This is a genomic window from Methylobacterium sp. E-046, assembly GCF_022829625.1.
GTDB classification, from domain to species: Bacteria; Pseudomonadota; Alphaproteobacteria; order Rhizobiales; family Beijerinckiaceae; genus Methylobacterium; species Methylobacterium longum.
In genome coordinates this window covers 1-56574 of record NZ_JAKSYP010000270.1, presented here as the reverse complement: position 1 = coordinate 56574, position 56574 = coordinate 1, and the positions used below count along the sequence as shown (strand labels likewise).

The 56574-nt window shown below is 74.0% G+C and carries 49 protein-coding genes, 1 tRNA gene and 2 riboswitches (1 of these 52 only partly in view); of the genes, 24 read left to right on the top strand and 26 right to left on the bottom strand.

The features are described 5' to 3' along the window. Positions 1-126, bottom strand: the start of a protein-coding gene (uvrA, locus tag MKK82_RS29490; RefSeq protein WP_238290539.1) for an excinuclease ABC subunit UvrA. The gene continues 3027 nt to the left of window position 1, outside the view; 126 of the gene's 3153 nt are visible here — the first part of the coding sequence; its start codon is at positions 124-126; the stop codon falls past the left edge of the window. A 495-nt stretch (positions 127-621) separates the two neighbouring features. Here uvrA and MKK82_RS29485 point away from each other — a divergent pair, with 495 nt between their 5' ends. Then, positions 622-1797 carry an MFS transporter gene (locus MKK82_RS29485; RefSeq protein ID WP_238290537.1) on the top strand — a complete coding sequence of 392 codons (1176 nt, stop codon included), beginning with the start codon at positions 622-624 and terminating at the stop codon, positions 1795-1797. Between the two features lie 69 nt (positions 1798-1866). Here MKK82_RS29485 and MKK82_RS29480 read toward each other — a convergent pair whose 3' ends face one another. Next, positions 1867-2283, bottom strand: coding sequence for a cupin domain-containing protein (locus tag MKK82_RS29480; protein ID WP_238290535.1), 417 nt, complete (start codon positions 2281-2283; stop codon positions 1867-1869). Positions 2284-2293: 10 nt separating this feature from the next. Then, positions 2294-3313 carry a zinc-binding alcohol dehydrogenase family protein gene (locus MKK82_RS29475; protein WP_238290533.1) on the bottom strand — a complete coding sequence of 340 codons (1020 nt, stop codon included), beginning with the start codon at positions 3311-3313 and terminating at the stop codon, positions 2294-2296. Positions 3314-3421: 108 nt separating this feature from the next. Here MKK82_RS29475 and MKK82_RS29470 point away from each other — a divergent pair, with 108 nt between their 5' ends. Further along, complete coding sequence (locus tag MKK82_RS29470; RefSeq protein ID WP_238290531.1) at positions 3422-3781, top strand: winged helix-turn-helix transcriptional regulator; 360 nt, start codon at positions 3422-3424, stop codon at positions 3779-3781. A gap of 101 nt (positions 3782-3882) precedes the next feature. Then, positions 3883-5961 (top strand): methyl-accepting chemotaxis protein, encoded by a 2079-nt coding sequence (locus MKK82_RS29465; protein ID WP_243987668.1) that lies wholly within the window; start codon positions 3883-3885, stop codon positions 5959-5961. Between the two features lie 84 nt (positions 5962-6045). Here the strand turns inward: MKK82_RS29465 and MKK82_RS29460 are convergent, their stop codons facing one another. The 4 genes from MKK82_RS29460 to MKK82_RS29445 form a co-directional block, all read right to left on the bottom strand. Next, positions 6046-6903, bottom strand: a complete 858-nt coding sequence (locus tag MKK82_RS29460; RefSeq protein ID WP_238290528.1) for an amidohydrolase family protein — start codon at positions 6901-6903, stop codon at positions 6046-6048. 108 nt (positions 6904-7011) lie between these two features. Further along, the gene (locus tag MKK82_RS29455) at positions 7012-8442 is read right to left on the bottom strand and encodes an MFS transporter (RefSeq protein ID WP_238290527.1); all 1431 of its coding nucleotides are present in this window, start codon (positions 8440-8442) and stop codon (positions 7012-7014) included. A gap of 766 nt (positions 8443-9208) precedes the next feature. Then, positions 9209-9463, bottom strand: a complete 255-nt coding sequence (locus MKK82_RS29450; protein WP_243987667.1) for a hypothetical protein — start codon at positions 9461-9463, stop codon at positions 9209-9211. Positions 9464-9805: 342 nt separating this feature from the next. Continuing rightward, positions 9806-10651: a TrmH family RNA methyltransferase gene (locus tag MKK82_RS29445; protein ID WP_238290525.1), complete on the bottom strand. Its 846-nt coding sequence runs from the start codon at positions 10649-10651 to the stop codon at positions 9806-9808. A gap of 796 nt (positions 10652-11447) precedes the next feature. On the opposite strand from MKK82_RS29445, the gene MKK82_RS29440 reads away from it, so the two are divergent. From MKK82_RS29440 to MKK82_RS29430, 3 genes are all read left to right on the top strand, one after another. Beyond that, positions 11448-12536 carry a replication protein RepA gene (locus tag MKK82_RS29440; RefSeq protein WP_238290524.1) on the top strand — a complete coding sequence of 363 codons (1089 nt, stop codon included), beginning with the start codon at positions 11448-11450 and terminating at the stop codon, positions 12534-12536. A 114-nt stretch (positions 12537-12650) separates the two neighbouring features. Next, a complete protein-coding gene (locus MKK82_RS29435) occupies positions 12651-13262 on the top strand; it encodes a winged helix-turn-helix domain-containing protein (protein ID WP_238290523.1) in 612 nt (203 codons plus the stop codon). Positions 13263-13479: 217 nt separating this feature from the next. Further along, positions 13480-13680: a hypothetical protein gene (locus MKK82_RS29430; RefSeq protein WP_238290522.1), complete on the top strand. Its 201-nt coding sequence runs from the start codon at positions 13480-13482 to the stop codon at positions 13678-13680. A 22-nt stretch (positions 13681-13702) separates the two neighbouring features. Here the strand turns inward: MKK82_RS29430 and MKK82_RS29425 are convergent, their stop codons facing one another. The 6 genes from MKK82_RS29425 to MKK82_RS29400 all read right to left on the bottom strand — a co-directional run bounded on the left by MKK82_RS29425 (position 13703) and on the right by MKK82_RS29400 (position 19901). Beyond that, the gene (locus MKK82_RS29425; protein ID WP_238290521.1) at positions 13703-14056 is read right to left on the bottom strand and encodes a hypothetical protein; all 354 of its coding nucleotides are present in this window, start codon (positions 14054-14056) and stop codon (positions 13703-13705) included. Positions 14057-14323: 267 nt separating this feature from the next. After that, entirely contained in the window at positions 14324-15904 is a 1581-nt protein-coding gene (locus MKK82_RS29420) for a SulP family inorganic anion transporter (RefSeq protein ID WP_243987666.1), read from the bottom strand. Positions 15905-15906: 2 nt separating this feature from the next. Further along, a complete protein-coding gene (locus MKK82_RS29415) occupies positions 15907-16584 on the bottom strand; it encodes a carbonic anhydrase (protein ID WP_238290517.1) in 678 nt (225 codons plus the stop codon). A 197-nt stretch (positions 16585-16781) separates the two neighbouring features. Continuing rightward, positions 16782-17132: a hypothetical protein gene (locus MKK82_RS29410; RefSeq protein WP_238290516.1), complete on the bottom strand. Its 351-nt coding sequence runs from the start codon at positions 17130-17132 to the stop codon at positions 16782-16784. Between the two features lie 315 nt (positions 17133-17447). Then, positions 17448-19346: a sensor histidine kinase gene (locus MKK82_RS29405; RefSeq protein WP_243987665.1), complete on the bottom strand. Its 1899-nt coding sequence runs from the start codon at positions 19344-19346 to the stop codon at positions 17448-17450. Positions 19347-19508: 162 nt separating this feature from the next. Further along, positions 19509-19901, bottom strand: coding sequence for a hypothetical protein (locus MKK82_RS29400; RefSeq protein ID WP_238290514.1), 393 nt, complete (start codon positions 19899-19901; stop codon positions 19509-19511). Between the two features lie 180 nt (positions 19902-20081). On the opposite strand from MKK82_RS29400, the gene argE reads away from it, so the two are divergent. Then, a complete protein-coding gene (argE, locus tag MKK82_RS29395; protein ID WP_238290513.1) occupies positions 20082-21281 on the top strand; it encodes an acetylornithine deacetylase in 1200 nt (399 codons plus the stop codon). A gap of 155 nt (positions 21282-21436) precedes the next feature. After that, on the top strand, positions 21437-21910 hold the full coding sequence (locus MKK82_RS29390) for a DoxX family membrane protein (RefSeq protein ID WP_238290512.1): 474 nt from the start codon (positions 21437-21439) through the stop codon (positions 21908-21910). Positions 21911-21974: 64 nt separating this feature from the next. Here MKK82_RS29390 and MKK82_RS29385 read toward each other — a convergent pair whose 3' ends face one another. Both MKK82_RS29385 and MKK82_RS29380 read right to left on the bottom strand, forming a co-directional pair. Next, positions 21975-22592 carry a glutathione S-transferase gene (locus tag MKK82_RS29385; RefSeq protein WP_238290511.1) on the bottom strand — a complete coding sequence of 206 codons (618 nt, stop codon included), beginning with the start codon at positions 22590-22592 and terminating at the stop codon, positions 21975-21977. A 98-nt stretch (positions 22593-22690) separates the two neighbouring features. After that, positions 22691-22930, bottom strand: coding sequence for a hypothetical protein (locus MKK82_RS29380; protein ID WP_238290510.1), 240 nt, complete (start codon positions 22928-22930; stop codon positions 22691-22693). Positions 22931-23304: 374 nt separating this feature from the next. Further along, a riboswitch (glycine riboswitch) is annotated at positions 23305-23409 on the top strand. Positions 23410-23412: 3 nt separating this feature from the next. Then, positions 23413-23524, top strand: a riboswitch (glycine riboswitch). 64 nt (positions 23525-23588) lie between these two features. Between MKK82_RS29380 and MKK82_RS29375 the strand changes: the two genes are divergently transcribed. The 6 genes from MKK82_RS29375 to MKK82_RS29350 all read left to right on the top strand — a co-directional run bounded on the left by MKK82_RS29375 (position 23589) and on the right by MKK82_RS29350 (position 30955). Continuing rightward, the gene (locus tag MKK82_RS29375) at positions 23589-24863 is read left to right on the top strand and encodes a D-amino acid dehydrogenase (RefSeq protein WP_238290509.1); all 1275 of its coding nucleotides are present in this window, start codon (positions 23589-23591) and stop codon (positions 24861-24863) included. A gap of 156 nt (positions 24864-25019) precedes the next feature. Then, positions 25020-26159 (top strand): pyridoxal-phosphate dependent enzyme, encoded by a 1140-nt coding sequence (locus MKK82_RS29370; protein WP_238290508.1) that lies wholly within the window; start codon positions 25020-25022, stop codon positions 26157-26159. 36 nt (positions 26160-26195) lie between these two features. Then, positions 26196-27317: a DSD1 family PLP-dependent enzyme gene (locus MKK82_RS29365; RefSeq protein ID WP_238290506.1), complete on the top strand. Its 1122-nt coding sequence runs from the start codon at positions 26196-26198 to the stop codon at positions 27315-27317. 143 nt (positions 27318-27460) lie between these two features. Beyond that, entirely contained in the window at positions 27461-28399 is a 939-nt protein-coding gene (locus MKK82_RS29360) for an ornithine cyclodeaminase family protein (protein WP_238290505.1), read from the top strand. Between the two features lie 48 nt (positions 28400-28447). Beyond that, positions 28448-29236, top strand: a complete 789-nt coding sequence (gene cobF, locus MKK82_RS29355) for a precorrin-6A synthase (deacetylating) (protein ID WP_238290504.1) — start codon at positions 28448-28450, stop codon at positions 29234-29236. 9 nt (positions 29237-29245) lie between these two features. Continuing rightward, positions 29246-30955, top strand: coding sequence for a DEAD/DEAH box helicase (locus tag MKK82_RS29350; RefSeq protein WP_238290503.1), 1710 nt, complete (start codon positions 29246-29248; stop codon positions 30953-30955). 1603 nt (positions 30956-32558) lie between these two features. On the opposite strand, the gene MKK82_RS29345 is transcribed toward MKK82_RS29350, so the two are convergent. Beyond that, positions 32559-33539, bottom strand: coding sequence for an alpha/beta hydrolase (locus MKK82_RS29345; protein WP_238290502.1), 981 nt, complete (start codon positions 33537-33539; stop codon positions 32559-32561). Positions 33540-33613: 74 nt separating this feature from the next. Continuing rightward, a complete protein-coding gene (locus MKK82_RS29340; protein ID WP_243987663.1) occupies positions 33614-34426 on the bottom strand; it encodes a MetQ/NlpA family ABC transporter substrate-binding protein in 813 nt (270 codons plus the stop codon). A gap of 251 nt (positions 34427-34677) precedes the next feature. Here MKK82_RS29340 and MKK82_RS29335 point away from each other — a divergent pair, with 251 nt between their 5' ends. Next, the gene (locus MKK82_RS29335; protein ID WP_238290500.1) at positions 34678-35223 is read left to right on the top strand and encodes a cupin domain-containing protein; all 546 of its coding nucleotides are present in this window, start codon (positions 34678-34680) and stop codon (positions 35221-35223) included. 13 nt (positions 35224-35236) lie between these two features. Here the strand turns inward: MKK82_RS29335 and MKK82_RS29330 are convergent, their stop codons facing one another. After that, positions 35237-36370, bottom strand: a complete 1134-nt coding sequence (locus MKK82_RS29330) for a hypothetical protein (RefSeq protein ID WP_238290499.1) — start codon at positions 36368-36370, stop codon at positions 35237-35239. 231 nt (positions 36371-36601) lie between these two features. Continuing rightward, complete coding sequence (locus MKK82_RS29325; protein ID WP_238290497.1) at positions 36602-37852, bottom strand: sensor histidine kinase; 1251 nt, start codon at positions 37850-37852, stop codon at positions 36602-36604. 231 nt (positions 37853-38083) lie between these two features. Between MKK82_RS29325 and MKK82_RS29320 the strand changes: the two genes are divergently transcribed. The 5 genes from MKK82_RS29320 to MKK82_RS29300 all read left to right on the top strand — a co-directional run bounded on the left by MKK82_RS29320 (position 38084) and on the right by MKK82_RS29300 (position 43312). Further along, positions 38084-38314 (top strand): DUF2945 domain-containing protein, encoded by a 231-nt coding sequence (locus MKK82_RS29320; RefSeq protein WP_238290496.1) that lies wholly within the window; start codon positions 38084-38086, stop codon positions 38312-38314. 115 nt (positions 38315-38429) lie between these two features. Further along, positions 38430-38924: a (2Fe-2S)-binding protein gene (locus MKK82_RS29315; RefSeq protein WP_238290495.1), complete on the top strand. Its 495-nt coding sequence runs from the start codon at positions 38430-38432 to the stop codon at positions 38922-38924. Then, positions 38921-39961: an FAD binding domain-containing protein gene (locus MKK82_RS29310; protein WP_238290494.1), complete on the top strand. Its 1041-nt coding sequence runs from the start codon at positions 38921-38923 to the stop codon at positions 39959-39961. The genes MKK82_RS29315 and MKK82_RS29310 overlap by 4 nt, the downstream gene beginning before the upstream one ends. Positions 39962-39971: 10 nt before the next feature. Next, entirely contained in the window at positions 39972-42233 is a 2262-nt protein-coding gene (locus tag MKK82_RS29305) for a xanthine dehydrogenase family protein molybdopterin-binding subunit (RefSeq protein ID WP_238290493.1), read from the top strand. Between the two features lie 143 nt (positions 42234-42376). Beyond that, positions 42377-43312 carry a dihydrodipicolinate synthase family protein gene (locus MKK82_RS29300; protein ID WP_238290492.1) on the top strand — a complete coding sequence of 312 codons (936 nt, stop codon included), beginning with the start codon at positions 42377-42379 and terminating at the stop codon, positions 43310-43312. Positions 43313-43669: 357 nt separating this feature from the next. On the opposite strand, the gene MKK82_RS29295 is transcribed toward MKK82_RS29300, so the two are convergent. Continuing rightward, the gene (locus MKK82_RS29295) at positions 43670-44941 is read right to left on the bottom strand and encodes an efflux RND transporter periplasmic adaptor subunit (protein ID WP_238290491.1); all 1272 of its coding nucleotides are present in this window, start codon (positions 44939-44941) and stop codon (positions 43670-43672) included. A 267-nt stretch (positions 44942-45208) separates the two neighbouring features. On the opposite strand from MKK82_RS29295, the gene MKK82_RS29290 reads away from it, so the two are divergent. The 3 genes from MKK82_RS29290 to purD all read left to right on the top strand — a co-directional run bounded on the left by MKK82_RS29290 (position 45209) and on the right by purD (position 48206). Further along, positions 45209-46435, top strand: coding sequence for an oxalate decarboxylase family bicupin (locus MKK82_RS29290; protein WP_238290490.1), 1227 nt, complete (start codon positions 45209-45211; stop codon positions 46433-46435). A gap of 73 nt (positions 46436-46508) precedes the next feature. Further along, positions 46509-46826 (top strand): hypothetical protein, encoded by a 318-nt coding sequence (locus tag MKK82_RS29285; protein WP_238290488.1) that lies wholly within the window; start codon positions 46509-46511, stop codon positions 46824-46826. A 105-nt stretch (positions 46827-46931) separates the two neighbouring features. Then, entirely contained in the window at positions 46932-48206 is a 1275-nt protein-coding gene (gene purD / locus MKK82_RS29280) for a phosphoribosylamine--glycine ligase (RefSeq protein ID WP_238290487.1), read from the top strand. A gap of 139 nt (positions 48207-48345) precedes the next feature. Here purD and ggt read toward each other — a convergent pair whose 3' ends face one another. Both ggt and MKK82_RS29270 read right to left on the bottom strand, forming a co-directional pair. Further along, on the bottom strand, positions 48346-50127 hold the full coding sequence (ggt, locus tag MKK82_RS29275; protein ID WP_243987662.1) for a gamma-glutamyltransferase: 1782 nt from the start codon (positions 50125-50127) through the stop codon (positions 48346-48348). A gap of 184 nt (positions 50128-50311) precedes the next feature. Further along, positions 50312-51322 carry a 1-aminocyclopropane-1-carboxylate deaminase gene (locus tag MKK82_RS29270; RefSeq protein WP_238290485.1) on the bottom strand — a complete coding sequence of 337 codons (1011 nt, stop codon included), beginning with the start codon at positions 51320-51322 and terminating at the stop codon, positions 50312-50314. A gap of 250 nt (positions 51323-51572) precedes the next feature. Between MKK82_RS29270 and MKK82_RS29265 the strand changes: the two genes are divergently transcribed. Further along, positions 51573-52037 (top strand): Lrp/AsnC family transcriptional regulator, encoded by a 465-nt coding sequence (locus tag MKK82_RS29265; RefSeq protein WP_238290484.1) that lies wholly within the window; start codon positions 51573-51575, stop codon positions 52035-52037. A gap of 256 nt (positions 52038-52293) precedes the next feature. Here the strand turns inward: MKK82_RS29265 and MKK82_RS29260 are convergent, their stop codons facing one another. The 4 genes from MKK82_RS29260 to MKK82_RS29245 all read right to left on the bottom strand — a co-directional run bounded on the left by MKK82_RS29260 (position 52294) and on the right by MKK82_RS29245 (position 56511). Beyond that, a complete protein-coding gene (locus tag MKK82_RS29260; protein WP_238290483.1) occupies positions 52294-53631 on the bottom strand; it encodes a replication-associated recombination protein A in 1338 nt (445 codons plus the stop codon). An 84-nt stretch (positions 53632-53715) separates the two neighbouring features. Continuing rightward, positions 53716-55197 carry a DegQ family serine endoprotease gene (locus MKK82_RS29255; RefSeq protein ID WP_238290482.1) on the bottom strand — a complete coding sequence of 494 codons (1482 nt, stop codon included), beginning with the start codon at positions 55195-55197 and terminating at the stop codon, positions 53716-53718. Positions 55198-55353: 156 nt separating this feature from the next. Next, positions 55354-55848 (bottom strand): MucR family transcriptional regulator, encoded by a 495-nt coding sequence (locus MKK82_RS29250; protein ID WP_238290481.1) that lies wholly within the window; start codon positions 55846-55848, stop codon positions 55354-55356. A 586-nt stretch (positions 55849-56434) separates the two neighbouring features. Next, positions 56435-56511: transfer RNA gene (locus MKK82_RS29245), tRNA-Met, on the bottom strand. Between the last annotated feature and the right edge of the window lie 63 nt (positions 56512-56574).

The following is a 56574-nucleotide window of genomic DNA, read 5'->3' as shown; positions in this document are numbered from 1 at the left end:
CTTGGACGCCGCCTTCCCGGCGCCTTTCGGAGCGGGTGCGGGAGTGGATGCCGGAGTGGATGCCGGGGCGGCTTGGGCGGCGCCGGCGCGGCTCGCGGCACGACTTCCAGCTTGGGCTTTGGCCATGAGGGCAGCGGTCTTTCGAGGCGTCGACGCAGTCGGATCGGATCCGGATCGGATTCGCGCACGGGCCAGCCGCCGCTCCGACTCATGTCGAGCCCGAGGGGGCCGACGGCAAGGTGGGGCCGGCGGGACGCAGGCCCGTCATGCGCCGCCCTTGCTAGAACGAAACGCGTACGGCGGCAACCGCTCCGTGAATGCGCGACCGTCCGCGCACGCGCCGCGATGCAACCCAGGACCGCGCCGCGCAGCACGCCAGGACCGCGCCGCGCAGCACGCCAGGATCGCGCCGCGCAGCACGCCGGAACCCTCGCAGGCGGTGCGGCCGTGCGGCCCCGGGTCGCCCCGCGGTCCTCCGCTGACGGCGGGGCCGAGCCCGGCCGCGGCCGGCTCGGGCGGCCCCGCTTGGCCAGATCCCGCCCACGGCCGGTGTTGCACCGCGGGAGCCGGGATCCCACGTCGCCGGATCCGCCCCCGGATCCTCATCCTCGACAGGTGCCGATGCCCGCGCTCGACCTGACCGCCCCGGCCGCCCCCAGCCGGGCCGACGACCGAGCCGCGAGCGCGCAGCGGCTGTCCACCCGGCTGCTGTTCCTGATCGTCGGCATCGCCAACGCCACCTGGGCGCCGCTGGTGCCGCTGGTGAAGGACCGCGCCGGCCTCGACGCGGCGGGACTGGGCCTGCTGCTCCTCACCTTCGGCGTCGGCTCGCTCCTGGCGATGCCGAGCGCCGGGGCGGCGGCCGCGCGGCTCGGCTTCCGGCCGGTCCTGCTCGCCGGGACGCTCGCGCTCGGCCTCGCCCTGCCGGTGCTGGCCGTGGGCGCGGGCCTCGTGCCGCTCACCGGGGCGCTGCTGCTGTTCGGGGCTGGGATGGGGGCGATCGACTGCGTCATGAACCTGCAGGCGGTGGTGGTGGAGCGCGCGAGCGGGCGCCCGATGATGTCGGGCTTCCACGGCCTCTACAGCCTCGGCTGCATCCTGGGGGCGCTGGTCGCCAGCGGCCTGCTGGCCGCCGGGCTGGGTGCGGGCTGGAGCGTGCTGCTCCTGGTCGCCGGGATCGCGGCCCTGTTCGCGGCCGCGTGGCCCGGCATCCTGCCGGCCGGCCGGGCCCGGGGAAGCGGCCCCGCCCTCGCGCTGCCCCGGGGCATCGTGCTGGTGCTGGGCCTGCTCTGCTTCGTGGTGTTCCTCACCGAGGGCTCGGCCCTGGACTGGAGCGCCCTGTTCCTGATCCAGCACCGGGGGCTCGATCCAGCCTGGGCGGCGCTCGGCTACGCGGCCTTCTCGGTCACGATGACGGCCGGGCGTCTTGCCGGCGACGCCATCGTGGCCCGGCTCGGCCGGCGGAAGGTCGTGATCCTCGGCGGCCTGCTGGCGGCGGCCGGCCTCGCGCTCTCGGTCGTGGTGCCGGCCTGGGAGGCGGCGCTCGCCGGATACGCCCTGGTCGGGGCGGGCTGCGCCAACATCGTCCCGGTCCTGTTCACGGCGGCCGGCCGCCAGACGGCGATGCCCGAGAGCGTGGCGGTCCCGGCGGTGACGACGCTGGGCTATGCCGGGGTGCTGGCGGGCCCGGCCCTGATCGGCTTCGCCGCGCAGGGGCTCGGCCTGCCGGCCGCCTTCCTGATCGTGGCCGCCCTGCTCCTCGGCGTGGCGGCGGCCGGGCGCTCCCTGCGGGTCTGAGGCCCCCGGTCTGAGGCCCCGGTCTGGGGCCCCGGTCGGAATCTCAGATCCGCGGCGGCGGTCCGAGGCTCAGGTGGCCGCGTTGCGGGCCATGAAGGTCGCCGGACTGCCGTCCTCCGGGTTCACGAAGACGATGTCGGTGGGCGCCCGCCGGGGCGTGTCGATCGACAGGAAGGTCACCGGCGCGCCGGACTCGATCTCCGGCATGGCGTGGACGATGCCCCGGGCGAAGAACAGCAGCTGGCCGGGGCCAAACGCGGCCACCGAGGTGGGGTCGCCCATCCAGAAGGTGCCCCGGCCCGACAGGCAGTACAGGTACTCGTCGCAGGTGGCGTGATAGTGCGGCGGGGTCGGCCGGTAGACCCGGAACACCCGGGCGCTCGCCGCCGCCCGGTCGGTCAGGTAGGTGTCGGCCAGGAGCGTCGCGGCGCTGTCGGGCAGGGCCGCCGCCAGCGCCGCCACGTCGAAGATCCCGGTTTCCGCCATCCCGTCCCCCTCACGCCGGAAAGCCTTCGAGCACGATCTTGCCCCTGGCGCGCCCGCTCTCGATCCGCGCGTGGGCGCGCCGGAGGTTCTCGGCGTCGATCCGCCCGTAATGCTCACCCAGGGTGGTGCGCAGGCGACCCGCGTCAACGAGGCGGGCGAGCTCGTCGAGGAGCGCGCCCTGGGCGGCGATGTCGGCGGTGCCGAACATCGAGCGGGTGAACATGAACTCCCAGTGCAGCGACAGGCTCTTGCGCTTGAGGAGCCCGACGTCGAGGCGCTCGGGATCGTCGATCAGGGCCAGCCGCCCCTGCGGGGCGATCAGCTCCACGATCGCGGCGAGGTGGGCATCGGTGCTGGTCGTGGAGAAGACGAGGCCCGGCGCGCCGAGGCCCAGGGCCGCCACCTCCGCCGCCAGGGGTTTGGAATGGTCGACCACGTGGTGGGCGCCGAGATCCCGGCACCATTGCGCCGTCTCGGGCCGCGACGCGGTGGCGATCACGGTGAGGTCGGTGAGTGCCCGGGCGAGCTGGATCGCCACCGAACCGACGCCCCCCGCCCCGCCGACGATCAGGATCGCCGGTGCGGCGCCCGGCACGGGCTTTCCCGTGTCGAGCCGGTCGAACAGGGTCTCCCAGGCGGTGATCGCGGTGAGCGGCAGGGCGGCGGCCTGCGCCCAGTCGAGGCGCGCCGGCTTGTGCCCGACGAGGCGGGCGTCGACGCAATGGAACTGGGCGTTCGTCCCCGGCCGGGTGAGGTCGCCCGCATACATCACCGCGTCGCCCACGGAGAAGCCCGCGACCTCCGCGCCCGTGGCCACGACGGTCCCGGCCGCGTCCCAGCCCAGCACCTTGAGGCCGCCGGCCTCCGGCTCGGCGCGGCGCCGGACCTTGGTGTCGACCGGGTTCACCGAGACCGCCTCGACCTGGACGAGCAGGTCGCGGGGGCCGGGCTCGGGCTGCGGCAGATCGCCATCGACCAGGGCTTCGGGATCGGTGATCGGCAGGGACTTGCGGTATCCGACGGCGCGCATCGTGCTCTCCTCGACCTGTCGCCACGGGAGATGCCGCCCGTCTTCACGCGCCGCAAGGACGCACATAAAACGCCCCTAGTGCCGGAAACGATACCGTCGGAGACCGCCATGCCCCGCATCCGCCGCCACACCGGCGCCTGCAGCCCCGGCTGCGCCGTCGAGGCGACCCTCCGGTTCATCGACGGCAAGTGGAAGGGCGTGATCCTCTTCCACCTGCTGGAGGGGACCCTGCGCTTCACCGAGATCCGGCGGCGGCTGACCAGCGTGACCCAGCGCATGCTCACGAACCAGTTGCGCGAAATGGAGGCGGACGGTCTGGTCACCCGGACGGTCTACGCCCAAGTGCCTCCGAAGGTGGAGTACAGCCTGACCGCGCGCGGGCGCTCCCTGGAACCGGTCATCCGCGAACTGAAGACCTGGGGCGACTTGCACGCCGCTCAGGCAGATGCCGTCCCGGACGCCGCTTGATTGTGCAGGACGGGCCGCGGGCGGCGAGGGGCGCATAACGGGTTCTTTAAGTCTTGGCCGGAGGGTGAAGCGTTTCCTGCCGGACCATCCCAGATCCTCCGATGCCCGTCCTCGCCTCGCTCCGCGCCCGCATCCTCGCGGTGGCGCTCGCCCCCTGCCTCGCCTTCGCGGGGGCGGCGGGCCTCGCGGTGTCGGACCAGTGGGCGCGGCGTGCCGAGATGGACCGGGTGGAGGGCCTCGTCGGCCTCGCCTCGCGGATCAGCGCCTTCGTGCACGAGGCCCCGCGCGAGCGCGGCGCCTCCAGCCTGTTCCTGGGCGCGCGGGGCGCGCAGTTCGGGCCGGAACTGGCGGCCCAGCGCGGACGCACCGACGCGGCCCTGGCCGGGCTGCCGGAGGCCATGGCGGGCGCCACGGGCTTCGGCCCGGTCTTCGCGGCCCGCGGCACCGGTTTCGCCGCGGCGCTCACCGGGCTCGCGGCCGAGCGCCGGGCCATCGACGCCCTCGGCCCGGGCGCGCCGCAGGCGGCCGCCTTCTACACCGGCGTGATCGGCGAGGGGCTCGGGCTCGTCCGGGCCATGGGCGGGGTGATCGATGAGGCCGGCCTCGCCGCCCGGGCGAGCGCCTACGCGGCCTTCCTGGCGCTGAAGGAGGCCGCCGGCCAGGAGCGGGCCGCCGTCTCGGCCGCCTTCGCGTCCGGCAGCCTGGACCTCGCGGCCGCGCGCCGGCTCGCCACGCTCTCGGCCGAGCAGGCGACCTATGCGGGCCTGTTCCGCGCCGGGGCCGAGGCCCCCCAGGCGGCCCTGCTGGACGCCGCCGAAGCGGCGGAACCGGCCCGGGCGGTGGCGCGGCTGCGCGCCCTCGCGCAGGACACGGTGCCGGGCACGCCCCCGGCCTTCCGCGACGCCCCCGCGTGGTTCCGCCTCGCCACGCAGCGGATCGATGCTCTGAAGGGCGTGGAGGATCGGCTCACCGCCGACCTCGTGGCCGCCGCCGGCGCGGTGCGCGCCCGGGCCGACCGGATGCTGACCCTCTGGATCGCCGGCGGCCTCGCCCTGTTCGCCCTCTCGGCCGGCCTCGCGGCCTGGCTCGGCACCGCCATCGCCCGGCCCCTCGCCCGGATGGCGCGGGTGCTGACCGCGATCGGCCGGGGCGAGGGGACGACCGAAGAGGGGACGACCGGCGCGGGGACGGAGGATCTGGCGGTTCCCTCGGGCGGCCCCCGCGAGGTCCGGGCGATCGCCGCGGCCGCGCTGGCGTTCCGCGACAGCGTCGCCGAGCGCCGCGCGGCCCGGGCCGCGCAGGAGCGCCGCGCCGCAGAGGCCGGGGCCGCCCAGCGCGCCGCCGCGCTGGGCCTCGCCGACAGCTTCGAGCGCCAGGTCGGCGGCATCGTGGCGGCGGTGTCGACGGCGGCCGGCCGGCTCGAAGCCGCCGCGCACGGGATGGCCCGGGCCGCCCAGGACACCACGGACCTCAGCCGGACGGTGGCGGTCTCGGCCGATTCGGCCGCGCGCTCGGCCGACACGGTGGCGGCGGCCACCGAGGAGCTCACCGCCTCCGTGCGGGAGATCGGCGTGCAGGTCGGGGCCTCGGCCGACCTCGCGGCCGCCGCGACCCGGGACGCGGACGGGATGGCCGGGGAGGTGCGCCGCCTCGCCCAGGCGGCGGGCAGCATCGGGGAGATCGTCGCGATGATCTCGCAGATCGCCGGCCAGACCAACCTGCTGGCGCTGAACGCCACCATCGAGGCGGCGCGCGCCGGCGAGGCCGGCCGCGGCTTCGCGGTGGTCGCCGCCGAGGTGAAGCACCTCGCCGAGCAGACCGCCCGGGCCACCGAGGAGATCGCCGCCAAGGTGGCGGAGATCACCGGTTCCACGGAGGCCTCGGTCCGGTCGATCGGCGGCATCACCGCGGTGATCCGCACCCTCGCGCGGATCGGCGCCGAGATCGCCGCCATGGTCGAGCAGCAGGGCGCGGCCACCGCCGAGATCGCGCGGACCACCGCGCAGACCTCGCAGGACACCCAGGGCGTCTCCGGCCACATGGCGGGCGTCGGCGCGGCGGCCGGCACGGCGAGCCAGGGCTCCGCCCAGGTGCTGCAGGCGGCGGCCGACCTGTCCCGGCAGGCGGCCGACCTGCGCGGGGCGGTCGACGGCTTCCTGGCCCGCGTCCGGGCCGCCTGACGCCCGGGGGCGCGAAGGGCGCGGCCCCTCGGCAGGGGCCGCCCGGCACCCGCGGCGGGTTCCGGCCGTCGAGACCGGGACGTCCTAAGCCCCGAGGCCGAGCCCGAGGAGCCGGTCGGCGTTGCGCCAGAAGGCGGCCTCCAGGGCCTCCTCGGAGAGGCCGAGGGCGCGGAAATCCGCCACGCCCTGGCCCATCGGGCGGAACGGGAACGAGGAGCCGAACAGGAACTGGTCCCTCATGAAGCCGTTCGCCGCCTCGACGTAGAGGCCGCCGCCCGGCGCGAAGGTGTACATGTCGGGCGAGACGAAGACGTTGGCGTTGCGGAACGCCACCGCCACCATGTCGGCGACGCGCGGGTAGAACCCGTGGCAGCACACGATCGGCAGCTTCGGGAAGGTCCGGGCGACCCGGTCGACCGCCAGGGGATCGTTGAGGCGCAGGTCCGGGGTGGTCGGGCCCGACATCACGAAGGCCGGGACCCCGAGCTCCTGGCACAGGTCGTAGAGCGGCATCAGGCGGTCGTCGTCGGCCGTCATGGCCTCGCGGTAGAAGCCGGCATCGAGGTTGATCCCCTTGAAGCCGAGCTCGGTCACGGCGCGCTTGGCCTCCGCGACCGCGGCCTTGCGGCCGAGCTTGACCGGATCCACCGAGGCGATGCCGATCAGCCGCTTCGGATCGTGCCGGGCGGCCTCCGCCAGCGCGTCGTTCGAGACCCGCACCCCCGGGACCGAGCGGGCGACCATGACGGCGACGTCGATGCCGGCGCCGTCCATCTCGGCGCGGAAGCCCGCGATCGTCGCGCCGCGGGTGAAGTGCTCGACCTCCCGGCTGCCGACCCGGGCGTTCAGCCAGCGGGCGACGCCGAATTCCGGCGTGCCGGGCTCGGCGCCGAAGAACCGATGCAGGAAGGTCGGACGGCTGCGCATGTCCACGACGGGCATTTCTTGTGACTCTCCAGTGCGATCGGGGATGTGGGGGGCTCCGAAGGGCTCGGCCCTTCGGCGGGGGGTCGGGGCGCGGAGCCCGGACTGGTCCGATCCGGGACCGTCTCAGTGCGAGACGGCCTCCAGGACCTTGCCGCGGGTCTCGACGCCGAGGGTCAGGACCAGCAGGGCGGCGATCAGGAAGCCGCCCGCGCCGACCTGGAAGGCGGTGGCCGGGCCGTGATCGCGCACCAGCACCGGCACGATCATCGGCCCCAGGATCGCGCCGATCCGCCCGAAGGCCGAGGCGAAGCCGGCGCCCGTGGCCCGCGCCCGGGTCGGGTACAGTTCCGGCGTGTAGGCGTAGAGGCAGCTCCACATGCCGAACATGAAGAACTGCATGACGAAGCCGGCGACGAACAGCCACGTCACCGCGACCCCCGCGACGGTCAGCACCGTGCCCCCGCCGGCATTGCCGTACAGGTAGGCCGAAGCCGCCGCGCAGACCAGAAACAGGGCGGTGGCGGGCTTGCGGCCGAGCCGCTCGAGGAGCAGCGCCGCCGCCGCGAAGCCCGGGATGCCGCCGAGGGTGATCAGGGTGACGAAGCCCACCGAGCCGACGATCGAGAAGCCGCGCTCCTTGAGCAGCACGGCGATCCAGGAATTCAGCCCGAAGAAGCCGATCAGCGCGAAGAACCACAGGCCGAAGGCCATCACGGTGCGGAGCCGGTACTCGGGGGCGAACAGGGTCGCGACGGCGCCGCGCCGCGGACCGGGGGCGGCGGCGGCCGCGGCCACCGCCGGGGCGACCGGGGGCAGGGGCCGGCCGGTGGCACGTTCCACGGCCCGCTCCATCGTGGCCATCACGGCCTCGGCCTCCGCGGCGCGGCCGGCCTCGGCGAGCCAGCGGGGCGATTCGGGCATGGTGCGGCGGACCGCCAGCACCACCAGCGACAGCAGCCCCACCACCACGAAGGCCCAGCGCCAGCCGAGATAGGGCAGCACGAAGAAGCTGATCGCCCCCGACAGGACGTAGCCCACCGCCCAGAACCCCTCCATGATCGCGATGTACTTGCCGCGCACGGAGGCCGGGACGATCTCCGAGACCATCGCCTGCGCCACCGGTGCCTCGCCGCCGACGCCGACCCCGATCAGGAACCGGCAGGCCATCAGCACGGGCAGGCTCCAGGCCGCCGCCGCCGCGAGGCTCGCCAGGCCCCAGACCACCATGGTCACCTGGAACACCGCCTTGCGGCCGAACCGGTCGGAGGCGGTGCCGGCCAGGATGTTGCCCACGAGCTGGCCCGCGAAGGTCATGGCGGCGAGCTGGCCGGCCTCGGTCGGCGTCAGGCCGAACGCCACCACGATCGAGCCGAGCAGGAAGGTCAGGAGCGCCACGTCGATCTGATCGACGAGCCACGCCGAGGCGATGATCCCGAAGATCCTCCGCTGGTAGCCCGACATCGGCAGCCGCTCGAGGCGTGCGGCGATGTCGGGGACGGCCGATCGTGCGGTCCCGGGGGGCGTCGCGACCGGGCGTTCGGCGGCTGGCGGCACGTGAGATTCCCATCCTCCGCGACCCGGATCGGCCCGGGGCGGTTCACCGCGGACCCGGTACAGCACCCCCGGCCCCGGGACCAGGGACGGCGGCGCAGCCGGCCGTTCCGGCCGGTGCGGCTCCGCCGCGGGGAGACCGGTGCGGCTCCGCCGCGGGGAGACCGGCGCGGCGGAGCGTCCCCGCAGGGGGGGCCGGGATCCGAGCGGCATCGGCCTGACAATCCGGTCATGGTCCGGTCGCTGTTCCCGCCCCGTCGCGGGACCGGATGCGGCCCGGACACCTGCGGCCCGCGCGACGGCCCCGACCCCGTGCCGACGGCAGGGGTGGTCTGCGCGAGGGAGGATCCCCGCGGGGCTGCGCGCACGTCCTCGACGCTGCCCTTCCCCCGGAGGCCGCCCTTTCCCCGCCATCGCGGTCCCGCCACGCCTCCGCCGGGGCGGCCCGTCGGCCGCCGGGGCGACAGCGTCACGTGCGGACCGCCGACCTGGAACCGCCTGCCAGCCCCGCGGCGGAACGGTTGCGGCACCCCGCGGCGATCCCCGCCCGGGTCGCCCCCTCCCAGGTCGCGCGGGTCAGCACGTCGTGGGCGGTCGCCGGCCAGGCCGCCGGGCGTCGCCCGCGCGCCGGCCGGCGACGCGGCAGTGCCGGGGGGTCTGGTGGGCGACGGTCGGTTTCCCGGCCCGGAGCCGGACTCCGCTTCCTGACCCGAGGGGACCTCACCGCGGTCGAGCCGACCCGATGAGAGGCGGGACCGATGGGACGGTTCTAGTCGGGGATCGCGAAGCCGATCGACAGGCACAGGGCCGCCACGGCGGTCAGGGCCACGGCGGCCTGGCGGATCTGGTGCCAGCGCGCGCGGCGCGCCCGCTCCTCCGGCGTGCCGCTGAGGCCGAGCTCGTCGTCGAACCCGCGCACGAAGACGTCGAAGCTCGGGAAGGCCCGCCGCGCGAGCCACAGCCATACCCCGACGGCGAGCAGGCCGACGGCCCAGCCCCCGTAGGTAAAGGTATCGTCCAGCATCAGGCGCACGCGTCCGGCCCACGCCCCCTCGGGAGCCATTCTACGGCAGGTTGCGGACATTGCCTAGGTCGGAGCGGGAAGGCCCGCTCTCGCGGGGAGCCGGGTCGGGACGACGCGCCGGGCCGACGCGCACCGGCCCGCGGATGCCCGACCTCCACCCCGCCCTCGTGCTGGGGAGGGAGCGCGCGTGGCGCGCGTCGAAGCCCCCGGCACGTCCCCGCTCGTATCCCGCCTCCTGCCCCGGGGCGCGCCGTCCGCCGAGATCCTGGGCCGGTCGCCGGGCCGCGTCCCGGCAGCCACCCCCGCGGCAGCGGCTCAGCGTCGTCGGCGTCCGGCCGGCGCCTAGGACGTCTCCGGGGGCCCGGTCCGCCCCAGGGCGTAGAGGGTGATGGCAGCGGCGTTCGAGACGTTGAGGCTGCGGATCGCCCCCGAGAACGGGATCCGGGCCAGCACGTCGCAGCAGGTCCGGGTGCGCTCGCGCAGCCCCTTGCCCTCGGCGCCCAGGACGATCACCAGCGGCCGGGCCACGGCCAGCGCGGCGAGGCTCTCGGGCGCGTCGGAATCGAGCCCGACCCGCGTGAACCCCCGCTCCCCCAGGGCGATCAGCGCCTCGGCGAGGTTCCGCACGGTCACGAACGGCACGTGCTCCAGGCCGCCGGAGGCCGATTTCGCCAGGACGCCGGTGGCCCCCGGCGCGTGGCGGGCCGTGGTGACGATCCCGGCGACCCCGAAGGCCGCGGCGGTGCGCACGATCGCCCCGACATTGTGCGGATCGGTGATCTGGTCGAGCGCCAGCAGGAGGGCGTCGGCGGGCAGGTCGTCGAGGCCGGGGGCCGGCAGGGGCTCCGCCTCGAGATACAGGCCCTGGTGGACCGCGTCCGGGCCGAGCAGGCGGCCGATCTCGCTCGGCCGCACCAGTTCGGGGGCGATCCGCAGGGCGCCGCCGAACTCCGCCTCCAGCCGGGCCGCCGCGTTCTCGGTGGCGAGCAGCCGGTGCAGGCCGCGCGCGCCGTTGCCCAGCGCCTGCACCACCGGGTGCCAGCCGTACAGCACGGCGGATCCGTCGGCGGCGGCCCGCGGGCCGGGGGCGGGCCGGGGGCCCGGGCGGAAGCCCGGCCGGCGGGGGCCCGGGGGGCGCGGCTTCCCGCGGGGGCCCGGCGGCGGCCCGTCATTGCGGCGGTCGGTCATCGGACCGCGGTCGGGAAGCGGGGCATCGGCACGGCCTTCTTCGAGGCCCTCGCGCGGAGGGACATCGTGGGAGGCCCCGAGAAACCGGCCGCATCGGCCCGCGTCAAGGGCCTGCCGCGTGGGGCCGGGTCACGGGTTCGCGTCAAGTGGCCGCCGCGGATCCGCCCGCCGCCGGGTCGGCGCCGATGTGGACAACGCGCTCGTATTCTTTTCATTCCCTGTTCAAGACCTTCGGATCCCGGCGTCGTTCGTCAAAGCGAACGGACCGCGACGGAGTAGGAAAATTATCAGGAGGAATCTCTCAGAGAGTCAGTTCGGAAGGTTATATGCAGTGGCGAATTCGCTTGTCCGCGCAAAGCGTTGATGCCGTCTCGCGCATCCGACTCTGCGCGGATGCGCATCCGACTCTGCGTCGCCGCGCATCGGATTCTGCGCCGGGCCGGCGGATCCGCGTATCGGAGTCTGCGGGGCCGCGTATCGGATTCGGCGGCGATTCCCGCCGGACGCGGTGGATAACGGGGATGGCCCGGCCGGCGGCGGCCGTATCGAACTCTGCGTCCGGCGCGCCGCCCGGTCCGGCCCGTATCGGACTCTGCGCAGCCCGCGTCCCGGGCCGTCCCGCCGGGCGTTCTGCACCGCGCACCGCGGGACGCCCTGGGAAGCGGGGATTGCCGGGACAAGCCGGATCGGACCGGGATCCCGGCGGCCGAATCGTGGCATGGCGGGATGGGGCCGTCCTCCCGCGCGCCGGCGGGAGAGGCGGGCCGCCACGGGCCGCCAGGACGATGGGCATGCGATGAGCATCGAGGAGAAGATCGCCGGGATCCACGACCCGGACCTGCGGGCCGAGGTCGAGGCGGCCCGCGGCGGCTTCCTGTTCGCCCAGATCGTCGAGCACGTCCTGCACCGCCAGCGCGAGCGGGACGCGCAGGCCGCCCTGGTGGGCGAGGAGGAGGTTCGCCGCGCCGGGCTCTCCCGCGACCAGCGCCGCCGCGACGCCGTGCGCCTCGTGATCGAGAGCGAGCCGGCGCTCCCGTCGAGCCTGCAGCACATCCACTCGGTGCTGGCGCTCTGCGGACTGCCCTACCGGGACCCCGGCCCGGTCCGCGAGTTCTCCCGCACCTACGGGCGCAACTCGCTCAACCTGATCGCCGGGCGGATCAAGGACCCGGAGACCGGCGCGTTCACGCCCCAGGGGCTGCCCTACGGCCCGAAGGCCCGGCTGGTCCTGCTCCACCTCTGCACCGAGGCCGTGCGCCAGCGCAGCCCCACCGTGAAGGTCGCCGAGACCCTGTCGGGCTTCATGCGCGAGATGGGCTTCGCGGTCACCGGCGGCGAGCGCGGCACCATCCGCCAGTTCAAGGAGCAGCTGAACCGGCTCGCCGCCTGCTCCATGCAGATCGGCCTCTGGGACGGCCGCGACAGCGCCACCACCCTCAACGTCCCGCCGTTCCGCAGCCTCGAATTGTGGCGCCCCCGTGCCGGGGAGGGCGCCGACGAGGCCGGCCGCACCGTGCGCTTCGACCCGGAATTCTACGAGACCCTGATCCGCCACGCCCTGCCGGTGGACGTCCGGGCGGCCCGGGCCTTCTCGGGCTCGGCGCGCAAGCTCGACCTGCTGTTCTGGACCGGCTACCGGCTGCGGTCCCTCCAGCGCCCGCTGCGTCTGACCTGGACCAACCTCCACGCGCAGTTCGGGGCCGAGAACGCCTCGATCCGCAGCTTCCGCCAGGCGTTCAAGGCGGATCTGGCGCATCTGCGCGAGGTGTTCCCGCGCCTGCCCCTGGTCCTCGACGATAACGGCCTGACCCTGCACCCGGCCGATCCGAGCGCGCTGCTGGTGCCGCCGCGCCCCGCGGCGAAGAGAACGCGGGCGCGCGCCTAGGGAATACGATTCATTCCCTTAACCGTCGTGGGCGGCGGTCGGAACGGGCGGGTATTCCGTTCCCTGGGAGAACGGAATGGGGTAGGTATTCCATTCCGCTGGAGGGAACGCCGCGTGGGTCTATCGGATGTCGAGATCGAGGCGCGCCTCGCCCTGCTGCGGCGGCAGCGCGAAGCCCTCGACCGGGAGATCGCCGATCTCGTGCTCTACCTCGAACTCGGACGCCGTTTTGGGGCCGCCGGGACGGGGCTCGCGCCCGGCGACGCCGGTACCGGGCCCGAGGCGGCCTCGGGGCCGACCATCGACCCGCCGCCGGCCCGGGACGCGGCGCCGCCCGTCGTCCCGGTGGGCCGGATTCCCGCCGCCCCGGCCCGGGGACAGTCCGGCTCAAGTTCCGAGCCTCATTCCGACGCTGATTCCCAATCTCAGTCCGACGCGGGCGGGACGGATGCCGCGCGTCCTCCGGCCATTCCCTTCGCGGAGGACGCGGCCGGCGCCCGCCGCTACGGCCGCGCCCTCGTGGAGGCCGCCGGCAGGGCGATCGCGGATGCCGGCCGGCCCCTGCACGCGGCCGAGATCCTGGCGGCGCTCGTCGACCAGGGCTTCACCGTGCCGGGACGGGACCCGGTGGCGGCCCTCAACACCCGCCTGTGGAAGCGGTCCGGCCCCGGTGGTCCCCTGCGTCGGGTCGGCGAGGCGACCTACGCGTTGGCGGCCCCGGCGTGAGAGGGCCGGTCACGAGTGCGTGACGGTGCCTTGGCCGCCGGCCTCCCCGTATGGGTGACGTCCGCGGCCGCAGGATCGGCATCGTACCGGCCGGGGATGCCGGACGGCGCGGCGACGGGGATGGACGGGGCGGAATGGCCGAGATGCGCGCGGATCGCGCGGTTCCGAACGGCCGGGGACCGGTCCTCCGGCCCGGCCGCGTCCGGATGCGGGCGCGATGACGACCGCCCAGGCCCTGGCTTTCGTGCTGGGCTGCGCGGTGATCCACGCCGCGCATGCGCACGCGGAGGCCCTCACGCGCCTCCTTGCCGCCGCGGCCGTCGTGGCGGCCGTGCTGGTGCTGCTCGTCGCCTCCCTGGACTACGCGCCGGGAACCACGGGGACGTTCGACGAGATCTCGGTCTACGCGGCGTCCTGAACGGTCCGCCGCGCCGCCCGGCTCAATTGATGAGGCAGAAGCCCGCACCGGTCCCGACCCGGCGCGCCTGCGCGCACCAGGGTCGCGGCTCACCGGACGGAGCCTTCAGGGCGGCGACAGCCCGGGGCGCGCCGGGATCGACGCCGCGCAGCGCGGGATTGCCGGTCTCCGCGCGGCCGCCATCCAGGCCGCGCGGCCCGACGGTGACGCCCGGCACGGTTCCGGCCGAGGGGCGGGCCGCGCGCTCCGGTTCGTTCGCCATGACCGGCTGCGCGAGTTCGGGTGGGCTCAAGGTCGCCAGTCCGGGCATGTCCTGCGCGGCGGCGGTCCCGCACAGGACCAGGCAGGCGGCCGGAACCGCGAGAACCTTGAGCATCGACGAAGCTCCTGCCGAGAACGAATCCATCGACCGGTCCCGCACGGTGGGCCGGCCGTGGCGCCGATTGTGACGGTGGACCGTTAAAGGCGTGAAAAGATTCAGGATTAATCGAGTGCCCGGAGGGCCTGAGAAGTCACGATCCTCGGACGACACCGGAAGCCCGTTGCCACGGGCCAGCCGGGCAGGAACGACGGTGCCGTCCCGGGATGGTCGGCGGGTCGAGGGCTACGATCCCCGGGAGACGGTTGGCCCGGCCCGGCGCCGCTACCGGGCGGGTGCCGCCACCGCGGCCGCGAGGCGGTCGTGGGGAACCCCCGATCCGCCGACCACGGCCACCCGGGTCCCGGCGGCGCTGCGCCGGCTCGCCCAGTCGCCGATCATCTCCAGGCAGGTGTGATCGATGGCCGCGAGGTTGTCGGTGGCGAGGCGGACCTCGCCGCCCGTGGGCGTGCGCTCCAGCGCCGCCGTGAGGCTCGGCAGTTGCAGGAACGTCGCCGCCCCGGACAGGCGCAGCTCCGGCACGCCGGGCACCTCCGGGGCCGCCGCGTGCTCGATCCGCAGCCGGCCCTTACGCAGGCTCGGCAGAGCCTGGAGCAGGCTCAGGACCAGCCCGGTGAGCACGCCGGTGAGCAGATCCACCGCCACCACGGTCACCATCGTGGCGAGCCAGATCGCCGCCGTGAGCCAGCCGTAGCGCGCCTGCAGGTGCAGGGCGTGGGCGGGGCTCGCCAGCCGCCAGCCGGTGACGACCAGGATGCCGGCGAGGCTCGCGGTCGGCACCAGGGCCAGCAGCCAGGGCAGGGCGATGAGGAAGGCCAGGATCCAGGTCCCGTGCATCACCGTGGCGGCCCGGCTGACGGCCCCGGCCTGGACGTTGGCCGAGGACCGCACGATCACCCCGGTCATCGGCAGGGCGCCCAGCATCCCGCAGATCACGTTGCCGACGCCCTGCGCGCCGAGTTCCCGGTCGAAGCGGGTGCGCGGGCCTTCATGCATGCGGTCGACGGCCGCCGCCGAGAGCAGGCTCTCGGCGCTGGCGATCACCGCGATGACCAGGGCCATGATCAGGATCTCGGCCTCGGCCAGCCGCGCCCAGGCCGCCGCGTCCGGCAGGGACAGGCCGGACAGGAGCGCCTCCGGCACCGCGACGCGCTTGACGGCGAAGCCCCCGGTGCCGGCGACGAGACTGCCCGCCACGACGCCCACGAGCGCCCCGGGCACGAGCCGGAGCCGCGCCGGGCGCAGGCGCTCCCAGGCGATCATGGCGGCGATGGTGGCGCCGCCTACAGTCACGGCGCCGGCGCGGTCGCCCGTGCCGGTGACGAAGTCGAAGAACGCGGCCGGGATCGCCACGAGGTTGTCGAGCCCGCTCGCCCGGGGCAGGGCATCGGTGAGGACGTGGATCTGGGCGAGCACGATCAGGATGCCGATGCCCGCCAGCATCCCGTGCACCACGGCCGGCGAGATCGCCCGGAACCAGCCGCCGACCCGCAGGGCACCCGCGACGAGCTGGAGGAGGCCCGCCGCCACCAGGACGGGGCCCAGCGCGTCGAGCCCGTGCGCCTGCACGAAGCCGTACACGATCACGGCGAGCCCCGCGGCCGGCCCGCTCACCTGGAGCGGCGAGCCCGCGAGGAGGCCGACCACGATGCCGCCGACGATGCCGGTGACGAGCCCGCGCTCGGGCGGCACGCCGGACGCGATGGCGATGCCCATGCACAGGGGCAGCGCCACGAGGAAGACCACCACGGAGGCCGGGAGATCCCGCGCGAGGCTCGTCCGGACGGGGCCGTCCGGCGCGAAGGCGGTGCTCAGATGTCGGTTCAGACCCTCGGGGATGGGCATGCTCAGGCGGCCTGCAGGCGGGTGCCGCCGGCGGAATCCTGCGCCACGGGCATGTCGGCCTCGCCGATCGGCCGGAAGTGCCCGCTCGCGCCATCATAGGCCAGGAGCGCGCCGGTCTCGATCTCGAAGAACCAGCCGTGCAGGCGCAGGGAGCCCTTGGCGAGGGCGACGGCGACGCTCGGATGGGTGCGCAGGTTGGCGAGCTGGACGACCACGTTCTCCAGGGCCAGGGCGTGGTGGCGGGCCTTCGGGTCCATGCCCTCGGGATAGGCCTCGCAGACGATCCGTTCGGCGGCCTCGGCGTGGCGCAGCCACGCCGCGACGCTGGGCATCCGCTTGAGCAGGTCCCGGTTCATCAGCCCCTTCATGGCCCCGCAATCGGAATGGCCGCAGACCACGATGTCGCGCACGCCGAGCGCCACCACGGCGTACTCGATCGCCGAGGAGACGCCGCCGATGACGTCGGAGGCGGGGGGCACGATGTTGCCGGCGTTGCGGCAGACGAACAGGTCGCCCGGCCCCGCCTGGGTGATGTGCTCGGGGGCGACGCGGGAATCCGCGCAGGCGATGATCAGCGCGCTCGGGTGCTGACCGTCGCGCACCAGCTGCTGGTACATCTGCCGCTGGCCGGGGAAGACGCTGCCCTGAAAGCTGGCGATGCCCTGGATGATGCTGTTCATGAGGGGGGTCCTGACGCTGGGCGGAATGGGGTGTGTCGGCGGCCGTCATCCCGGCGCGCCGCGGGGCCGACGGCGTGTCGGGCGAGGTCGCGCGAGGCGTTCCCGGCGGGCGTTCCCGGGTGACCGCCCCGGCTGAAGCCCGGGGGCCGGGGCGGCAGCGACCGCTCAGGCCGGAGCCCGGCGGCCGCTCGCGGGTCTCAGCGGGCGATCCGGCGGCGCTGCAGGGTCCCGGATGCCCAGTGGGGATCGACGAGGCCGCGGCGCGAGACCGTGGCCCCCGCGCTGTCGTGGAGCATCGGCGCCCCGAGGAGCTGCCCGGTGCCTAGGCGCTGCGAGTGGAGCGAGCGCGGGTCGTGATAGGGATCGCTGACGTAGGAGCTCATGTGGCCGCCGCCGGCGACCTGGCGGCTTCCGCCGCCGCCCTCGCCCGCCTGGGCCGTCATCGGCAGGGCGAGGGAGCCCGCCAGGAGCCCCAGCACGAGGCCGCAGGTCGGCCCGAGGGCGGGGCCGGAGCGAGCGGCGGTCGGGAGGTGCCGTATCTTCGTCATTGCGCGTCCTCGCTTGTTCGTCAGGCGGGCCCGGGACGCCGCATCCCGGGCCGCTGAGCCGGACATAAGCGACAGTGCGCAAAGTTGATGTGCGTATTGACACAGTAAAGATACGGATATTTTAATCCTTTGTCTTTGTTTGACTTGGTGCGTGCGCGCACGTCATGATCGCCATGCGGCCTCGACCGCGGGATTAAACGGCATCGGACATGACGTGCACTCCCCGCGCGGTCCGGGGCACTCGCAGTGCCGGGGCGTCCGGGCGGCCGGGGCAGCCGGTCGCGGCAAAGCCTTCGCGCGCCGCGCGGATGCCTCTCAGGCCCGTCCGGCCCGGATGCCCTGCGGCGACGCGCCGGTCTCCGCCGGAGGGGCGGGCAGGGGGCTCACCGCCACGTAGGCGAAGCCCGCCGCCTCGTAGGCGAGGTCGGCGGTGTTGCGCCCGGCCAGGCCGCGTTCCAGCAGGCGGGTGCCGAAACCGCTCCGCGAGGGGCGCGCCACCGGGGGGCCGCCGCGCTCGCGCCACGTGATCCGCAGGATCGGGCCGTCGGGACCGGCCGCCCGCGTCCAGGCCAGCGCCGCCCGGCCCCCCGGAACCGACAGGGCGCCGTGCTTGACCGCATTGGTGCACAATTCGTGCAGGATCATCGTCAGCGCGAGCGCTCCCTCGGGGGGCAGCCGCAGCTCGGGACCCTCCAGGGTGATGCGCGGCGCCTCGCTCTGGAAGGGTCGCACGGCCTGATCGGCGATGCCGTGCAGGTCCGCGCTCGCCCAGCTCTCGCGGGTGAGGATGTCGTGGGCGCGCGACAGGGTCAGCAGCCGCGCCTCGAAGGCATCGCGCCCGGCCGCGGCGCCGTCGATGTTCTTGAGGCTCTGCGCGGCCATCGACTGCACGGTGGCGAGGGTGTTCTTCACCCTGTGATTGAGTTCATCGATCAGGAGCCGCTGGGCCTGCCCGCGCCGGGCCAGCTCGTCGGCGGCCGCGTCCAGGGCCTCGGCGATCATCGTGCCCTCGCGCACGAGGGAACGGGGCAGCGCGGGCAGGGGCTGGTTGCGGCCCAGCGCCCCGGCCGCCCCCGCCAGATCCCGCAGCGGGCGGGCGATCAGGCCGGCGAGCAGCCACGCGAGCAGCGCGGCCGCGAGCGCCACTGCGCTGCCCGCCGCCAGGATGTTCCCGCGCAGGGCCGTCGCCGAGGCCAGGGCCCGGTCGGCCGACTGGCGCACCACCACCTGCCAGCCGAGGCCGGGATAGTCGCGGTAGCCGGCGGTGCGCGCCTGGGCGCTGAGATAGGCGGGGGCGCCGTCGGGCCAGGAGCCGACCCGGCTGGTGCCCTGCGGATCGAGGGGGCGCCCGTCCACCGGCACGTCCCGGGGCAGGGCCCCGCCCTGCAGGGCGGGCGGCCCCAGGAGGACGGCGCCGTCCCGGGACAGGATCAGGATCTCCGCCCCCTCGCGGTGACCCCGGAGGGAGCCTTCGAGGGTGCGCGCCATGTCGCGTGCCCAGGTCCAGTCGAGATGGGCGGCCAGCACCCCGACGAGGCGCCCGTCCGCCCCCCAAACGGGGGCCGCGACGTCGAGGAGACGCAGGGGCTCGCGCGGGGTCGCCTGGCGCGGGGCTGCCTCGCGGGGACCTGCTTCGCCGGGGGCCAGCGCCGCCTGCAGGAGCTTGGCCGGATGCACGTCCCCCACGAAGGGCGCCGCGCGGCCCGCGCGGAAATAGTCCCGGCCGGCGACGTCCGCGCCCTCCAGCGCGCCGGTGCTGGTCACCGCGACGCGCCCGTCCGGGTCGATCAGCCCGATGATCGAGTAGGCGGGGTAGGTCGCCTGCATCCGCTCCATCAGGGCGCGCTTGGCGGCCGTGCCGGCCGCGGGATCGCGCAGGCTGTCCGAGGCGGCGGCGATCTGGATGTCGCGCCAGCGCTCGAACATGCCGAGGTCGAGGCTCCGCGCCATCTGGCCGGCGATCTCGGCGAGCTGGCCGCCGACCTCCGCCTCGAGCCGGCGGGTCGCCTCGCGGCTCACCAGGGCGGCGAGCGCCAGGGTGGCCAGGAAGCCGAGGGTGCCGAAGCCCAGGGCCAGCACGACGTGCAGCCGCGGCGCCGCCGGCCGGCGGCGCGGACCGCCCCGCCCCGGGAGGTCGGTCGATCCCGCGGGGTCGGCCGGGATGGCCGCCGAAGCGGGGCCGGGCGGGGATTCCGATCGCGCGACCGCCTGCATCCGATCTCCCGCGGATCCGGGCCGCCCCGCCCCAGCAGACGGTGCCCGCCCCGCCTTCTCAGCACGCGCGGCAGGCCTCAGCAAGACAGTTTCGAGACTCGGCGGCACCTAACACTATCGAAGGTTGCAAAACGGCACCTGGTCTCTCCGGTGCCGGGCTGGTCAGAAGCCGGGCCAAGCCCCCGGAATCGTGCCGCCGTAACCCCAGCCGGTGAAGGGCGGGGCCGCCACCCGCTCCCGCGTCGCCGGCGGAAGGGCCGGTGAAAGGGCCGGAGGGAGAGCCTGGGGTGGTAGGGCCCGGGGGATCGGCCGCGGATCCTGCCGGGAAAGCCCGTCCCGCCGCGCGGCCTCGGCCCTGCGGGCCAGGGTCCGGTCCATGTCGGTGGCGGCCGGCGGATGGTGCCGCCCGGGCTGGGACCGCCCCGGCTGCGGCCCCGGCTGCGCCCGAGCCGGGGAGGCCGCCAGCGAGGCGAGGGGCAGGGCGAAGGGCAGGGCGAGGGGCAGCGCCAGGGGGACAAGCAGGGCCGCGTGGATCGGGGTCGGACCGGCGCGCATGGTTCGGGCTCGACGGTGAGGGGGCTTCCGCCGGCAGCTACGCCGGAACGAGGCCGCCGGTTCCGGGAACCGCCCGCGCGGGGGCGGGCGCCCCCGCGGCAATCTCGGGTCCCCAGGCCGCCGAAAACCCCGTAGAAGGCCCGAGGTCCCCACCCGAGACGACGCGAGCGCGAACGGCCCATGCCAGAGCCCGAACGGACAGAGCCCGCGCCGAATGCCGGCCCGCACGACCCGGTGGCGCTCCTGAGGACGCTCGTCGCCTTCGACACGGTGAGCGCCCGCTCGAACCTGCCGCTGATCGACTGGGCGGAGGCCTATTGCCGGGACCACGGCGCCGCGGTGGAGCGGGTGCCGGATCCGACCGGGCGGAAGGCGGCGCTGCTGGTGAGCGTCGGCCCGTCCGAGAGCCGCCCCGGCTACGTGCTCTCCGGCCACAGCGACGTGGTGCCGACGGAGGGCCAGCCCTGGACGTCGGACCCGTTCCTCCTGCGCGAGGCGGACGGGCGGCTCTACGGCCGGGGTACCTCCGACATGAAGGGGTTCCTGGCGGTCTGCCTCGCGCTCCTGCCCGAGATGGTCGAAGGCGTGCTCACCACCCCGCTCCACATCGCGATCTCGTACGACGAGGAGGTGGGCTGCCTCGGGGTGCGGCCGCTGATCGCCCGGATGCTGGAGCGGGTACCCCGGCCGCTCGGCTGCTTCGTGGGCGAGCCCACCGGGATGGAGGTGGTGGTCGGCCACAAGGGCAAGTCGGCCGCCCGCCTCACCTTCCGGGGCAAGGCCAGCCACTCGGCCCTGGCGCCCGAGGGCGTCAACGCGGTGGAATACGCCGCCCGGTTCATCGAGCATGTCCGGCTCTCCGCGGAGGCGCTCGCCCGGGACGGTGCCCGCGATCCGCTCTACGACGTGCCGCACACGACCGGCCTGTCGAGCGTGGTCCGGGGCGGCACGGCGCTCAACATCGTGCCGGATACCTGCAGCGTGGAGTTCGAGTACCGGGCGATCGGCGCGGACGACGCCGGGGCGCTGGCGGGCGCGGCCATCGCCTACGCCACCGACACCCTGGCGCCGCTGATGCGGGCGGGGGATCCGGCCTGCGGCGTCGCGGTCGAGCCGCTGATCGACTATCCGGGCCTCGACACCGATCCGGACGCGGCGATCGTGACCCTGGCCAAGCGGCTGGCCGGCCGGAACGGGCACGCCAAGGTCTCGTACGGCACGGAAGGCGGGCTGTTCGAGCGGCTCGGCGGCGTGCCGGCCGTGGTGATCGGGCCGGGCTCCATCGCCCGCGCCCACAGGGCCGACGAGTACGTGACCCGCGACGAACTCGAGGCCTGCGCGACCTTCGTGCGGCGGCTGATCCGCGATTGCCGGGGCTGAGGTCCCGGCTTCGAGAGGTCGAGACCCTTCGCGATTGCCGGGCAGAGCCCCGCCGGACGGGCCGGGGTCCTGTGGAAACCCCTATGTCCGCGGGCGCGAACCCGCCCTAGATGCGCGAAGGGCCGCCGGGGCCGGGTCGGAGTCATCTTAGCCGCATGGCCAGCCTCAGCGTCGCGATCGCGTTCGGCGTCCGCCTACTCCTCGTGCTGCTGTTCCTGCCGTTCAGCGCCCTCGACAAGATCCTGAACTTCAGGGGCGCCGTCGGGCAGGCCCGGGAGGCCGTGCACGCGACCGCCGCCGCCACGGCGCTGATCCTGATGGGGCTTGCCGTCGAGATCGGGATGTCGCTCTGCATCCTCACCGGGACCGCCGACCGGGCCGCCGCCTTCGTGATGGCCGGCTATTGCGGGGTCACGGCGCTGCTGTGGAAGCAGTTCTGGGTGCCGGGCGACTTCTGGACCGGCGGCCAGGGCCGCGCGCTGTTCTGGGACTTCCTCAAGAACTTCGCCCTGGCGGGCGGCTTCCTGCTCATCACCTTCGGCACGGGCGCCGGGACGGTCGAGAATTTCCTCGCCGACCCGCTCGGCTCGACCCATCCCTACGCGACCGTCGACCCGTCCCGGCCTTGAGCGCTCTCCGCCGGGGGCAGGCCGGTTCGGCGGAGGAGCGCGTGTCTGACCGAGGGCGGGCTTCTCAGCCCTTCGGCACGGTGGCCGCCATGGAGGGCCGGCGCTCGAACGCCCCGTACCATGCCGCGAGCGCCGGGCGGCCCGCCCGCCACGCGAGGTCGGGGAAGCGCAGGTCGAGGTAGCCCAGCGCGCAGGCCATCGCGAGGGTGCCGATGTCGAGGGCCGGCCCACCGTCCGCGTCGCCGCCCACCAGGGTCTCGAACCGGTCGAGCGCCGACCGGATCTTGCCGGTCTGGCCGGAATCCCAGGCGTCCCAGCGCTTTTCCTCCGGGCGGAGCACCCGCTCGTAACGGGTGAGCAGCGCCGCATCGAGCAGGCCGTCGGCGAGGGCCTGCCGGGTCAGCGCGTCCCAGCGGGCGGCACCCTCGGGGAACAGGCGCGGCCCGGCCGAGAGGCCGTCGAGATACTCGCAGATCACGCGGCTGTCGTAGAGGGCGGTGCCGTCCTCCAGCACCAGCGCGGGGATCTTGCCCAGCGGGTTGTGGGCGGCGACCTCCGCGGAGGGCCCGGTCGGGGAAGCGCCGGCCACGATGACGGCGAGCCGGTCGATCAGCCCGGTCTCGTGGGCGAGGACCAGCACCTTGCGGGCATAGGGGGAGGCGGGGGAGTAGAGAAGCTTCATCGGACCGTCCCGGTTGATCGTGGCGCCGCGATTAGGGCGCCGGGACCTTGCACCGATGCCGCGCCGAATCCAGACCCCGGCGGCGCGGCGCCGGACGGTCAGACCTTCCGCGTCATCCGAGAGCCCGCATGCACCGCCCGGCTCCTGCCGATCTTCCGGGGGCGGGCGCGCCAGGCCAGGAGAGCGGTCGCCACCCGGTCCAGGAGCAGCATGCACAGGCTGCCGACGATCGCCAGCACGCAGACGGCCCCGATCAGTACCCCCCAGATCCCGGGGGCCGGGATGATCATCAGGCACAGGAGGCCGAACACGGCCGCGCCGGGTATCCACTTCGCCATCGCGCCATCCGCCTGAAACCGACGAGGATCATGCGTCGACAGATCCTCTGCGAGGAGATTCAATATTGCTGTATTCGTTGCTGAGAGCATAAGAATTCGCTTTTATCAGTAAATCGGCCTCTATTTTTTGGTTTGCGTTCCGTGAACGGAGCCCGCGGGTCGTCGCCCGCGCGGATGCGGATGCGGATGCGGATGCGGATGCGCCCCGGACCCTGCGCCCCGGCTGCCGCGCCCCGGTCGCCCCACGGTCGGAGCGGCTGGCGGGGAATCCCCGCCGGTGACAGTGCGCAGCCGCTGTCCGCGGAACGGGCAGGGTGCCGGGAATCCGGGCTTCTCCCGGGCGGCCGAATCGGCGTATCCAGGGATCAGCCCATCGCGACGATGCGGGAGAGACCGGGATCTTCCCAACCAGAGGGGGACCCGGCGCCGACGGAGCAACCGCCCCGGAAACTCTCAGGCACCGGAACCGTGTCGTCAGGGCGATCTGGAGAGCGGTGCAGCGGGCGAGCCCGTGGGCACCCGCCGAAGGGGACGTCCGCGGAAAGGCCTCGCCAGGGCCGGAAGCGGATCAAGCTCTCAGGCACCGGGACAGATGGGGCGCGCAACCGGCCGACCGCTTGAGGCGGCCTCCACGCGTCCTCGTTCCGGAGTCCCACCCATGACCCACATCGCCGTGATCGGCGCCGGCATCACCGGCGTGACGACCGCCTATGCGCTCGCCCAGCGCGGCTACCGCGTCACCGTCCTCGACCGGCAGCGCTACGCCGCCATGGAGACATCCTTCGCCAATGGCGGCCAGCTCTCGGCCTGCAACGCCGAGGTCTGGAACAAGCTCTCCACGGTGATGCAGGGCCTGCGCTGGATGATGCGCCGCGACGCGCCGCTGCTGATGAATCCCAAGCCCTCCTGGCACAAGCTGTCCTGGATGGCGGAGTTCGTCCGCGAGATCGCCCATTACCGCGCGAACACGGTGGAGACCGTGCGGCTGGCGCTGAAGGCCCGGGAGGCCCTGTTCGCCATGGCGGCGGCCGAGGGGATCGATTTCGACCTGAAGACCCGCGGCATCCTGCATTTCTACCGGGACCGGGCGAACTTCGAGAAGGCCACGGCCGTCAACGCCCTGCTGCGGGAAGGGGGCCTGGAGCGCTACGCCGTGACCCCGGAGGAGATCCGGGCCATCGAGCCGACGCTGGCCGGCACCTATCACGGCGGCTACTTCACGCCCTCGGACGCCACCGGCGACATCCACAAGTTCACGCGAGGTCTGGCCGCTGCCTGCGCCCGCAAGGGCGTCCGCTTCATCCAGGACGCCGATGTCGCGACGATCACGTCGGGGGAGGGGGGCTACGCCGTCGGCTGGCGGCAGGCTGGGCATCTCACGGGTCATGCCGCCGAGGCGCCGCAGAGCCTGCAGGCCGACGCGGTGGTGATCTGCGCGGGCTGCGCCAGCCGGCACTTCGCGGCGATGCTCGGCGACCGGGTCAACGTCTACCCGGTGAAGGGCTACTCGATCACCGTGAACCTGCTGACCCCGGAGGCGCAAGCTGCGGCACCCGAGGTGAGCATCCTCGACGAGGCGGCCAAGATCGTCACGAGCCGCCTCGGCGACGAGCGCCTGCGGGTCGCCGGCACGGCCGAGTTCAACGGCTTCAACCGCGACATCCGCCACGACCGGATCCAGCCGCTGGTCGACTGGACCCGGGAGCAGTTCCCGCGTGTCGACACCGACCGGGTGGTGGCCTGGAGCGGCCTGCGCCCGATGCTGCCGAACATGCTGCCCAAGGTCGGCCGGGGCCGCCGGCCGGGGGTGTTCTACAATACCGGCCACGGCCATCTCGGCTGGACCCTGTCGGGCGCCACCGCCGAACTCGTCGCCGGGGCGATCGCCGCCGAGCACGCCCCGGAGCGGACCCTCCTGCCGCTCGCGGCCTGAGTCCCGGGTTTCCAAAGGGCTTGCAGCCCTTTGGCGGGTTTCGGGGCGGAGCCCTGACGCACATCGCGGCGCGCGGTCCCATCCCCGAGACGGGGGGCGCGCCGCCTGAGATTATTTTGTATTCTCTTTCCGAGCCGCCCCGGAAACCGAGCCGCGATGCCCTCATTCGCCGCCTATCTCGACCCCGCCACCGGGGCGACCTACCCGATCGAGACGCCGCGCTGGCGCTCGGAGACGGGCGGGCCGCTGATGATCACGGATCTTCCCGGCATCGATCGTGGGGAGATCGATACGGCCGAGCGCTCCCTCTGGCGCTACGCCGCCGCGCTGCCGGTGGCCGTCTCGGATCCGGTGACCCTCGGGGAGGGCTGCACGCCGCTGGTGCGCCGGCCCTGGCGGGGCGGCCACGCCCATTTCAAGCTCGAATGGTTCGCGCCCTCCGGCAGCTTCAAGGATCGCGGCGCCGCCGTGATGCTGTCGATCCTGCGCCAGCAGGGGATCGGCGCGGTCTTGGAGGATTCCTCCGGCAACGGCGGCGCCGCGGTGGCGACCTACGCGGCCGCCGCCGGCATGCGGGCGAAGATCCTGGTCCCGGCCTCGACCTCGCCGGCCAAGACCGTGCAGATGCGCGCGGCGGGCGCCGAGGTCGAGCTGATCCCCGGCTCTCGCCAGGACACCGCCGACGCCGCCGTGCGGCAGGCGGAGGCGATCTTCTACGCCAGCCACAACTGGCAGGCCCATTTCCTTCAGGGCACCAAGACCCTCGCCTACGAGCTCTGGGAGGATCTGGGCTTCCGGGCGCCCGACAACGTCATCATCCCCTGCGGGGCGGGCAGCAACATCCTCGGCTGCGACATCGGCTTCTCGGAGCTGCTGCGCCGGGGCGAGATCGCCCGCCTGCCGCGGCTCTACGCCGTGCAGCCGAGCCATTGCGCCCCCCTGCATGCGGGCTTCGAGGCCGGCGCCGACGACTTCGTGCCGGTCACCCCGCGGCCGACCCTCGCCGAGGGTGCCTCGATCGCGCAGCCGGTGCGCGGCCGTGAGGTGCTGGCGGCGCTCCGCCGGTCCGGCGGCGGCACCGTGGCGGTCTCCGAGCCGGCGATCGAGACGGCCCTGATGGAGCTCGCCCGATCGGGCCTCTACGTCGAGCCGACCTGCGCGATGGCCGCGGCCGCGCTCACCGACCTCACCGCGCGCGGCGCGATCCGGCCGGAGGAGACCACCGTGGTGGTCCTCACCGGCACCGGCATCAAGGCGACGCCGCGCATCGCCGAGCTTCTGGGTCCCACCCCGTGACGCCAACCCGCTGACCCGATCCCGAGGAGACACTCCATGCGCAACAACATTCCCGCCCGCGTCGGCATGCCGGTCGAGGAGGTCGACACCCCCTGCCTCATGGTCGATCTCGACGCGTTCGAGCGCAACGTGGAGAAGCTCGGCAGCTTCATGAAGGCGCACGGCCTGCGCCACCGGGCACACGCCAAGACGCACAAATCCTCCGACATCGCGGTGGTGCAGATCGAGCGCGGCGGCGCCTGCGGCGTCTGCTGCCAGAAGGTCAGCGAGGCCGAGGCGCTGGTGAATGCCGGCATTCGCGACGTTCTGGTCTCCAACCAAGTGGTCGCGCCTCAGAAGATCGAGCGCCTGGCGGCCCTCGCCACGCGGGCGCGGGTGCTGGTCTGCGTCGACGACCTCGGCAACGTCGACGACCTGTCGGCGGCGGCCGTCAAGTACGGGGTCACCCTCGAGTGCCTGGTCGAGATCGACGTCGGCGCCGGCCGCTGCGGCGTCGCCCCGGGGGAGCCCGCGGTGGCGATCGCGCAGCGGATCGCGGCGGCGCCGGGCCTCGCCTTCGCCGGTCTGCAGGCCTACCAGGGCAAGGCCCAGCACGTGCGCGACTACGACGAACGGAAGGCCCTGATCCAGACGGCGATCGACGAGACGCGGCGCACCGTGGACCTGCTGAAGGCCGAGGGCCTGAGCTGCGACATCGTCGCGGGCGCCGGCACCGGCAGCTTCGCCCTGGAGGGCGGCAGCGGCGTCTACAACGAGCTGCAATGCGGCTCCTACGTCTTCATGGACGCGGATTACCAGCGGGTGAAGGACGCCGACGGGCAGCCGATCGCGGAATTCGAGAACAGCCTGTTCATCGTCACGGCGATCATGAGCAAGGCGAAGGCCGATGTCGCGATCTGCGATGCCGGCTTGAAGGCGCAGAGCATCGACAGCGGCCTGCCGGTGGTGTTCGGCCGGGAGGATGTCGCGTACATCAAGTGCTCGGACGAGCACGGGGTGATCAGCGATCCCGGCAACGTGCTGAGGCTCAACGAGCGCCTGAAGCTGATCCCCGGCCATTGCGACCCGACGGTCAACGTCTACGACTGGTACGTGGGCGTGCGGAACGGCCGGGTCGAGGCCGTCTGGCCGGTCACCGCCCGCGGCATGACGTTGTAACGGGATTCCAAAGGGCCGAGGCCCTTCGGCGGGGTGTCGGGGCGGCGCCCCGACATCGGGCTTGGTCCGAAAGCAGGGCGCCGCCCTGCACCCGCAAAAGGTCCAAGACCTTTTGAACCCATGACTTTGGAGGTCTTCACACCATGCGCTTCATCTCGGAAGAGGAGTCCGCCGCCCTGGTCGACCACGCCATGGCGTTCGCGGCGGCCCGGGAGGCGCTGATCGCGGCCGTCGCCCCCGGCACCACCCTGTTCCCGGCGGTGCTCGGGCACGGCTCGGAGCCGGCCAACCGGTTCTCGATCAAGTCGGGCTCCACGGCGACCTATGCCGGCCTGAAGGTCGGCTCGTTCTGGCCCGGCAACCCCGACCGGGGCCTGCCCCGGCACAATTCCGTGATCCTGCTGTTCGACCAGGCGGTCGGCCGGATCGACACGGTGATCGAGGCGGGCCGCGTCAACGCCTACCGGACCGCCGCCGCCGACGCGGTGGCGGCGAGCGTCCTCGCCCGGCCGGATTCGACGGTGCTCGCCGTGTTCGGGGCCGGGAACCAGGCCGCGTTCGAGTGCGCGGCGCTCGCCCGGATCCTACCGATCAAGACGGTGCTGGTGGTCGCCCGGGACGCCGCCAAGGTCGCGGGGTTCGCCGAGCGCCTGGCGGGGCAGGGGACCTCGGGGATCGCCGTGCGGTCGGCCGCCCCCCGGGAGGCCTGTGCGGCCGCCGACGTGATCGTCACGGCCACGCCCGCCCGCGCGCCGCTGTTCGAGGCCGAGTGGGTCCGGCCGGGCACGCACGTCGCCGCCATGGGGGCGGACGCGAAGGGCAAGCAGGAATTGCCCCCCGCCCTGCTGGAGCGGGCGGCCCTGTTCTGCGACCTGCCGGAGCAGTCGCGCACCATCGGCGAGTTCCAGCACGCCTCCGCGCAGGCTCAGGCGGGCCTCACGGCGCTCGGCGACGTGCTGCGGAGCGGGGAGGGGGCCCGGACCGATCCCGACCGGATCACCGTGTTCGACTCCTCCGGCATCGCCCTGCAGGACCTGACCATCGCCCGGGCGATCCTCGCCAAAGCCGACGCGCGCTTGTAGGGGAGGCCGGCGCCGGCCCTCCCCCGCCCCGGCGGAGGACCGCCACGCATGCAGGACAGGCAGATCCGGGTCATCGGCATCGGCACGGGCGATCCCGAGCACCTGACCCTCCAGGCGGTGCGGGCGCTCGCCGACGTCGACGCGGTGTTCGTCCTCGACAAGCGCGCCGAGACCGCCGACCTCGTGGAGATCCGCCGCCGGATCTGCGCGGCCCACATCGCCAAGCCCCACCGGGTCGTCACGGTCGAGGATCCGCCCCGGCCGCGCCGCCCGGCCGATTACGGCGGGACCGTCGTGGCGTGGCACGCGGCCCGGGCCGAGCGGCTGGAGGCGGCCTTCGCGGACCATCTCGGGGCCGGGGAGGTGGGGGCGATCCTGGCCTGGGGGGATCCGGCCCTCTACGACAGCATCCTGCGCATCCTCGACCGGATCGACGCGCGCGGGCGCGTGGGATTCACCCGCGCGGTGATCCCCGGCCTGTCGAGCGTGCAGGTGCTCGCCGCCCGCCACGGCGTGCCGCTGAACGGCATCGGCGGGTCGGTGCTGATCACCACCGGTCGCCGCCTCGCCGCAGGCTGGCCGGCGGAGGCCGACAGCGTCGTGGTGATGCTCGACGGCGACCCGGCCTTTGGCCATCTCGACCCGGACCTGACGATCTACTGGGGCGCCTATCTCGGCGGCCCGGACGAGATCCTGGTCTCCGGCCGGCTGGGCGAAGTGGGCGACGCGATCCGGCGGGTCCGGGCGGAGGCGCGGGCCCGGCACGGCTGGATCATGGACATCTACCTGCTGCGCCGTGACCGCGCCGCAACGGACAGCGGGGACGGACCCCGCTAGAGAGCCGCCATGCTGCGCCTGCGGGACTACCAGCGCGCCAGCCTCGACGCCCTCTCGGCCGCCTGGGCGCGGGGCGGGGCGGACGCGGCGGCGCCCGGCCACCTGATCGTGCTGCCCACCGGCGCCGGCAAGGCGCTCGTGATCGCGGCCCTCGCCCGGGAGACCCTGGCGGAAAACCCCCTCGCCCGGGTGGCGATCGTCACCCACAGCCGCGAGCTGGTCGCCCAGAACTTCTCGGAGCTGACCCGCGCCTGGCCGGAGGCGCCGGCCGGGATCTTCTCGGCCGGGCTCGGGCGGCGGGAGGCCGGCGCGCAGGTGCTGGTCTGCGGCATCCAGTCGGTGGCCGACCGGCTCGACGCGGTCGGGCCGCGCGACCTCGTGATCGTCGACGAGGCCCACCTGATCCCCCGCGCCGCCGACACCCGCTACGGCCGGTTCCTGGCGGGCCTGCGGGCGCGGACCCCCGGGCTGCGCGTGGCGGGCTTCACCGCCACCCCGTACCGGCTCGATTCGGGCCGCCTCGACGACGGGGCGCACCGGCTGTTCTCCGGCATCGCCTACGAGGCCGACACGTTCACGCTGATCCGGCGGGGCTTCCTGGCCCCCCTCGTCTCCAAGGCGACGCTGACCCAGCTCGACGTCTCGGGCGTCGGCCGGCGCGGGGGCGACTACATCCCGGGGGAGCTGGAGGCGGCGGTCAACCGCGACTGGATCACCCGCGCGGCGGTGGCGGAACTCGCGGAGTACGGCCGCTCCCGCCGGGCCTGGCTCGCCTTCTGCGCCGGCCTCGCCCACGCGGACGCCGTGCGCGACGCCGTGCGGGCGGAAGGGTATGCCTGCGAGAGCGTCTCGGGCGAGACCCCGCGCCGGGAGCGCGACCGGATCGTGGCGGCGTTCCGGGCCGGACAGATCCGCTGCCTGACCTCGGTCGGCGTGCTCGGGACCGGCTTCAACGTGCCCGAGGTCGACCTCGTGGCGCTGCTGCGCCCGACCCGCAGCACCGGTCTCTACGTGCAGCAGGTCGGCCGGGCGCTGCGCTGCGCCCCCGATAAGGCCGACGCGCTGATCCTCGACTATGCCGGGCTGGTGCGGATGCACGGCCCGGTGGACGCCGTGACGGTCCGGAGCGCCACCCAGGGCCTGGGCGGGGCAGGGGCCTCGCGCGCCAAGCCCTGCCCGGGCTGCGGCGCCCTGATCGCGCTGAACGCCTCCACCTGCGAGGCCTGCTGGACCGAGCCGGAAGGGGACGCGGAGGCCCCGCACGAGGCCGCGGCCGACGACGCGCTGGCGATCCTCTCGGCCGATCCCGGAAGCCCCGATCCCGGCCCCGATCCCGAGCCGGCCGGCCCTGCCCCCGGGGCGGCATCCCCGGACGCGCCCTGGCACCCGGTGACGGCCCTCACCCTGGAGCCCGCGCCGGACGGGCTCGACCTCGTGCTCGGCTGGCGGGACGGCGCCACCGAGGCGGCGTGGCGCGTGCGCCTGCGGCCCGAGGGCCGCGGCTACGAGCGGGAGAAGGCCGTGTCGTGGTGGCGCGGACTCGGGGGCGGCCGGGACGCCCCGATGAGCACCGCCGGGTTCCTGGAGGGGGCCGACGCCCTGAGCCGGCCGGCGGCCATCCGGATCCGGCCGGGCCGGCTGTCCGATCAGATCGCCTGCCGGACGGCGGACGGGCGGACCCTGGGCGACGTGCGCCGCCTGTCCGGGCATGCGGCGTGAAACCGCCGGAGGGTCTCGCGGACCTTCGCGGGGAACTCGCCCGCCGGGCCTCCCGCGGGGAGGGGCCTCGGACCGCCCTCGCCCGATCCCGGTCCGCAGGCCATCTGCCAGGGATCTGCGCTGCCAGGGATCTGCGAGCGCCGACCCGTGCCGCGCCGGTGGATCAAGTGCGGCCAGCCGGCCGGGATCCGTCCCGATCCTGTGACACGGGCCATCCTCGGAGAGGCCGCCCCGGGGCATGCCGAACCCCCCTCGCCCGGCCGGATCGCCGCTCATGTTCCATAATATATCTTATGCGAACTCTGTTGGCAGGTCGAAGGGCGGTTGAGCTGAGGGATCGCGGCGGCCGGGGATCGCCTCCGACGCCACGTTCCGCCGTGGATGCAGGACGTCACCCGGGACATCACCCAGGACATCACCCAGACGCCAACCCAGGACGCCACCGGGCGACCACTGGTCGGGCTCCTCGTACCTTACGGCTGAGGCGCCTCGGCATGTCCGGACCTGCGAGCGCGGCGAACCCGTCCCGGGCTCCGGCGTGGTGGGCTCCGTCGCCTCCTTCCGCCGCGGCGTCGTCCGGGCCCGCGGCGCATCGGTGGCGGTGAAGCGGCTGGCAGCAGATGGCCTGCGGACCGGGATCGGGCGAGGGCGGTCCGAGGCCCCTCCCCGCCGGAGGCCCGGCGGGCGCGGCTCCCGCGAAGGTCCGCGAGACCCTCCGGCGGTTTCACGCCGCATGCCCGGACAGGCGGCGCACGACGCCCAGGGTCCGCCGTCCGCCGTCCGGCGCAGATCCCCTGGCAGCGCAGATCCCTGGCAGCCCGGATACCGAAGGTTCGGCAGGACCGCCCCATGCCGGTCCCGACGCTCGCTATGGTCGGGACGCTCGCCATGTCCGGACATTCGCCATGGATCATCCCGAACCCCCGAGCCCGGTCGGGCGAGGGCGGTCGGGGCCCCCTGCCCGCGGGCGGCACGGATTGTCCCTTCGGGCGGAGCGAAGCCGGCCGGCAGATCCAACGCCCTCACCCTGAGGCGGCGGAGCGCAGCGGAGGGTTCCAAGGAACTCTCGAAGGAGCTCTCGAAGGAGCTCTCGAAGGAGCGTTCGAGGAAGACCTCCGGCCGGCCGTGCGGGTCCTGGCGCCGTCCCTCGGGGCTCTCAGCCCGGGATGGTGACGTGGCCTGTCGACCCGATCGGGTGTGGCCCGGCCCGGAGGAGGGGCGCCGGAAGCGCGGCGTCGACCGACGCTGAGGGACGGATTGGGCCGCGCACGCCCCTCCCCGCGGCGGGGCGGCGCCGCGATCCGGGACGGCGCCAGACCGGGACGACCCGCTCTCCCGGGCCGTCTCGCCGCGCGGCCGGCCGGATCAGGGGCCGGGCCGTTCAGGCCGGATCGCCGCCGGGATCGGGCGGCCCCCTGCCCTCCCGGCCGGGCCCCCAGGCCGGCTCGAGGGCCCGCGGCTGCGCGGACCGCCGGGCGGATCGTTCGGTCAGCGTCCGTCACGGGCGCGGTGCGGGCCCCGCCCCGTGCGGGGCGACCGATCGGGCGTCGCCCGGGATCCATCCGCGATCTGGAGGCGCGGACGACGCTCCCGGGGCGCCGGCTCAGCGCATCACCGCGACGCTGGTCAGCCACAGCCGGCAGAGCCGGGGCCAGAGGGCGACCGGTGCCTCCGAGCGGCCGATCCCGAAGCCGTGGCCGCCGACGGCGAAGCGGTGGTACTCCACCGGCACCCCCGCGGCGCGGCAGGCCGCGTCGAGCACGCGGCTGTGCTCGGGGCTGATGACGGGATCGTCGTCGGCCTGCACCAGGAACAGCGTGGGGCAGCCGGACCGGATGTGGGTGTGGAGCGACCAGTCCCGGCTCGCCTCCGGGCTCGGGGCCTCGCCGACGAGGACGCGCCGGGTGGTCGTGCGGTCGTAGGGCGGTTCCAGGCTCACCACCGGGTAGATCAGCGTCGCGAAGTCGGGCCGGGCCGAGAGGTCGTCGGCGGCATCGACCGGGTCGTAGGCCCGGAAGGCGGCACGCGCGGCGAGCATCCCGCAGAGATGGCCGCCGGCGGAGAAGCCGAGCACCCCGAGGCGGGCCGGGTCGATCCGGAAGCGCGCGGCCCCGGCGCGGATCAGGCGCAGGGCCCGCTGCCCGTCCTGAAGCGGCGCCAGGGCCCCCGCCGTCCAGCCCTCGCGCGGCAGGCGGTAGGTCAGCACGAAGGCCGTGATGCCCTGCGCGGCGAGCCAGAGCGCGGCGGGCAGGGCCTCCTTGACCATCCCGATCCGGGCATAGCCGCCGCCGCCGGCCACGAGGACCGCCACGCCGGTCGGATTCTCGGGGGCGTAGACCTCCAGCACCGGCAGGGCGACGTTCGTCACCGCGCCGCTGTCGTCGCGGACGAGGGGCCCCTGCGGACCGCCGCCGCCCGGCGGCTCCCCCGGCCAGAGCGGGATCCGCTCCGGCGCCCCGATGGCGGCCGCGCCCCGGGCCGCCAGGAACGCCGAGGTCGTGCCCAGGGTGAGGAGAAGGGACCGGCGGTCGGGCCGGGAAACGGACGAGGACTCGCGTGAGGAGTCGGGTAAGGAATCGGGCATCGGACCCCGCGACGGGCGCCTTCCCGGGCGGCCCGCTAGGCAAGAACGGGGCTGCCGATCGGTTCCCGTCCGGGTTAAGCCCGCACCGGAACCACGGAGCCGCGGTAGCGCGTCCGGATGAAATCCGCGACCTCGGCCGAGGTCAGGAGCGCGGCCAGCCGCTGGATGCGGGGGTCGCCGGCCAGCGCCTGCGTGGTGACGAGGACGTTCGCGTAGGGGTTGCCCTCCGCGCGCTCCAGCGCCAGGGCGTCCCGGGCGGGTTCGAGGCCCGCCTCCAGGGCGTAGTTGCCGTTGATCACCGCGAGCGCCACGTCGTCGAGGGCGCGCGGCAGCTGCGGCGGCGCGATCTCGACGAAGCGGAATCCCTTCGGGTTCTCGGCGATGTCGTCGGTGCTGGCGAAGATCCCGGCCCCGCCCGGCCGCAGGCGGATCAGCCCGTTCTCCTGGAGCAGCGTCAGGCTCCGGCTCGCGTTGGTCACGTTGTTCGGGAGGGCGATGGTGCCGCCCTTCGGCAGGTCGGCGAGGGCCCTGGCGCGGCGGCTGTAGAGCCCGAGGGGCTCGACATGCACCGTCGCCACGACCGCGAAGCGCGTGCCCATCGCGGCCTCCTCGGCCCGGAGGAAGGGCACGTGCTGGAAGAAGTTGGCGTCGGCATCGCCGTCGCGCAGGAGCGCGTTCGGCCGCAGGTCGCCGCTGATCTCGATGACCTGGAGCGGCACGTCGGGCGCCAGCGTCTCGCTGACGAAGTGCAGGATCTCCGCGTGCGGGACCGACGACGCCACGACGCGCAGGGCCTGTCCGGCCGCGCGCGCCCGCCCCTCGGCGGCGAGGATCAGGGATCCGGCCAAGGCACCAGCCAGGAGAGTGCGGCGGGACGGGGCGGTCATGGACGGTTCGATGGCCTGTTCGCGGGAGATGCCCGACCGGTCTTACTGACCGCCGGGGCCTCCCTCAAGGAAACGGAGCCTTCGATGTTCCGACGGATACAGGACCGTGTTCTGCCATTTGTCCAAAACGGGCGAGATCTACACTGTCGCTCGTCTTCGCGGCGCGAATCATCGTCCCGCCGGGGTCAGGGCCCGGACGGGCGTCTCGCAAACCGGCGGCGGCGTGTCATGATGGCGCCGGAGGACCCGACATGCACGACAGCGGCGACGATCATCACACCCACGCGCATGGGCACGCGCACGGGGACGCGCACCCGTACAGCCCCCCGTCCGGCGCCGCGGAGCGCTGGAAGCACGACGGCGTGCGGGTGATCCCGGGCGACCGGCTCGACGCCAACACCGCGCAGACGCCCGGCATGTTCCGGCAGGCGGCGATCAACGCCGCCCGGGTCGGCGCCCAGAAGATCTGGGCCGGCACGGTGGCGATTCAGCCCGACGCCAAGACCGGCGTGCACCATCACGGCGACCTGGAGAGCGTGATCTACGTGGTCTCGGGCCGCGCCCGGATGCGCTGGGGCGAGCGGCTCGAATACGTCGCGGAGGCGGGGCCCGGCGACTTCATCTTCGTGCCGCCCTTCGTGCCGCACCAGGAGATCAACGCCTCGACCGACGAGCCCCTGCACTGCGTGCTGGTGCGCTCCGACAACGAGGCCGTGGTGGTCAACCTGCCCGACGTCGCGGCCGCCGAGGCGCCCGAGACCGTCTACTGGGTCGATCCGATCCACAAGCACCCGTGAGGGCCCGGCGCGGTCACGCGAACCGCGGCACCAGCCGGCCGAGGAGGTCGCGGCCCGGGAACCGGGCGGGGGGCATCCGCAGCGCCGGCGCGGGCCCCTCCCCCGGGATCGGCCCCTCGGCGAAGCGCGCCCCGACCGACCAGAAGGCGTCCCGGCGCGTGCCGATCATGCCGAGGCCGACGGGCTCGCGCGCCGCCTCGGGCCGCAGCCGGCCCGCGGCCCAGACGCGCTGCCAGCAGCCGCGCCGGGACAGGTCGGCGTCGCGCCAGCCCAGCCGCGCGTAGCCGGCCGCCGCGAAGATCCGCGTCCCGGCGAAGTCCTCCGGGATCCAGACCCAGCTCGAGAACACGTGGACCGCGTCGCCCCGGACGGCGGCCGGGTCGACCGCCCGCGTGTAGGCGCTGAGCGCCGGTTCCCGGTGCCGGCCGACGTGGCGGCGCAGGCGGCCCGGCAGCGGCAGCACCTCCGGGAAGGCGTCGGCGTCCAGGCGGGCCGGCGCCGCGCCCCGCGCCAGCGCGTAGGCGCCGTCCACGAGGTGCATCCAGGGCTCCAGATCGACCTCCCAGGCCTGCTCCGCCGGGGCGAACCGGCGGACCGTCCCGGCGATCAGGCGGTCGGCGACGCGCCGGGCCGGCTCCGGAACCCAGCCCGGCCCGGCCTCGGTCACGCGCAGCAGCGTCGAGGGGCCGTGCGCCCAGACCGCCTCGGCCAGCCGCGCGAAATCGGATTCGGGGTCGTCGCGGCCGGTCTTGCGCACCAGGATCTTCGTGCCGTCGGCGAGGTCCTCGAGGAACTTGCCCTTGAGATGGGCGAGGCGGCCGTATTCCCGCTCCAGCAGCGCCTCCGGGGCGATCGAGCCGGCCGAGTGCCCGGTATTGGCCCAGATGTTGTAGGCGACGCTGTGGCAGTAATAGGTGCCGCCCGCGCTCACCGAGAGCCGCAGGTCGCCCGGCACGCCGAAATCCGAGAAGCCGCAGCGCAGGCCGCGGATCAGGTCCTCCAGCGGCGTGTAGGAGAAGCGCAGCAGGCCGGAGGGCTCGACGCCGCCGTAGCGCTGCACGAACCCGAACTCGCAATTGTCGCCCAGGCTCCGGAAGGCGTGGAGCCGCTCGGCGAGGATCGCCGCCGCATCCCTGATCCCGCTCACTGCATCCGCTCTATCTCGCCGGGGCCGTCGGACGCAGATCGCGACGGCGCGGGGCATTTGTCCAGCCCCGGGCCCGGATGCGCGGGCTGTGCGGGATGCGCGCCTGCGCCGAGCCGGCCTCGGCGGCGCGCTCGTGCGGGCCTCGCGCCCGGGAGCCGCGCCCGGGAGCCGCGACCGCGCCGGCCATCGCCGGCGCCCGTCGCCCCCGGAATGGGCGCACCCGGCGGGCGCTCACCCGGTCATCGGCACGGCCAGCCGGAAGCAGGTCCCCTTCCCCCGATCCGGGATCGTCAGGCTGCCGCCGAGCTGGCGCATGAGGCTGCCGACGACCCGCATGCCGAGGCTCTTCGAGGCGCGCCCGATCTCGAACCCCGCGGGCAGCCCGATCCCGTCATCGGCCACCTCGACCACGAGGGTGTCGTGCTGGCGCTCGGCCCGGACCCGGATCTCGCCGCCCTCCGGGTGGGTCCCGGGCGGGTAGGCATACTTGAGGGCGTTGGTGACGAGCTCGTTGACCAGGAGCCCGATCGGGATGGCCCGGTCGGCCGAGATCCGCTGCGGGCAGGCCGTGCAGGCGAGCCGCTGGCCCGGCACGCCGCTGGCGAGGTTGGCCACCAGCTTCTCCAGGAAGGGCGCGAGATCGAGTTCGCCGGGCACCCCCTGCCCGTCCTCGCCCCCATCCTTGTCGCCGTCCTTGTCGCCTTGCCGCCAGAGCTGGTCGTGGACGCCCGCGATCGCCTCGACGCGGCTGCGCGCGTCCGTCAGGGCCGCCTGCACGGCGGGCTCGGCCTCGGCGGCGCGGGCCTGGAGGGCCAGCAGGCTCGCCACGATGGCGAGGCTGTTCTTGACCCGGTGGCTCATCTCGCGGGCCAGCAGGTCCTGGCGGGCGAGCGCCGCGCGGAGCAGGCTCTCGGTGCGCTGGCGCTCGATGGCACCGCCGAGCAGGTTGGCGAAGCCCTGCATGAAGGCGATGTCGGCCTCCGCGAACACGCCCTCGCGGGTGTCGTCCACCTCCAGCACCCCGAAGGCGCCGTCCCGGTTCTGGATCAGCACGTTGATCGCCCGGCGGATGCCGTGGTCGGCCATGAGCTGCGGCGTGCGGAAGCGGGTCTCGTCGGCGAGGTGGTTCGAGATCACCGGCCGGCCGGTCTTGAGGGCGAAGCCCGCCGGGGAGGCGAGGTCGGCCCCGACCCGGGCCTTGCCGATCACGTCCGGGCCCCAGCCGACGCCGGCCCGCACCAGCAGCGTGTCCGCGCCCCGCCGGTACTCCAGGGCCTTGCAGAACTCGGCGTTCATGCCCTCCGCGCACAGCTCCGCGGCCCGCTGCAGCAGGTGGTCGACATCGGTGCCGCGCAGGGCCTCCACGCCGAATTCCGACAGGATCACCTGCTGGCGCAGGCGATAGTCGAGATCGGGGGGCGCCGGCCCGCGGGCTGCCTCGGGGCTGGGTTCCACTGCGGTCGAGTCGGTCTGGTCGGTCATGGGAGCGGTGAGACTAGCAGGAAGGCGGGGCCGGCGCGATGCCGGGCCGCCGGGCGGGTCGCACCCGTCGTCGCACCCCCGCGGATTTCCCGGCGCCGCCATCGGCCTGGGCGAGACCGCGCCGGCGACGGTCGAGGCGCGGGTGGCGGCCCTGCGGCCACCTGGCCGTGGACACCCGGGAACGGCCCCGTTCCGACCTGCTTGTCCCCGCACGCAGCGCAGGAGGATCGGATGGCCGCCAAGGCGAAGGTGAAGACCGGGGACGATGTCACCTACAAATGGGGGACGGGCACCGTCGAGGGCTCGGTGACCAAGGTCCACACCCAGGACGTCGAGAAGACCATCAAGGGCAGCACCGTGAAGCGTGAGGCCTCGAAGGCGGAGCCGGCCCTGGAGATCAAGACCGCCACGGGCAGGACGGTGCTGAAGTCGACCTCGGAGGTCACGGTCAAGTCTGCATAACCGCGCAACCTGCCGAGATCGTGAGCTTGCGCACATCGCCGCCCGCTCGACGTCTCGCCGCGGGCCGGGCGGCGGCTATCTGTAACGGTTCCAGCCTTTGCAAGCCGGGACCGCCATGACCATTCCCCTCAGGCTCACCCTGAACGGGCAGCCGCGCGAGATCGCCCTCGACGATCCGCGCGTCACCCTCCTCGACCTCCTGCGCGAGCGCCTCGGCCTGACCGGCGCCAAGAAGGGCTGCGACCGCGGCCAGTGCGGCGCCTGCACGGTGCTGGTGGACGGGCGCCGGATCAATGCCTGCCTGACGCTGGCCGCGAGCCTCGACGGGGCCGAGATCCTGACCATCGAGGGGCTCGCCGAGGGCGACCGGCTCCATCCCGTCCAGGCGGCCTTCATCGCCCATGACGGCTTCCAGTGCGGCTTCTGCACCCCCGGCCAGATCATGAGCGCGGTCGGCCTGATCCGCGAGGGCCAGGCCGGCACCGATCCCGAACGCATCCGCGAGGGGATGAGCGGCAATCTCTGCCGCTGCGGCGCCTATGCGGGCATCCTGGAGGCCGTTCAGGACGCGGCCGGCCGGGCGACCGAGCAGCGGGAGGACGCGGCGTGAGGCGCTTCGACTACATCCGCCCCGCGAGCGTGCCGGAGGCCGTGGCGGCCGGGCAGCATCCGGGCACCGCCTACCTCGCGGCCGGCACCAACCTCGTCGACCTGATGAAGGGCGGCGTCGCCACCCCGGAGCGGGTGGTCGACATCACCCGCCTGCCCGGCCTCTCGGCCATCGAGCGGCTGCCGGACGGCACCACCCGGGTCGGCGCCCTGGTGCGCAACAGCGACCTCGCCCACGACCCCGCCTTCGCCAAGGACTACCCGATGGTGGCCGAGGCCCTGCTGGCGGGCGCCTCGGCGCAGCTGCGCAACGCCGCCACAGTCGGCGGCAACCTGATGCAGCGCACCCGCTGCCCGTACTTCACCGACGCGGTCTCGCCCTGCAACAAGCGCGCCCCCGGCTCCGGCTGCGCGGCCCTGGGGCACGCCACCCGGATCCACGCGGTCCAGGGCTGGAGCGCGCACTGCATCGCCACACACCCGTCCGATTTCTGCGTGCCGCTCGCCGCGTTCGACGCGGTGGTGGAGATCGCCGGGCCGGACGGCGACCGGGCGGTGCCCCTCACGGATTTCCACCGCCTGCCCGGCGACCATCCGGAGCGGGAGACCGACCTGCGGCCCGGCGAGCTGATCACCGCCCTGCGGCTGCCCCCGGAGGCCGCCGACTTCCGAGCCCATGCCCGCTACCTCAAGGTCCGCGACCGCACCTCCTACGCCTTCGCGGTGGTGTCGGCGGCCGCCGCCCTGACCCTCGAGGGAGGCCGGATCGGCCGGGCGCGGCTCGCCCTTGGCGGGCTGGCGCTCAAGCCCTGGCGGGTGGCGGAGGCCGAGGCGGCGCTCGCCGGACAGGCGCCCTCCCCCGAGGCCTACGCGAAGGCCGCCGACGCCGCCCTCGCCGGCGCCGAGCCCACCGGCGCGGCCAACGCCTTCAAGATCGAGCTCGCCCGGCGGGTGGCGGTCCGCGCCCTGACCCAGGCCGCCGCCGGGACGCCCGCCCGGATCCCGGCGCTCCCCGCCTCCCCGTTCGGCATCGTCTGAGGAGACCCGCATGACCGCGACCTCCACGCCCAGCCCTCATCCCGCCGGCACGGTCCGGCACGGCTCCAGCATCGGCCAGCCGCTGACCCGGCGCGACGGCCCCCTCAAGGTGACGGGCCAAGCCCGCTTCACCGCCGACAACCTGCCCCCCGGCACCCTCCACGCGGCGCTCTGCGTCGCCCGGATCGCGAAGGGCCGCGTCACCGGCCTCGACGTGGCCGCCGCCGAGGCCCATCCCGGCGTGGTCGCGGTGATGCGGCCGGGGCACGCCCCGGCGCTCGCCAAGGACCCGGACGCCAAGGACGGGCCGTTCACGTTCCGCCTCGACCTCCTCCAGAACGACCGCGTCCGCTACGCCAACCAGCCGATCGCCGTGGTGATCGCCGAGACCCTGGAGGCGGCGACCGAGGGCGCCCGGCTGCTCGCCCCGACCTACGCGGCCGAGACGCCGCGGATCGGCCTCGATTCCGGCGAGCCCTTCACGCCGGATTCGGTCGGCGTCGGCGCCCCGCCGGTGCAGTCCGAGGGCGACGTCGAGGCCGGGCTCGCGGCCGCGTCCGAGACGATCGCCGCCACCTACGAGACGCCGGCCCAGTACCACAACGCCATGGAGCCGCACGCGGCGGTGGCCAGCTGGGAGGGGGACCGGCTGACGCTGCTCATGCCGACCCAGGCGCTCGCCATGTCGCAGGGGCGGCTCGCCGGCCTGTTCGGCATCCGCCCCGACGACATCCACATCGACAGCCCCTATCTCGGCGGCGGCTTCGGCTCGAAGGGCGTGCCCGCCGGCCCGCAGGTGCTCGCCTGCATGGCGGCCAAGCTCGTGGGCCGGCCGGTGAAGCTGGTGCCGACCCGGACCCAGATGTACGGCCCGATGGGCCATCGCGGCCCGACCCGGCAGACGATCCGGCTCGGCGCCGACGCCGCCGGCAAGCTCACGGCCCTCGACCACCACATCCGCACCGCGTCGTCGAGCTTCGACGACTTCTTCGAGCCGGCCGGCCGGGCGACCAGCACCCTCTACGCGAGCCCGGCCATCGCCATCCGGCACGAGGCGGTGCGCCTCGACACCGGCACGCCGCTGTTCATGCGGGCGCCGGGCGAAGCCTCCGGCAGCGTCGCCCTGGAGAGCGCGCTCGACGAGATGGCCTTCGCGCTCGGCATGGACCCGCTGGAGTTCCGGCTCGCCAACTACGCCGAGGTCGAGCCGCTCACCGGCAAGCCGTTCTCCTCCAAGGCCCTGCGGGAGTGCTACCGCCGCGGCGCCGAGGCCTTCGGCTGGGCCGGGCGGCCGGTCCAGCCCCGCCAGACGCGGGACCGGGACGGGTTCCTGGTCGGCACCGGCATGGGCACCGCCACCTTCCCGGCGCTGATCTTCGAGGGGATGGCCCGGGCCGAGATCCGCGCCGACGGCACCGGCACGGTGGAGCTCGGGGCGATCGACATGGGCCAGGGCGCCTGGACGGCGCTCGCCCAGATCGCCGCCGACGGGCTCGGAATCGGGATGGACGCCCTCACCTTCCGGATGGGCTCCTCCGACCTGCCGAATGCCGGGATCGCGGGCGGCTCCGGCCACACCGCCACGGCGGGCGGCGCGATCCACGCGGCCGCCGGCGACGTGATCCGCCAGCTCGCGGAGCTGGCCACCAACGATCCCGCCTCCCCGCTCTACGGCGCCGGCAATGCCGGCGTGACCGCCGCCGACGGCCGGCTGACCCGGCGCGACGACCCGGGCCGGGGCGAGTCGGTCACGGATATCCTCAGGCGGGCCGGCCGGTCGAGCATCGAGGGCCGGGGCAAGGCCGGCGCCGATCCGGCCGCGCAGGCCTCCTACGCCATGCACGCCCACGGGGCGGTCTTCGCCGAGGTGAAGGTCGATCCCGACCTCGGCCAGATCCGGGTGAGCCGCCTCACCGGCGCCTTCGCGGCCGGCCGGGTGATCAACCCGCGCCTCGTCCAAAGCCAGTATTACGGCGGGATGATCTGGGGCCTGTCCTTCGCCCTGCACGAGCGGGCCGAGATGGACCCGCGCACCGGCCGGTTCCTCAACGACAACCTCGCCGAGTACCACGTGCCGGTGAACGCCGACGTGCCCGCCCTGGAGGCGATCCTCGTCCACGAGGACGACGCGGTGGTGAACGCGCTCGGCGTGAAGGGCGTCGGCGAGATCGGCATCACCGGCACGGTGGGGGCCATCGCCAACGCGGTCTGGCACGCCACCGGCGTGCGGGTGCGCGAGATGCCGATCACCCTCGACAAGCTGCTCGGCTGAGCTGCCGGGCCGATCGAGCGGGTGGAGCGCATGCGCCGGACCGGGTCCGATCCCGGCCCGGGCGCGTCGCGCCGCGCGGGATTTTTTAGTATGGGGCATGCCACCCGGCGGCCGGCGGCCGCCGCAGCAGCGCGGAGACCGGCATGCCCCTCACCAGCGACATCGGCGGCGTCGTCCCGATCGCCCCGACGCCGTTCCACCCGGACGGCCGGATCGACGAGACCTCCCTCGACCGGATGACCGACTTCTTCGGCGCCGCCGGGGTCGACGGCCTGACCATCCTCGGCCAGCTCGGCGAGGCCGGCAAGCTCGACCACGGCGAGGGCCTCGCCGTCGCCAAGCGGGTCCTCGGGCGCACGCGGCTGCCCGTGATCGTCGGCGTCACGGCGCCGGGCTTCGCGGCCATGCGGGCGCTGGCCCGCGAGGTGATGGAGATGGGCGCGGCCGGCGTGATGATCGCCCCGCCCAACACGCTGCGCACCGACGACCAGGTGGTCGGCTACTACCGCAACGCGGTCGAGGCGATCGGGCCGGACGTGCCCTTCGTCCTGCAGGATTATCCCCTGACCTTCTCGGTGCAGATGACCCCGGGCGTGATCCGCCGGATCGTCACCGAGAATCCCTCCTGCGTGATGCTCAAACACGAGGACTGGCCGGGGCTGGAGAAGATCTCCACCCTGCGCGGCTTCGAGGCGGACGGCTCGATGCGCCACATCTCGATCCTCGTGGGCAACGGCGGCCTGTTCCTCGACTTCGAGACCGAGCGCGGCGCCGACGGGGCCAACACCGGCTACGCCTTCCCGGAGATGCTGGTCGACGTGGTCCGCCTCGGCCGGGCGGGCGAGCGCGACGCCGCCCACGACCTGTTCGACGCCCACCTGCCCTATCTCCGCTACGAGCAGCAGCAGGGACCGCTGGGCCTCGCGGTGCGCAAGTACGTGTTCATGCGCCGGGGGATCTTCGCGTCCGACGCGCAGCGCAAGCCGTCGCAGGCGCTGACCGCCCGGGCCAAGGCCGAGGTCGAGTACCTGCTGGCCCGCCTCGCGCGGACCGACGAGCGGGCGCGGCTGGCGGGCTGAGGCGCCCGTACGGACGCCCTTCGGGGGGTTCCCGCAGGGGCTTCGGCGGGGGCTCCGATGTTCCCGGATCGGAGACCTGCGAGAGACCTGCGAGAGACCGGAGAGGGACCGGCGGGGGATCCGAAGGGCGTTCAGCGCGCCCCGACCGGGCCCCGAAGGAGGCCGCCGGCCAGCCGCGCGATCCCTGGGGAACGCCGTCGCGGCGGCGTGGCAGCGGGCGTCGCGACATGCGTGGCGGCGGATCGGGATGCGGGGACCCGGGCGGGCTCGACGGACGGCCCTCCCGCGCCCCCGCGCCTACGGGCCGGGATCGCGCGTCGCCGCACCCGCCGGCCGGCGGCGCGGGGAACGCGCGTGTCACGCCCCGGCCCGGCCCTCCGGCTGCGGCGCGATCCGGTCGCCGTCCCGCAGGGAGGCCGGCGGCCCCACGACGACGCGCTCGTCGCCGGACAGGCCGGAGCGCAGCTCCAGGGCCGAGCGGGTCTGGCGGAAGATCGTGACCTTGCGCATCCGCGCCACCGCGCCGCCGTCCGGCCCGGTCTCGACCACCGCCACCTGCGTCCCGTTCTGGTCGAAGATCAGCGCGTCGCTCGGCACCGTCACGGCGGGGGCGACCCGCGGGATCTCCAGGGTGATGGTGATGTAGAGGCCCGCCCGCAGCGCGCCGTCCGGGTTGGGGATGTCGACCTGGGTCATCAGCGTGCGCGCGGCCGAGAGGAGCGTCGTCGACGAGCGCGAGACCGTGCCGGGGAAGACCTTCCCGGGGATCTGCGCCACCGTGATCCGGGCGTCGAGCCCCGCGCGGACGCCGTCGGCGGCGTAGAGCGGCACGTTCACCGCCATGCGCAGCACGTCGTCCCGCGCCAGGGTCAGGAGCGGCGCGCCGGTGTTCGTGTCCGCCGTGACCGCGTCGCCGACGTCGTTGTTGCGGGTCGTCACCACCCCGTCGAAGGGCGCGCGGATCTCCTCGAAGCCGGTCAGGACCTTGAGGCGGGCGACCTGCGCCTCCTGGGCGGCGATGTTGGCCTCCGCGACCTTCACGGCGGCTCGGGCGGCGTCGACGTTGGCGGTCTGCGCCAGCACCCCGGCCTGGGACGTGTCGGCGTTCTGCCGGGTCTCGGCCCCGGTGCCGGCGAGCGTCGCGGTCCGCCGGTTGGTCACGTCCGCGAGGTGGCGGTTGGCATCGGCCTGGTCGACCATCGCGCGCGCCTGGATCAGCGCCGCCTGGAGCTGCAGCACCTGCGACTGCGCCTGGACGAGCTGCTGGTCGAGGTCGGGCGCGCTGATCCGGAACAGCAGGTCGCCCGTCCTCACGTGCGTGCCGATATCGACCTTGCGCTCGACGATGTAGCCGGTCGCCCGCGGGTAGAGGCTCGCCGTGTCGAAGGCCTGGGTGGTGCCGGTCTGGGTCAGGCTCAGGGGGCCGTCGGTCCGGGAGACCCGGGCGACCCGGACGCCCGGCGGCTTCGCGGCGGAAGCGGGCGGCGGGGTCGCCGCCCGGGACTGGTCCGGCCAGTGGCGGTATCCCAGGAGCCCGGCCCCGGCCAGCGCCAGCAGGGCGAGCCACAGGCGGCCGTGGGACGCGGGGCGGCCGGCCCCGCCTGCGGCTGAACTGTCCCGGTCCGACATTCTCGCCCTCGGCTCGCGCCGCGCAACCGTCGCCGGCTGGGCCGTACCGGCCGGCACGCGTCTCGTCCTGCATTCAAGATACCGAACCAGTATAGCGCCCGGGCGGCCTCCGGGCGAGATGCCGCACTGCACGATCGCGCGCGCTCGCGGATCCGCCCCTCTGCCGTCCGGTTACCCTGCCAGACACCAGGACAGACACCAGGATCCGGGGCTCCGGGGCCCGCAACCCCCGGCTCCGGCGCTCCGGCCCATCAGGATCGAGACGCGATGACCGAGATCTCCAGGCGCGCCATCATCGCGGCCGCGGGGGGCGCGATGGCGGCCTCCGCGACCGCGGCGCACGCCGCCGCCCCCGAGCGCGCGGGCACGGGGGGCGCCATCGAGGGCGCCGACATCTTGGGCCCGCAGAACCGGCCCCGGGCCGCCGAGGAGCCGTTCACCCGGGCGCCCCCCGCCACCGACCACGGCACGATGCCGAACCTGAAATGGTCCTTCGCGGACAGCCACATGCGGCTGGAGACGGGCGGCTGGGCGCGCCAGGCCACGATCCGCGAGCTGCCGGTCTCGAAGGCGATGGCGGGCGTCAACATGCGCCTCAAGGCCGGCGCGGTCCGCGAGATGCACTGGCACAAGGAATCCGAGTGGGCCTACATGATCAAGGGCCGGGCCCGGATCACCGCGGTCGACCAGGACGGGCGCACCTTCGCGGACGACGTCGGCGAAGGCGACCTCTGGTACTTCCCGGGCGGCATCCCGCACGCGATCCAGGGGCTCTCGGCCGACGGCGTCGACGGCTGCGAGTTCCTGCTGGTGTTCGACGACGGCGGCTTCTCGGAGGATTCCACCTTCCTGCTGACCGACTGGCTGGCGCACACGCCCAGGGACGTGCTCGCCAAGAATTTCGGCCTGCCCGAGAGCGCCTTCGCCAATCTCCCCGACAAGGAGCTCTACATCTTCCCCGGCCCGAGGCCCGGCCCGCTCGCGGCCGACAGGATGGCCGGCTCCGGGCCGGTGCAGACGTCCTTCAGCCACCGGATGCTGGCGCAGGAGCCCCTGCGCACGCGGAGCGGCAGCGTGCGCATCACCGATTCCACGGTGTTCCCGGCCTCGGTCACCATCGCGGCGGCCCTCGTCGAGGTCGAGCCCGGGGGCCTGCGCGAGCTGCACTGGCACCCCACCAGCGACGAGTGGCAGTACTACCTCTCCGGCACGGGCCGGATGACGGTGTTCGGCTCGGAATCGAAGGCCCGCACCTTCGACTACCGGGCCGGCGACGTGGGCTACGTGCCCTTCGCCATGGGCCACTACATCGAGAACACGGGCGACACGACCCTGACCTTCCTGGAGATGTTCAAGAGCCCGCGCTACGCCGACATCTCCCTCACGCAGTGGCTGGCCCTGACCCCGCATTCCCTGGTGCAGGCCCATACCGGGATGGCGGCCGGGCAGGTCGAGGCGCTCTCCGCCGTGAAGACCCCGGTCGTGCCGGGTTGACGCGCCCCGGAACTTGGCCCGACCCTGGCGCGTCGACCTCGCAGTCAGCTCGATCGATCGCACGGAGAATCCCATGCGCGCCGCGTCCCGCGCGCTCCTCGCCCTGGCCCTCGCCCTTCCGGCGGGGGCCGCTTCGGCGCAGGTGCAGCAGAACGACCCGAACGCCGCCAACGCCTCGTTCGCCCTCCAGAGCCAGATCCGGACCCTCAACCAGCAGCGGGTCACGGATTTCAACACGCTGAACCAGACGATCCAGCGCAACGTCCAGTACGCGCCCGTCGGGCCCTACGTGCCCTACCGGGGCGTCTACGGGGGCCGCCACGGCGGGCGCCACGGGATCGCGCGGCGGGGCGGCGGCGGCGTCAACACGAGCGTGTGCATCGGCTGCTGAGGGGCCGGGGCCGCTGCGAATTCCGCGCAGAGCGGGGAAAGCCCCAAAAAAACCTTTCCCCGCCGACAGGCTTCACCCAGAAGCAATGCCCATGGTGGCGTGCGCATGAACATCCTGCTGATCGGCTCCGGCGGCCGCGAGCACGCCCTGGCCTGGCGACTGGCCCAGAGCCCCCTCTGCACCCGCCTGTTCACGGCGCCGGGCAATCCCGGCACGGCCCGCCACGGGACCAACCGGGCGGACCTCGCCGTGGCGGATCACGCGGCCGTGGCCGCCTTCTGCGCGGCGGAGGCGATCGGCCTCGTGGTGGTCGGACCCGAGGCCCCCCTGGTCGCCGGGCTCGTGGACGACCTGAAGGCCGCCGGGATCCGCACCTTCGGGCCCACCCGCGACGCGGCCCGGCTGGAGGGCTCCAAGGGCTTCACCAAGGACCTGTGCGCCGCCTGCGGCATCCCCACCGCCGCCTTCGCGCGCTTCACCGCCCTGGAGCCGGCCCTGGCCTATGTCCGCCGGCAGGGCGCCCCGATCGTTGTCAAGGCCGACGGGCTCGCCGCCGGCAAGGGCGTCACCGTCGCCGAGACCCTGGACCAGGCCGAGGACGCCCTGGCCGCCCTGTTCGCGGATCCGGGCGCCGAGGTGGTGGTCGAGGAATGCCTGTTCGGCGAGGAGGCGAGCTTCTTCGCCCTGTGCGACGGCACCCGGGCCATTCCCCTCGGCACCGCCCAGGACCACAAGCGCGTCTTCGACGGCGACCGCGGCCCCAACACCGGCGGCATGGGCGCCTATTCCCCCGCCCGGGTGGTCACCCCGGAGATCGAGGCCCGGGTCATGGCCGAGATCATCGCGCCGACCCTCGCGGGCATGCGGGCGCGGGGCTGCCCCTTCACCGGCATCCTGTATGCCGGCCTGATGCTCACCGCCGACGGCCCCAAGCTCATCGAGTACAACACCCGCTTCGGCGACCCCGAGGCGCAGGTGCTGATGCCGCGCCTCGCCTCCGACCTCGTGCCGGCCCTGCTCTCGGCCTGCGACGGCGACCTCTCCGGGATCGGCCTCGAGTTCGACGCCCAGAGGGCGGCCCTCACCGTGGTGATGGCCGCCGCGGGCTATCCGGGCGCCGTGGTGCGCGGCTCGGCGATCCGGGGCGTCGAGGCCGCCGAGGGCGACGGCGTGTTCGTGTTCCAGGCCGGCACCCGCGCCGAGGACGGGCAGCTGCTCGCCGACGGCGGCCGGGTGCTGGCGGTCACGGCCTTGGGCGACAGCGTCACGGACGCCCAGGCCCGCGCCTACGCGGCTGTGGCCCGGATCGACTGGCCGGAGGGATTCTGCCGGCGCGACATCGGATTCCGGGCGGTGGCCCGGGAGGCGGGCGAGGGCTGAGCGAGGGCTGAGCGGGGGGCGGCCGGCTGGCGCCCGCGCGGGCGTCTCGTCCCCTCCCCGTCGGGCCGGGGCGCCGCTGGCGGCTCCGGATTACAACCTCCGCTGCCTCGGCCGACGGGCTCGTTCCGGCAGCCCCGCCCTATTCCCCCACCGCCGCCCCCGCCGGCCTGCGGTTGTCGTTGGCGCCGTAGAGGAGGCCCGGTCGCATCCGCTCCGTGCGCGAGGCGTCGTTGCCCGAGGAGGCCGCCTCGGGGAGGGCCGGCGCGGCGGCGCGGACCGCGATCAGCTCCTGCGCGCCCCAGGGCTTCTGCTCGATGATCGTGTGGCCCATGCCCCGCAGGATGTCCTTCGTGTCCGCCGAGAGCGCGAAGGGCTCGGCGTAGATCGCGTCGGGCAGCCACTGGTGGTGGATGCGCGGGGCGTCCACCGCCTCTTGCGGCTCCATGCCGAAATCCAGCAGGTTGATGATCGTCTGCGCGTTGATCGTGATGATCCGCGAGCCCCCCGGCGAGCCCGCCACCAGGGCGACCTTGCCGTCGCGCAGCACGAGGGTCGGGGCCATGGACGAGAGCGGGCGCTTGCCCGGCTGGATCGCGTTCTTCGACCCCTGCACGAGGCCGAACAGGTTCGGCACCCCGGCCTTGACCGTGAAGTCGTCCATCTCGTCGTTCAGGAAGAAGCCCGTGTCGGCGGCGATCACCCCGGCGCCGAAATAGCCGTTGATCGTGTAGGTCAGCGAGACCGCGTTGCCGGCCCGGTCCATCACCGAGATGTGGGTGGTCTCGGGCCGCTCCCGCGCCTCCGGCTCGGGATTCAGGCTGGGATCCGGGCGGATCTCGGACGAGGGGGTCGCCCGGTCGGGCCGGATCGAGGCCCGGAGCGTCTCCGCGTAGGCCGGCGACAGGAGCCGGGCGACGGGGTTGTCTACGAAGGCCGGGTCGCCCAGCAGCATGTTGCGGTCGGCATAGGCGCGCCGCATGGCCTCGACCATCAGGTGCACGCTCCGGGCCGCGTTGAACCCCGCCGCCCGCAGGTCGTAGCCGTCGAGGATGCCGAGGATCTCGCACAGCGTGGTGCCGCCCGACGAGGGCGGGGGCGCCGACAGGATGGTGGCGCCGCGGTAGCGGCAGGTCAGCGGCTCGGATTGCGTCACCGTGTAGGCGGCGAAGTCGGACGCGGTCAGGAGCCCGCCGCCGGCGCGGGAGGCCGCCTCCACGGCGTCCGGGATCGCCCCCTTGTAGAACGCGTCCGCGCCGCGGTCGGCGATGGCCTGGAGGGTGCGGGCGAGGTCGGCCTGGACCAGCCTGTCCCCGGGCCGCCAGGGGCTGCCGTCCGGGCGCAGGAAGATCCGGGCGACGTTGGCCTGGGCAGCAAACAGCCGGGTGCCGGATTCGAGGATGTCGGTGTCGCCCCGGGTCAGCACGAACCCGTCGCGGGCGAGCGCGATCGCCGGCGCCATCACCTGCGCCAGCGGCAGGGTCCCGTACGCGGACAGCGCGGTGTTCAGGCCGAGCACGGTGCCGGGCACGCCGGCCGCCTTCCAGCCGCGCAGGCTCGCGCCCTTCACGACGGTGCCGGCGGCGTCTAGATACATGTCCCGGCTCGCCGCCGCCGGAGCGGTCTCGCGGAAGTTGACGAACCGGCTCTGCCCGGCGGCGCTGTGGAGCACCAGGAAGCCGCCGCCGCCGAGATTGCCGCAGCACGGGTTCACCACCGCCTCGGCGTAGGCCACCGCCACCGCGGCGTCGACGGCGTTGCCGCCGACCCTCAGGATATCGGCCCCCACCTGCGAGGCGAGGCGCTGGGACGAGACCACCATCCCGTTCTCGGCCTCCACGGCCGGCCCGGAGGCGGCCCGGGCCGCCGGGCCCGCGAGGGCGAGCAGGACGGCCAGGAGCAGCGCGCGTGCCGGTGCGATCATCCCTGGCCCTCTCCGGTGCGGTTCCCGCGCCGCCATATAGGGGACCACACGTCAGAGTCGCGGCTCCCCCCGATCACCTCATCCTGAGGTGCTGGGCAGCGGCCCCGGAGGACGCTTTCGAGGCCCGCCGACGGGGCCTCAGGACGCGGGGGATGGGGGAGAGGCCCGGCCGTCCGGCGCGGCCTCAGCCGTTGCGGAACGTGTAGCTGTAGCCGTTCAGCGCCGGCGCGCCGCCGAGATGGGCGTAGAGCACCTTCGAGCCCTTCGGGAAGAAGCCCTTCTTCACGAGGTCGATCATGCCCTGCATCGACTTCCCCTCGTAGACCGGGTCGGTGATCATCCCCTCGAGCCGGGCCGAGAGCCGGATCGCCTCCACGGTCTCCCGCGAGGGCACGCCGTAGACCGGGTAGGCGTAATCCTCGTTGAGCACCACGTCGTCGGCGACGATGTCGCCCGCGCCGACCAGGGCGGCGGTGTTCTGCGCGATGTCGAGGACCTGGGCCTTGGTCTGGGCCGGGGTGCAGGAGGCGTCGATGCCGATGACGTTGCGGGCGCGCCCGTCGGCCGAGAAGCCCACCAGCATGCCGGCATGGGTCGAGCCGGTGACCGTGCAGACCACCACGTAGTCGAAGCGCAGGCCCATCTCGGCCTCCTGCTTCCGCACCTCCTCGGCGAAGCCGACATAGCCGAGCCCGCCATACTTGTGCACCGAGGCGCCGGCCGGGATCGCGTAGGGCTTGCCGCCCTCGGCCTCGACCTCGGCGAGCGCCCGCTTCCACGAATCGCGGATGCCGATGTCGAACCCGTCATCCACGAGCTGCGTCTGCGCGCCCATGATCCGCGACAGGAGGATGTTGCCGACCCGGTCGTAGACCGCGTCCTCGTGGGGCACCCAGGCTTCCTGGATCAGCCGGCACTTCATGCCGATCTTGGCGGCGACCGCCGCGACCATGCGGGTGTGGTTCGACTGCACGCCGCCGATCGACACCAGGGTGTCGGCGCCGCTCTTGATCGCGTCCGGTACGATGTATTCGAGCTTGCGCAGCTTGTTGCCGCCGTAGGCGAGGCCGGAATTGCAATCCTCGCGCTTGGCGTAGAGCTCGACCTCGCCGCCGAGATGCGCCGTCAGGCGCTTGAGCGGCTCGATCGGCGTCGGGCCGAAGGTCAGGGGATAGCGCTCGAAGGTGTCCAGCATCGGGTCTCTCCGGGTCTTGCGGACGCGGCCGGCGCCGGGATCGGTCTCCCTCCGGCCGGACGCGTCGATGCGGGGTTCCGGAGCGGTGGCCGGACCTGGCCGGCGCGACTCCGAAGCACGACAGGACCCTATCCGAATTGCCCTGAAAGGTGCTCTCGATCTTCGGGGCTTGGTGATCGTGATCCGCTGCCGCTAAGCCAGGTCGCACGGAATCATTCCGGATCTGGCCCTCCAACCGAAAGAATCGTCCATGTCCGCAGGGCTCGACCGGATCGACCAGAAGATCCTCCGGCTCCTCCAGGCGGACGGGCGCATGGCCAATGCCGAGATCGCCGAGCGGGTCGGCACCAGCGCGGCCACCTGCCACCGCCGGATCCAGCGCCTGTTCGCCGACGGGTTCGTGCGGGCGGTGCGGGCGCTGATCGACCCGATGCGGGTCGGACGCGGCACGCTGGTCTTCGTCGGCGTCGTCCTCGACCGCTCCACCCCCGAGAGCTTTTCCGCGTTCGAGGCCGCCGTGCGGGCGATCCCCGTGCTCCTCGACTGCCACCTCGTGGCCGGCGATTTCGACTACATGCTGAAGATCCGGGTCTCCGACATGGCCGATTTCAACCGCCTCCACAGCGCCACGCTGATCGGCCTGCCGGGGGTGCGCCAGACCCGGACCTTCTTCGTGATGAAGGAGGTGATCGACAACGCGCCCCTCGATCTGTGACCGGGTCGCCACGGGGTCCCCGATCCGCACCCCCATCCCGCGGTGCCCGCGTGCGCGGCCCCGACGGGAGCCCTCTCCGGCCGGCCGCGCGATCCCTGGGGCCGACTTGGAGCCGACTTGGAGCCGACTTGGAGCCGACTTGGAGCCGACTTGGAGCCGACTTGGAGCCGTCCCTCCAGGCCTCCGCCGCGCTCCGGCACCTCGGGACGGGGCCGGGGACGGACAGACCGGCCGCTGGAACGGGTTCCGGCTCCCCCTACCCCTCCCCGCGCCGCTCCTTCCGCAGGGCCTCCCACCGGTCGAGGCGCTCGGCGAGCCGGGTCTCGTAGCCGCGCCCGGTGGGCCGGTAGAGGTGCTGGCGCCCCAGCGCGTCGGGCCAGTAATCCTGGCCCGAGAAGGCGTCGGGCTCGTCGTGGTCGTAGCGGTAGCCCTCGCCGTAGCCGATCCGCTTCATCAGCTTGGTCGGCGCGTTGAGGATGGTGCGCGGCGGCGCCAGGGAGCCGGCCTCCTTGGCGAGGCGGGTCGCGGCCTTGTAGGCCTCGTAGACCGCGTTCGATTTCGGCGCGCAGGCGAGGTAGATCGCCGCCTGGGCCAGCGCCAGTTCCCCCTCCGGGCTGCCGAGGAAGTCGAACGCGTCCTTGGCGGCGTTGGCCACCACCAGCGCCTGCGGGTCGGCGAGCCCGATATCCTCCACCGCCATCCGGACCAGCCGGCGGGCGATGAACAGCCGGTCCTCGCCGGCATCCAGCATCCGGCAGAGATAGTAGAGCGCCGCGTCCGGATCGGAGCCGCGCACGGTCTTGTGCAGGGCCGAGATCAGGTTGTAGTGGCCCTCCTGCGCCTTGTCGTAGATCGGCGCCCGGCGCTGCACGATCGCCTGGAGCGCCTCGGCGTCGAGGATCTCGGCCGGTCCCGCCGAGCGCCAGACCTCCTCGGCCAGGGTCAGCGCCGCGCGCCCGTCCCCGTCGGCCATCCGCACCAGCACGCCGCGCGCCTCCTCGGTGAGCGGCAGGGCCTGCCCGGTCAGCGCCTCGGCCCGCACCAGGAGCCGCGCGATGGCACCCGGGTCGAGGGCCCGGAACAGCAGCACCCGGGCGCGGGACAGGAGCGCGGCGTTCAGCTCGAACGAGGGATTCTCGGTCGTCGCGCCCACCAGCGTGACGGTGCCGTCCTCCATCACCGGCAGGAAGGCGTCGAGCTGTGCCCGGTTGAACCGGTGGATCTCGTCCACGAACAGCAGGGTCGCCTGCCCGCTCGCCCGGCGCCTGCGCGCCGCCTCGAACACCTTGCGCAGGTCGGGCACGCCGGAAAAGATCGCGGAGATCTGCTCGAAATGCAGGTCGGTGCCCTGGGCGAGCAGCCGCGCCACCGTGGTCTTGCCGGTGCCGGGCGGTCCCCAGAAGATCAGCGAGCCGAGGCTGCGCCCCCGCAGCAGCCGGGTGAGCGCCCCGCCCTCCCCGGTCAGGTGCTCCTGGCCGACGACCTCCGCGAGGCTCTGCGGGCGCAGTCGGTCCGCCAGGGGCCGGGCGGACACGGCGCCGGAGGCGGGGTCGGGCGCGGGGGGAGGCTCCGCGGAGGCGAACAGGTCGGACATCCGCGCATCAACACCGGCGGCGGGCGGGGGCGCAAGCCGGGCCGCGGGCCTTGCCCCCGCTCCCGCGCCGGAGCGACCCGCGATTCAGCCGCCGAACACCGAGGTCAGGATCTCGCCGTTGCGGTTGATCGCGACCTCCCAGGAATTGAGGCTGTTGCGGGTGACCCGGTCGAGATCCTTGGTGGTCGGCACCGGCACCCCGTTGACCGCGAGGATCACGTCGCCCTTCTGCAGCCCGACCCGGGCCGCCACGGAGTTCTCGTCCACGGCCTGCACGGCCACGCCGTCCGTCTGGAAGTCGACCTGCATCTCCTCGGCCACCGCCGGCGAGGTGTTGACCAGCGTCGCGCCCAGGAAGGGCGAGCGGGTCTTCACCTTGAGCACGTCGCGCGGGCGCGTCTCCGGGGCCGGCGCGAGCTTGACCGCGACCGTCTGGCGGCTCGTGCCGCGCAGGATCCCGAACCGGGCCTGGCCCTGGACGCCCTTGAGGGCGAAGCGGTAGCCGAAGGCCTCCGGGTCGGCCACCTCCTGGCCGTCCACCGCGAGGATCAGGTCGCCGCGCTTCAGGCCCGCCTCCTCGGCCGGGCTCTTGGCCTGCAGGCTCGCCACCAGCACGCCGGTGGGATGGTCGAGGCCCATGCTGTCGGCGATGTCGGGGGTCACGCTCTGGATGCGCGCCCCGAGCCAGGGCCGGCGCACGACGCTCGCCCCGTCGCGGGCGGCGTCGACCACCGCCTTGACCATGCCCACGGGGATCGCGAAGCCGATGCCGTGGCTGCCGCCCGATTGCGAGTAGATCGCTGTGTTGATGCCGACGAGCTGGCCGCGCAGGTCGACCAGGGCGCCGCCGGAATTGCCCGGGTTGATCGCCGCATCGGTCTGGATGAAGTACTGGTAATCCGCCGAGCCGACCTGCGTGCGCGCCAGCGCCGAGACGATGCCCTGCGTCACCGTCTGGCCGACACCGAACGGGTTGCCGATCGCCATCACGAAATCGCCGACCTCCAGGGCGTCGGCGTCGCCGAACGGCATCGGCACGAGGCTCTTCGGCGGCTCCTTGAGCTTGAGCACGGCGAGGTCGGTGCGGGTGTCGCGCATCACGATGGTCGCCTCGAACTCGCGCCGGTCCGCCAGCGCGATCCGCACCTCGTTCATGTTGTCGATGACGTGGTTGTTGGTGATGACGAGCCCGTCGGCATCGACCAGCACCCCCGAGCCCAGGGAGCGCTGCGCCCGGTCGCCCCGGGGACCGCGCCCGCCCTCCGGCTCGCCGAAGAAGCGGCGCATGAACTCCTCCATGGCGCTGGTGCGGGCGTTGGAGCGCTTGTCCACGTGGGAGGCGTAGACGTTCACCACCGAGGGGGAGGCGCGCTTCACCACGGGGGCGAAGGAGAGCTGCACGTCGGCCTTGCTCAGGGGCACGGCCTTGGCCGTCCCGTCCCTGGACATCTCCCGGGACGTCTCTTTCGTCGTCTCCTTGGCCTCCGTGCGCGCCATCTGCGCCCAGGCCGGGCCGGTGGCCAGCAGGGCCGCGACGAGGGCAGGCAGGGTGAGGCGGGTCAGCATGCGGGGCTCCGGCATCAGGACGGGCGCGCCGTCCAGGCCGAGAAGGCAGGCGCGCCGTGCGGCCCTACGCTATCGAGGCCGATTGCGGCAGGTCCACGACATCGACGCCGCAGGCGTCGCTGGTGAGCCTGCGCCGCGGGCGCCCCGGCCGCGCGGTCAGGCGACCTCTTTGCGGCGCGCCCCGCGCTTTCCCGCGGGCGGCGGCGCGGGTTCAGGCTCGACGGGCTCCGGTGCGGCCGCCTTCCCGCGCGACTGCCCGAGGCCCAGGGATCGGGCGAGCTGCGAGCGCTGCTCGGAGTAGCTCCGGGCCGTCATCGGATAATCGGCGGCGAGGCCCCACTTGGCCCGATAGGCCTCCGGGGACAGGCCGCGGAGGGTGAGATGGCGGCGCAGGGTCTTGTAGGGCTTGCCGTCCTCGAACGAGATCAGGAAATCCGGGGTGACCGAGCGCCGGATCTCCTGCGGCGTGGCCTTCGTCACGGCCTGCGGCGACGCGGGGCCGCCGGTGCCGATCCCGCTGAGCGCAGCATGCACCGCGTTGAGGAGTTCCGGCAGATCCGCGCTCTGCACGTGGTTGTGGCTCACATAGGCCGAGACGATCTCGGAGGCGAGCATGACGGAGCGGCTGCCGCCGCCGTTCGACTGACCCATAGCTTGTGCGTTGCCTTCCCGTGATGACGAAACTCGCCAGAACGCAAGCACTGCGTCGCGGTTCAGGCGACTGATACAATCGTATTTTCAGGAGGGGTCAAGTCTCAATCGGAATCCGGCGTATACAATCGTCCAGCGGTCAAGAAGATCGGCTTTGATCAGCCAACCTCAAAGAACATTTCTTGCCGCAGCATGGCTTGTGCGCAACCGATTCGCGCGCCTCACCTTCCCCGGAAGATCCCTGTCCTGTTCGGACCGCGTACGACGGCGCGGTGTGCGCGCGGGATCTTGGAATCGTCCTCGGGGAGGCGGCCGCCGGGCCAACGGCGCGCGCAGCGGCGGCGTTCGAGGGCGTCGTCCGGCGGCTTCCTTCGGCTGCCGCCATCGCGGGAACACAACTCCAGCGTGCCCGATCGGACGAAACGCCCCCGGCGGGACCCGGGCGGGATCGCAGGACGCGGGACGGCCCTCAGGGGCGGTTCACGCGTCTCCCACGGGCCCGGAGCCGCGCTCCGGGTGCCGGCGGACCGGACGGACCAAACGAAAAACCCGCCGCGCTGGGAAGCGCGGCGGGTTCGAAGATCGTTGGTTGCGGGGACAGGATTTGAACCTGTGACCTTCAGGTTATGAGCCTGACGAGCTACCGGGCTGCTCCACCCCGCGCCAAGTCTGTGCGGCTGGTCCCGGGTGCGGCGCGGGCTGGGGTGCAGCGGGCGCGGTATCCGG

Coding starts and splice junctions, on each gene's coding strand:
- MKK82_RS29415 (WP_238290517.1), bottom strand. CDS start 16,584: ATGAACAGCATCATCCAGGGCATCGCCAGCTTTCAGGGCAGCGTCTTC.
- MKK82_RS29450 (WP_243987667.1), bottom strand. CDS start 9,463: ATGCTGGACGATACCTTTACCTACGGGGGCTGGGCCGTCGGCCTGCTC.
- MKK82_RS29390 (WP_238290512.1), top strand. CDS start 21,437: ATGGCCAGCCTCAGCGTCGCGATCGCGTTCGGCGTCCGCCTACTCCTC.
- MKK82_RS29295 (WP_238290491.1), bottom strand. CDS start 44,941: ATGTCGGACCGGGACAGTTCAGCCGCAGGCGGGGCCGGCCGCCCCGCG.
- MKK82_RS29350 (WP_238290503.1), top strand. CDS start 29,246: ATGCTGCGCCTGCGGGACTACCAGCGCGCCAGCCTCGACGCCCTCTCG.
- MKK82_RS29485 (WP_238290537.1), top strand. CDS start 622: ATGCCCGCGCTCGACCTGACCGCCCCGGCCGCCCCCAGCCGGGCCGAC.
- MKK82_RS29285 (WP_238290488.1), top strand. CDS start 46,509: ATGCGCGCCGCGTCCCGCGCGCTCCTCGCCCTGGCCCTCGCCCTTCCG.
- MKK82_RS29320 (WP_238290496.1), top strand. CDS start 38,084: ATGGCCGCCAAGGCGAAGGTGAAGACCGGGGACGATGTCACCTACAAA.
- MKK82_RS29380 (WP_238290510.1), bottom strand. CDS start 22,930: ATGGCGAAGTGGATACCCGGCGCGGCCGTGTTCGGCCTCCTGTGCCTG.
- MKK82_RS29445 (WP_238290525.1), bottom strand. CDS start 10,651: ATGACCGACCGCCGCAATGACGGGCCGCCGCCGGGCCCCCGCGGGAAG.
- MKK82_RS29315 (WP_238290495.1), top strand. CDS start 38,430: ATGACCATTCCCCTCAGGCTCACCCTGAACGGGCAGCCGCGCGAGATC.
- MKK82_RS29460 (WP_238290528.1), bottom strand. CDS start 6,903: ATGCCCGTCGTGGACATGCGCAGCCGTCCGACCTTCCTGCATCGGTTC.
- purD (WP_238290487.1), top strand. CDS start 46,932: ATGAACATCCTGCTGATCGGCTCCGGCGGCCGCGAGCACGCCCTGGCC.
- MKK82_RS29370 (WP_238290508.1), top strand. CDS start 25,020: ATGCCCTCATTCGCCGCCTATCTCGACCCCGCCACCGGGGCGACCTAC.
- MKK82_RS29265 (WP_238290484.1), top strand. CDS start 51,573: ATGTCCGCAGGGCTCGACCGGATCGACCAGAAGATCCTCCGGCTCCTC.
- MKK82_RS29300 (WP_238290492.1), top strand. CDS start 42,377: ATGCCCCTCACCAGCGACATCGGCGGCGTCGTCCCGATCGCCCCGACG.
- MKK82_RS29290 (WP_238290490.1), top strand. CDS start 45,209: ATGACCGAGATCTCCAGGCGCGCCATCATCGCGGCCGCGGGGGGCGCG.
- MKK82_RS29250 (WP_238290481.1), bottom strand. CDS start 55,848: ATGGGTCAGTCGAACGGCGGCGGCAGCCGCTCCGTCATGCTCGCCTCC.
- MKK82_RS29475 (WP_238290533.1), bottom strand. CDS start 3,313: ATGCGCGCCGTCGGATACCGCAAGTCCCTGCCGATCACCGATCCCGAA.
- MKK82_RS29430 (WP_238290522.1), top strand. CDS start 13,480: ATGACGACCGCCCAGGCCCTGGCTTTCGTGCTGGGCTGCGCGGTGATC.
- MKK82_RS29345 (WP_238290502.1), bottom strand. CDS start 33,539: ATGCCCGATTCCTTACCCGACTCCTCACGCGAGTCCTCGTCCGTTTCC.
- MKK82_RS29365 (WP_238290506.1), top strand. CDS start 26,196: ATGCGCAACAACATTCCCGCCCGCGTCGGCATGCCGGTCGAGGAGGTC.
- MKK82_RS29260 (WP_238290483.1), bottom strand. CDS start 53,631: ATGTCCGACCTGTTCGCCTCCGCGGAGCCTCCCCCCGCGCCCGACCCC.
- MKK82_RS29425 (WP_238290521.1), bottom strand. CDS start 14,056: ATGCTCAAGGTTCTCGCGGTTCCGGCCGCCTGCCTGGTCCTGTGCGGG.
- MKK82_RS29375 (WP_238290509.1), top strand. CDS start 23,589: ATGACCCACATCGCCGTGATCGGCGCCGGCATCACCGGCGTGACGACC.
- MKK82_RS29470 (WP_238290531.1), top strand. CDS start 3,422: ATGCCCCGCATCCGCCGCCACACCGGCGCCTGCAGCCCCGGCTGCGCC.
- MKK82_RS29305 (WP_238290493.1), top strand. CDS start 39,972: ATGACCGCGACCTCCACGCCCAGCCCTCATCCCGCCGGCACGGTCCGG.
- MKK82_RS29405 (WP_243987665.1), bottom strand. CDS start 19,346: ATGCAGGCGGTCGCGCGATCGGAATCCCCGCCCGGCCCCGCTTCGGCG.
- MKK82_RS29335 (WP_238290500.1), top strand. CDS start 34,678: ATGCACGACAGCGGCGACGATCATCACACCCACGCGCATGGGCACGCG.
- MKK82_RS29255 (WP_238290482.1), bottom strand. CDS start 55,197: ATGCTGACCCGCCTCACCCTGCCTGCCCTCGTCGCGGCCCTGCTGGCC.
- MKK82_RS29340 (WP_243987663.1), bottom strand. CDS start 34,426: ATGACCGCCCCGTCCCGCCGCACTCTCCTGGCTGGTGCCTTGGCCGGA.
- MKK82_RS29440 (WP_238290524.1), top strand. CDS start 11,448: ATGAGCATCGAGGAGAAGATCGCCGGGATCCACGACCCGGACCTGCGG.
- MKK82_RS29480 (WP_238290535.1), bottom strand. CDS start 2,283: ATGGCGGAAACCGGGATCTTCGACGTGGCGGCGCTGGCGGCGGCCCTG.
- MKK82_RS29325 (WP_238290497.1), bottom strand. CDS start 37,852: ATGACCGACCAGACCGACTCGACCGCAGTGGAACCCAGCCCCGAGGCA.
- MKK82_RS29385 (WP_238290511.1), bottom strand. CDS start 22,592: ATGAAGCTTCTCTACTCCCCCGCCTCCCCCTATGCCCGCAAGGTGCTG.
- MKK82_RS29465 (WP_243987668.1), top strand. CDS start 3,883: ATGCCCGTCCTCGCCTCGCTCCGCGCCCGCATCCTCGCGGTGGCGCTC.
- MKK82_RS29410 (WP_238290516.1), bottom strand. CDS start 17,132: ATGACGAAGATACGGCACCTCCCGACCGCCGCTCGCTCCGGCCCCGCC.
- MKK82_RS29400 (WP_238290514.1), bottom strand. CDS start 19,901: ATGCGCGCCGGTCCGACCCCGATCCACGCGGCCCTGCTTGTCCCCCTG.
- argE (WP_238290513.1), top strand. CDS start 20,082: ATGCCAGAGCCCGAACGGACAGAGCCCGCGCCGAATGCCGGCCCGCAC.
- MKK82_RS29420 (WP_243987666.1), bottom strand. CDS start 15,904: ATGCCCATCCCCGAGGGTCTGAACCGACATCTGAGCACCGCCTTCGCG.
- MKK82_RS29270 (WP_238290485.1), bottom strand. CDS start 51,322: ATGCTGGACACCTTCGAGCGCTATCCCCTGACCTTCGGCCCGACGCCG.
- cobF (WP_238290504.1), top strand. CDS start 28,448: ATGCAGGACAGGCAGATCCGGGTCATCGGCATCGGCACGGGCGATCCC.
- ggt (WP_243987662.1), bottom strand. CDS start 50,127: ATGATCGCACCGGCACGCGCGCTGCTCCTGGCCGTCCTGCTCGCCCTC.
- MKK82_RS29360 (WP_238290505.1), top strand. CDS start 27,461: ATGCGCTTCATCTCGGAAGAGGAGTCCGCCGCCCTGGTCGACCACGCC.